At 67.7% G+C, this 45,813-nt stretch carries 47 protein-coding genes (1 of these 47 running past the window's edge); 21 read left to right on the top strand and 26 right to left on the bottom strand.

Translation table 11 applies throughout. The features are described 5' to 3' along the window. Positions 1-268 precede the first annotated feature (268 nt). From IBJ06_RS12300 to aguB, 4 genes are all read left to right on the top strand, one after another. Complete coding sequence (locus tag IBJ06_RS12300) at positions 269-1,474, top strand: capsular biosynthesis protein (RefSeq protein ID WP_292160760.1); 1,206 nt, start codon at positions 269-271, stop codon at positions 1,472-1,474. A 154-nt stretch (positions 1,475-1,628) separates the two neighbouring features. Continuing rightward, entirely contained in the window at positions 1,629-4,148 is a 2,520-nt protein-coding gene (locus IBJ06_RS12295; protein WP_292160756.1) for a TonB-dependent receptor, read from the top strand. A 165-nt stretch (positions 4,149-4,313) separates the two neighbouring features. Then, positions 4,314-5,300, top strand: a complete 987-nt coding sequence (locus IBJ06_RS12290) for an agmatine deiminase family protein (RefSeq protein ID WP_292160754.1) — start codon at positions 4,314-4,316, stop codon at positions 5,298-5,300. After that, positions 5,297-6,163 carry an N-carbamoylputrescine amidase gene (gene aguB / locus IBJ06_RS12285; RefSeq protein WP_292160751.1) on the top strand — a complete coding sequence of 289 codons (867 nt, stop codon included), beginning with the start codon at positions 5,297-5,299 and terminating at the stop codon, positions 6,161-6,163. Before IBJ06_RS12290 ends, aguB begins: the two co-directional genes overlap by 4 nt. Here aguB and IBJ06_RS12280 read toward each other — a convergent pair. The 5 genes from IBJ06_RS12280 to IBJ06_RS12260 all read right to left on the bottom strand — a co-directional run bounded on the left by IBJ06_RS12280 (position 6,160) and on the right by IBJ06_RS12260 (position 10,423). Further along, complete coding sequence (locus IBJ06_RS12280) at positions 6,160-6,918, bottom strand: PA-phosphatase (RefSeq protein WP_292160748.1); 759 nt, start codon at positions 6,916-6,918, stop codon at positions 6,160-6,162. The two genes, aguB and IBJ06_RS12280, sit on opposite strands and share 4 nt — an antisense overlap. Positions 6,919-6,959: 41 nt before the next feature. Continuing rightward, positions 6,960-7,466, bottom strand: coding sequence for a hypothetical protein (locus IBJ06_RS12275; protein ID WP_292160745.1), 507 nt, complete (start codon positions 7,464-7,466; stop codon positions 6,960-6,962). Between the two features lie 108 nt (positions 7,467-7,574). Then, entirely contained in the window at positions 7,575-7,937 is a 363-nt protein-coding gene (locus IBJ06_RS12270) for a ribonuclease (protein ID WP_292160742.1), read from the bottom strand. Positions 7,938-8,010: 73 nt separating this feature from the next. Next, positions 8,011-9,075: a deoxyhypusine synthase gene (locus IBJ06_RS12265; protein WP_292160740.1), complete on the bottom strand. Its 1,065-nt coding sequence runs from the start codon at positions 9,073-9,075 to the stop codon at positions 8,011-8,013. An 82-nt stretch (positions 9,076-9,157) separates the two neighbouring features. Continuing rightward, complete coding sequence (locus IBJ06_RS12260; RefSeq protein WP_292160739.1) at positions 9,158-10,423, bottom strand: type III PLP-dependent enzyme; 1,266 nt, start codon at positions 10,421-10,423, stop codon at positions 9,158-9,160. A 204-nt stretch (positions 10,424-10,627) separates the two neighbouring features. On the opposite strand from IBJ06_RS12260, the gene IBJ06_RS12255 reads away from it, so the two are divergent. Next, entirely contained in the window at positions 10,628-11,383 is a 756-nt protein-coding gene (locus IBJ06_RS12255; RefSeq protein WP_292160737.1) for a LytTR family DNA-binding domain-containing protein, read from the top strand. 68 nt (positions 11,384-11,451) lie between these two features. Here IBJ06_RS12255 and IBJ06_RS12250 read toward each other — a convergent pair whose 3' ends face one another. The 3 genes from IBJ06_RS12250 to IBJ06_RS12240 form a co-directional block, all read right to left on the bottom strand. Then, positions 11,452-12,924, bottom strand: coding sequence for a carotenoid oxygenase family protein (locus IBJ06_RS12250; protein ID WP_292160734.1), 1,473 nt, complete (start codon positions 12,922-12,924; stop codon positions 11,452-11,454). 29 nt (positions 12,925-12,953) lie between these two features. Then, positions 12,954-13,385, bottom strand: a complete 432-nt coding sequence (locus tag IBJ06_RS12245) for a DUF2141 domain-containing protein (RefSeq protein WP_292160731.1) — start codon at positions 13,383-13,385, stop codon at positions 12,954-12,956. 185 nt (positions 13,386-13,570) lie between these two features. After that, a complete protein-coding gene (locus IBJ06_RS12240; RefSeq protein WP_292160727.1) occupies positions 13,571-14,026 on the bottom strand; it encodes a metallopeptidase family protein in 456 nt (151 codons plus the stop codon). Between the two features lie 88 nt (positions 14,027-14,114). On the opposite strand from IBJ06_RS12240, the gene IBJ06_RS12235 reads away from it, so the two are divergent. Further along, a complete protein-coding gene (locus IBJ06_RS12235; protein WP_292160725.1) occupies positions 14,115-16,457 on the top strand; it encodes a PAS domain-containing sensor histidine kinase in 2,343 nt (780 codons plus the stop codon). A 32-nt stretch (positions 16,458-16,489) separates the two neighbouring features. Then, complete coding sequence (locus IBJ06_RS12230; RefSeq protein WP_292160723.1) at positions 16,490-17,344, top strand: haloacid dehalogenase-like hydrolase; 855 nt, start codon at positions 16,490-16,492, stop codon at positions 17,342-17,344. Between the two features lie 6 nt (positions 17,345-17,350). On the opposite strand, the gene IBJ06_RS12225 is transcribed toward IBJ06_RS12230, so the two are convergent. Genes IBJ06_RS12225 through sdhC form a run of 7 tightly spaced genes read right to left on the bottom strand, consistent with a single transcriptional unit; the run spans position 17,351 to position 22,278 of the window. Next, positions 17,351-17,674, bottom strand: coding sequence for a PilZ domain-containing protein (locus IBJ06_RS12225; protein WP_292160721.1), 324 nt, complete (start codon positions 17,672-17,674; stop codon positions 17,351-17,353). Then, positions 17,671-18,477: a kinase gene (locus tag IBJ06_RS12220; RefSeq protein WP_292160719.1), complete on the bottom strand. Its 807-nt coding sequence runs from the start codon at positions 18,475-18,477 to the stop codon at positions 17,671-17,673. Before IBJ06_RS12220 ends, IBJ06_RS12225 begins: the two co-directional genes overlap by 4 nt. Before the next feature lies 1 nt (position 18,478). Continuing rightward, positions 18,479-18,799: a 2Fe-2S iron-sulfur cluster-binding protein gene (locus tag IBJ06_RS12215; RefSeq protein ID WP_292160716.1), complete on the bottom strand. Its 321-nt coding sequence runs from the start codon at positions 18,797-18,799 to the stop codon at positions 18,479-18,481. Continuing rightward, positions 18,799-19,602, bottom strand: a complete 804-nt coding sequence (locus tag IBJ06_RS12210) for a succinate dehydrogenase iron-sulfur subunit (protein ID WP_292160715.1) — start codon at positions 19,600-19,602, stop codon at positions 18,799-18,801. The genes IBJ06_RS12215 and IBJ06_RS12210 overlap by 1 nt, the downstream gene beginning before the upstream one ends. A 3-nt stretch (positions 19,603-19,605) precedes the next feature. Beyond that, complete coding sequence (gene sdhA, locus IBJ06_RS12205) at positions 19,606-21,405, bottom strand: succinate dehydrogenase flavoprotein subunit (RefSeq protein WP_292160714.1); 1,800 nt, start codon at positions 21,403-21,405, stop codon at positions 19,606-19,608. Positions 21,406-21,409: 4 nt separating this feature from the next. Next, complete coding sequence (gene sdhD / locus IBJ06_RS12200) at positions 21,410-21,817, bottom strand: succinate dehydrogenase, hydrophobic membrane anchor protein (protein WP_292160712.1); 408 nt, start codon at positions 21,815-21,817, stop codon at positions 21,410-21,412. Next, positions 21,814-22,278, bottom strand: a complete 465-nt coding sequence (gene sdhC / locus IBJ06_RS12195) for a succinate dehydrogenase, cytochrome b556 subunit (protein WP_292160710.1) — start codon at positions 22,276-22,278, stop codon at positions 21,814-21,816. Before sdhC ends, sdhD begins: the two co-directional genes overlap by 4 nt. 175 nt (positions 22,279-22,453) lie before the next feature. Between sdhC and IBJ06_RS12190 the strand changes: the two genes are divergently transcribed. Continuing rightward, the gene (locus tag IBJ06_RS12190) at positions 22,454-23,056 is read left to right on the top strand and encodes a hypothetical protein (RefSeq protein WP_292160707.1); all 603 of its coding nucleotides are present in this window, start codon (positions 22,454-22,456) and stop codon (positions 23,054-23,056) included. Here IBJ06_RS12190 and IBJ06_RS12185 read toward each other — a convergent pair. Next, entirely contained in the window at positions 23,053-23,469 is a 417-nt protein-coding gene (locus tag IBJ06_RS12185) for an HIT domain-containing protein (protein WP_292160704.1), read from the bottom strand. The two genes, IBJ06_RS12190 and IBJ06_RS12185, sit on opposite strands and share 4 nt — an antisense overlap. A gap of 3 nt (positions 23,470-23,472) precedes the next feature. Continuing rightward, positions 23,473-24,411 (bottom strand): SIMPL domain-containing protein, encoded by a 939-nt coding sequence (locus IBJ06_RS12180; RefSeq protein WP_292160702.1) that lies wholly within the window; start codon positions 24,409-24,411, stop codon positions 23,473-23,475. A gap of 139 nt (positions 24,412-24,550) precedes the next feature. Between IBJ06_RS12180 and mdh the strand changes: the two genes are divergently transcribed. After that, positions 24,551-25,513, top strand: coding sequence for a malate dehydrogenase (mdh, locus tag IBJ06_RS12175; protein ID WP_292160700.1), 963 nt, complete (start codon positions 24,551-24,553; stop codon positions 25,511-25,513). Positions 25,514-25,537: 24 nt separating this feature from the next. Here mdh and IBJ06_RS12170 read toward each other — a convergent pair whose 3' ends face one another. Further along, positions 25,538-26,125, bottom strand: a complete 588-nt coding sequence (locus tag IBJ06_RS12170) for a YbjN domain-containing protein (protein ID WP_292160698.1) — start codon at positions 26,123-26,125, stop codon at positions 25,538-25,540. A 23-nt stretch (positions 26,126-26,148) separates the two neighbouring features. Then, a complete protein-coding gene (gene zapE, locus IBJ06_RS12165; protein ID WP_292160696.1) occupies positions 26,149-27,270 on the bottom strand; it encodes a cell division protein ZapE in 1,122 nt (373 codons plus the stop codon). A 151-nt stretch (positions 27,271-27,421) separates the two neighbouring features. Between zapE and IBJ06_RS12160 the strand changes: the two genes are divergently transcribed. Further along, positions 27,422-28,468, top strand: coding sequence for an aspartate-semialdehyde dehydrogenase (locus IBJ06_RS12160; protein ID WP_292160694.1), 1,047 nt, complete (start codon positions 27,422-27,424; stop codon positions 28,466-28,468). A 1-nt stretch (position 28,469) separates the two neighbouring features. After that, on the top strand, positions 28,470-29,393 hold the full coding sequence (gene rarD, locus IBJ06_RS12155) for an EamA family transporter RarD (RefSeq protein ID WP_292160692.1): 924 nt from the start codon (positions 28,470-28,472) through the stop codon (positions 29,391-29,393). On the opposite strand, the gene hisN is transcribed toward rarD, so the two are convergent. Further along, a complete protein-coding gene (hisN, locus tag IBJ06_RS12150) occupies positions 29,390-30,175 on the bottom strand; it encodes a histidinol-phosphatase (RefSeq protein ID WP_292160690.1) in 786 nt (261 codons plus the stop codon). The two genes, rarD and hisN, sit on opposite strands and share 4 nt — an antisense overlap. Before the next feature lie 41 nt (positions 30,176-30,216). Then, the gene (locus tag IBJ06_RS12145; RefSeq protein ID WP_292160689.1) at positions 30,217-30,600 is read right to left on the bottom strand and encodes a helix-turn-helix transcriptional regulator; all 384 of its coding nucleotides are present in this window, start codon (positions 30,598-30,600) and stop codon (positions 30,217-30,219) included. Between the two features lie 204 nt (positions 30,601-30,804). Here IBJ06_RS12145 and IBJ06_RS12140 point away from each other — a divergent pair, with 204 nt between their 5' ends. Further along, positions 30,805-31,047 (top strand): GlsB/YeaQ/YmgE family stress response membrane protein, encoded by a 243-nt coding sequence (locus IBJ06_RS12140; RefSeq protein WP_292160687.1) that lies wholly within the window; start codon positions 30,805-30,807, stop codon positions 31,045-31,047. Between the two features lie 190 nt (positions 31,048-31,237). Here the strand turns inward: IBJ06_RS12140 and IBJ06_RS12135 are convergent, their stop codons facing one another. The 5 genes from IBJ06_RS12135 to IBJ06_RS12115 all read right to left on the bottom strand — a co-directional run bounded on the left by IBJ06_RS12135 (position 31,238) and on the right by IBJ06_RS12115 (position 37,368). Beyond that, the gene (locus IBJ06_RS12135) at positions 31,238-31,777 is read right to left on the bottom strand and encodes a hypothetical protein (protein ID WP_292160685.1); all 540 of its coding nucleotides are present in this window, start codon (positions 31,775-31,777) and stop codon (positions 31,238-31,240) included. A 92-nt stretch (positions 31,778-31,869) separates the two neighbouring features. Further along, positions 31,870-33,702 (bottom strand): translational GTPase TypA, encoded by a 1,833-nt coding sequence (gene typA, locus IBJ06_RS12130; protein WP_292160683.1) that lies wholly within the window; start codon positions 33,700-33,702, stop codon positions 31,870-31,872. A 129-nt stretch (positions 33,703-33,831) separates the two neighbouring features. Beyond that, complete coding sequence (locus IBJ06_RS12125; RefSeq protein ID WP_292160681.1) at positions 33,832-35,250, bottom strand: glycosyltransferase family 39 protein; 1,419 nt, start codon at positions 35,248-35,250, stop codon at positions 33,832-33,834. Between the two features lie 41 nt (positions 35,251-35,291). Next, the gene (locus IBJ06_RS12120) at positions 35,292-36,119 is read right to left on the bottom strand and encodes a phosphatase PAP2 family protein (RefSeq protein ID WP_292160679.1); all 828 of its coding nucleotides are present in this window, start codon (positions 36,117-36,119) and stop codon (positions 35,292-35,294) included. A 358-nt stretch (positions 36,120-36,477) separates the two neighbouring features. Next, positions 36,478-37,368: a LytTR family DNA-binding domain-containing protein gene (locus IBJ06_RS12115; RefSeq protein WP_292160677.1), complete on the bottom strand. Its 891-nt coding sequence runs from the start codon at positions 37,366-37,368 to the stop codon at positions 36,478-36,480. Positions 37,369-37,444: 76 nt separating this feature from the next. Here IBJ06_RS12115 and mutM point away from each other — a divergent pair, with 76 nt between their 5' ends. From mutM to IBJ06_RS12070, 9 genes are all read left to right on the top strand, one after another. Further along, positions 37,445-38,308, top strand: coding sequence for a bifunctional DNA-formamidopyrimidine glycosylase/DNA-(apurinic or apyrimidinic site) lyase (gene mutM / locus IBJ06_RS12110; RefSeq protein WP_292160675.1), 864 nt, complete (start codon positions 37,445-37,447; stop codon positions 38,306-38,308). Positions 38,309-38,311: 3 nt separating this feature from the next. Continuing rightward, a complete protein-coding gene (locus IBJ06_RS12105; protein ID WP_292160673.1) occupies positions 38,312-38,854 on the top strand; it encodes a DUF1697 domain-containing protein in 543 nt (180 codons plus the stop codon). A gap of 42 nt (positions 38,855-38,896) precedes the next feature. Beyond that, positions 38,897-39,697 (top strand): enoyl-CoA hydratase-related protein, encoded by an 801-nt coding sequence (locus IBJ06_RS12100; RefSeq protein ID WP_292160671.1) that lies wholly within the window; start codon positions 38,897-38,899, stop codon positions 39,695-39,697. Between the two features lie 81 nt (positions 39,698-39,778). Next, positions 39,779-40,474 carry a hypothetical protein gene (locus IBJ06_RS12095; RefSeq protein ID WP_292160668.1) on the top strand — a complete coding sequence of 232 codons (696 nt, stop codon included), beginning with the start codon at positions 39,779-39,781 and terminating at the stop codon, positions 40,472-40,474. Further along, complete coding sequence (locus IBJ06_RS12090; protein ID WP_292160665.1) at positions 40,471-41,982, top strand: type IV secretory system conjugative DNA transfer family protein; 1,512 nt, start codon at positions 40,471-40,473, stop codon at positions 41,980-41,982. Before IBJ06_RS12095 ends, IBJ06_RS12090 begins: the two co-directional genes overlap by 4 nt. Before the next feature lie 93 nt (positions 41,983-42,075). Then, the gene (gene rpsT, locus IBJ06_RS12085; protein WP_292160662.1) at positions 42,076-42,345 is read left to right on the top strand and encodes a 30S ribosomal protein S20; all 270 of its coding nucleotides are present in this window, start codon (positions 42,076-42,078) and stop codon (positions 42,343-42,345) included. 449 nt (positions 42,346-42,794) lie between these two features. Beyond that, the gene (dnaA, locus tag IBJ06_RS12080) at positions 42,795-44,249 is read left to right on the top strand and encodes a chromosomal replication initiator protein DnaA (protein ID WP_292160660.1); all 1,455 of its coding nucleotides are present in this window, start codon (positions 42,795-42,797) and stop codon (positions 44,247-44,249) included. Positions 44,250-44,423: 174 nt separating this feature from the next. After that, positions 44,424-45,542 (top strand): DNA polymerase III subunit beta, encoded by a 1,119-nt coding sequence (dnaN, locus tag IBJ06_RS12075; RefSeq protein WP_292160658.1) that lies wholly within the window; start codon positions 44,424-44,426, stop codon positions 45,540-45,542. A gap of 4 nt (positions 45,543-45,546) precedes the next feature. Then, positions 45,547-45,813 carry the 5' portion of a hypothetical protein gene (locus IBJ06_RS12070; protein ID WP_292160656.1) on the top strand. 201 nt of this gene lie beyond the right edge of the window, so the window shows 267 of its 468 coding nt (coding positions 1-267); its start codon is at positions 45,547-45,549; the stop codon falls past the right edge of the window.

Here is a 45,813-nt window from a genome sequence, read left to right as displayed (position 1 = left end):
CTTCTGATCCGGACCCCGGACCGGACCGGCCTCTCCCCGCGAGAGACCGGCCCCGGCCCGGACCCGGCCAGAAGGTCGACAGACTGCAGGTCAACAGACCTCAATCCACCGCCGTGGCCCCCCGGTCGCGGCGGTGGTGTCGTTTCCGGGGGGCAGGGCGACGTTTGGGCGGATGTTTTTCCGTGCCGGCTGGACAGCCGCGACGGGTCGGTCAATGGGATGAATCGTGCCTGTCTCCCGTTTCCCTTCCCTGCGGTCGTCGCCGGACGTGAAGCCGCTTTCCGGTCGCCGGTTTCTGGTCGCCAGCGCGCCCTTTGGCCCCTTCTCCCGGGACATGGCGCGGGCGATCGAGACCGCGGGTGGCGAGGTCCATCGCCTGATCCTCAATATGGGCGACCTGTTCGACTGGAGACGCGGCGGGGCCCGGCTTCATCGCGAACCCTTTGAGACATTCCGTGCGGCCCTGCCCGACTGGATCGGCGATTTCACCGACGTCATCGTCTTCGGCGACACCAGCCCGCATGCCCGCGCCGTGCTGGACGCTGCCCGCACGGCCGGGCTGGAGACCTGGATCCTCGAGAACGGCTATTTCCGTCCCGACTGGATCACGTTGGAGCGGCAGGGCGTCAATGCCGAGGGCTGCAGCCCCTCCCGGCCCGAGGCCTATGCCGATGTCGCGGCCCGGGAGCCCCGGCCGATACCCGTCGGACGCATCCTGCCCTGGCACGTGACCCACATCAGCCTCTATTACTTCCTCGAGCTGCTGGGGCGTGCGGTGTTTCCCCACTTTCGGCCCGAGTATGAACCTCCGCCCTGGCGCCAGGCCGTGGGCCATGTGGTCCGCGCGCTGAAAAGTCGCAGGTCCATGATGCGCAGACGGATAAGGCGGCTGTTGCGCGGCGATATACCCTTTGTCCTGGTCTGCCTGCAGCGGGACGGGGACAGCCAGCTGGTGCGCCACTCGACGCTGCCGACCAATGGGGCGTTTCTGGCCCGGGTGCTGGACAGCTTCGCCGCCCATGCCCCGCCCGGCCTGCATCTGGTGGTCAAGGGGCATCCGCTGGACGCCGGCGTGATCGACCTCGAGGCCGAGACCCTGCGCCTTGGCGCGGCGCTCGGGGTGAGGGAGCGGGTGCACTATCTGGACGGCGGGGCGCTCGCGGACCTGTGCCGGGCATCAAAGGGTCTGGTGGTCAATAATTCCAGCGCGGCCCTGTCGGCGTTGGGCTTTGGCACGCCGGTCAAGGTGCTGGGCCAGGCCTTTTTCGACATGGAAGGGCTGACGGATCCCCGCCCGCTGGAGACCTTCTGGAAGGGGCCGGTCCCGCCGGACCCGGACCTGTTCGCGCGGTTTCGAACCTGGGTGATCGACAACACACAGATCAATGGCGGCTTTCATGGCCCCCGCGTGCGGCGGACGACGGCGGAAGCCCTGGTCCGCCGGTTTGCCGCAAAGCCGCCGCCCATCCGGTGAAAGTGTGGCTCTCGCGCAACCCTGGGGGCCCTGTCACGCGCCTGTCATATTACTGTCGCGGGAGAGTTTAACGCGGGGCCTAGAGGGGCGTCAGATCGTCGGTCCTACCGTCCGGCGCCAGGCAATCGGGCCTTATCATCGGGGATATACAATCATGAACCGCAAGAGCGCGTTCTGGGCGACGACCGCCCTTTTCACTGGCCTTCTGGTTTCGGCCGGCACGGCGTCCGCCCAGTCGACGGGTACCGAAGCGGCCGAAAGCCGGGTCGAGGACGTCATCGTCACCGGTACGCGCGGGCCGCGCAACATTGACGGCGCCATCGTCGCCGAAACCGTGGGCAAGACGCGCTCCAGCATCACCCAGGAGTTCATCCAGACCCAGACTCCGGGCCAGACCATCCTGCAGAGCCTGAACCTGGTCCCCGGCGTGAACTTCTACAACGCCGACCCCTATGGCACCTCGGGCGGCAACATCCGTCTGCGCGGCTTTGACGGCAACCGCGTGTCGCTGACCTTCGACGGCATTCCGCTGAACGACACCGGCAACTATGCCACCTACACCAACCAGCAGCTGGATCCGGAACTGATCGAGCGCGCCACGGTCAACCAGGGCACGACCGACGTCGACAGCCCGACGGCGTCGGCCACCGGCGGCACCATCAACTACACCTCGCGCCGTCCGGCCAGCGACTTCGGCGGCTGGATCCAGTCGTCGTTCGGCGACTTCAACTATCGCCGCAACATGTTCCTGATCGACACCGGCGAAGTCGGCCCCTGGGGCACGGCTGCCTGGTTCGCCTTCTCGCGCCAAGACTATGACAAGTTCAAGGGTCGCGGCACCCTGCGCAAGGAACAGTGGAACGCCCGCGTCTATCAGCCCCTGGGCAGCAACGGCGACTTCCTGGCGCTGTCGGGCCACTACAACGAGAACCGCAACAATAACTACAACGGCCCGAACCTGCGCACCGCCACCGGCTTCTGCGACGTGGCCCAGACGGTCGTCTGTAATGACCAGGTTGTGGACGATCCGCGCGGCTGGGATGTCGATTTCGACACCACCTATATCGCGCCGACCCGTCGCGCCGGTCTGGCCGACAACGACGTCAACGGCACCAACTACTGGGGTCTGCGGATCAATCCGTCGAACACCGGCAACATCCGCGGTAACTCGCGCTTCACCCTGGCCGAAGGCCTGGTCCTGACGGTCGACCCCTCGTTCCAGTATGTTCTGGCCAACGGTGGCACCCAGCAGGCTGTCCTGCAGGAAACTGACCTTCTGCTGCGCGGCACCTTCGCCACGGGCGGCGTCGACCTGAACGGCGACGGCGACACCCTCGACCGCGTCCGCGTCATGACGCCGTCGAACACCAACACCCACCGCTATGGCCTGAACACCTCGCTGATCTGGGATCTGGACGACAACCACCGTCTGCGCGCCGCCTATGCCTATGACTGGGGTCGTCACCGCCAGTACGGCCACTATGGCTTCGTTGACTTCGGACGGCCCAATGACCCGCGCTTCGTCGACTGGTTCGGCGGCCGCAACCAGGAAAACAACCGCGTCGTCAACCGCGACGGCTATGAGCTGCGCTCGCGCGACCGCCTGTCCTATGCCGAGCTGAGCCAGTTCTCGGTAGAATACCGCGGCCAGTTCCTGAATGACGCCCTGACGGTCAATCTCGGCCTGCGCGCGCCCTTCTTCAAGCGCGAGCTGAACCAGTTCTGCTACTCGCAGAACGCCTCGTCCAACGTGCTCTGCACCTCGGAAGTGCCGAACGCGACCCTGGCCAACGGCAATGTGACCTTCGCCGGTCGCGGAACCACCCAGTACATCGCGCCCTATTCGCGCGAAGTGAAGTATGACGACCTGCTGCCGAACGTCGGCGTGACCTACCGCTTCGACGGCGGCCACATGATCTACGCCAGCTATGCCGAGACCCTGTCGGCCCCGCGCACCGACAGCCTTTATGCCGTGCGTCGCCTCGCCGACAACTCGGTCGGAAATCCGACGGTCCAGCCGGAAACAGCCCAGACCTTCGACATCGGCTATCGCTACAGCAGCGCCAACGTCGTCGGTTCGGTCGCCGGCTTCTTCACCAACTATGACAACCGCATCGTCAACACCTTCGACGAGGACCTGAACACCTTCGTCGACCGGAACGTCGGTTCGGTGGAACTGATGGGCTTTGAAGGCTCGCTCGGCTGGTCGCCGACCGAGGCGCTGAGCCTGTACGGCTCGATCGCCTATCTGGATGGCGAACTGCAGGAAGACTACCGCTTCAACGCGGCGGGCGACCAGCTGCCGACCAAGGGCAAGAAGCTGGTGGAGACGCCGGACTGGACGGCTTCGTTCCGTGCCAACTACACCTTCTCGGACATGTTCTCGGGTGGGGTGCAGGCCAAGTACACGGGCGAGCGCTGGATCACCGACGTCAACGACCTGGCCGACAGTGCCTTCACCATCGTCGATGTGGACGCGCGGATCGACTTCACCCCCTGGGGCTATGAAGACACCTATCTGCAGTTCAACGTCACCAACGTCTTCGACGAGAAGTACTACTCCGGCCTGGGCACGCGCGCCTCGGCCACGCCGGGCCAGCTGGGCTACAGCCGTCCGTTCGCCACCACGGGTGCCCCGCGCACCTGGATGGCGACCCTGCGGGTCGGCTTCTAAGCCTTACTGACGTACTGAAGATCGAGGGCGGGCCGGAAACGGTCCGCCCTTTGTTTTTACCCTATCGCTCGCGACGCGGTCGCTCGCTGCTTGAGGGGTTGGCTTGAGGGCGGGGCGGTTCATGCCTATCTGGTGCGGCTCGCCCGTATGAAGGATGATCCCGGCATGACCGCTTTTCTTGTCCCCGCCGAATGGGCACCGCATCGCGCCATGTGGGTGGGCTGGCCCAGCCATGCCGAGCTGTGGGAAGACGACCTCGATGCCGCCCAGACTGAGGTGGAAGCCCTGGTGCGGGCTCTGGCCGGGCCGGGGCGCGAGCAGGTGCGGCTGATGGTCGGCAAGGCCGGGGCGCTGGAGGCGGCACGCGACCGGTTCGCGGGCGTGGACGGTGTGACCGTGGTCGACGGCCGGTTCGGCGACATCTGGCTGAGGGATACCGGTCCGATCTTCGGTCAGGGCTCGACGCGCGCAGCCGCCTTCCGTTTCAACGGCTGGGGCGGCAAGTATGAGCTGGAGCACGACGACACGGTCGCCACCCAGATCGGCGCGGCGTCCGGCACGCCGCTGGACCGGCACGACTTTGTCCTCGAGGGCGGAGCGCTGGACCACGACGGGCGGGGCACGATCCTGACGACGCGCCAGTGCCTGCTGAACCCCAACCGCAACCCGGGCTGGACCGAGGCGAGGGCCGAGGCGGCGCTGGCAGAGGCGCTGGGGGCCACGCGGGTGGTGTGGCTGGGCGACGGCCTGCTGAACGATCATACGGACGGCCATGTCGACAATCTGGCGCGGTTCGTCGGGCCGGGCGTGGTCGCGTGCCCTGTCGGCTGGGGGGCAGATGACCCCAACGATGATGTCTATGACGCCACGGCCCGGGCACTGACGGCCGAAGGGCTGACGGTCATCCGCATTCCCTCGCCCGGCCGTATCGAGGACGAGGACGGTGAGCCCATCCCCGCCAGCCACATGAATTTCCTGATCGCCAATGGGGCGGTCATTGTGCCGACCTATGGGAATGAGGCCGCCGCCGCCGCCGCGTGCGGGGCCTTGGCCACGATGTTCTCCGGGCGAGAGATCATCGCCCTGCCCTCGATCGCGATCCTCACCGGTGGAGGCTCGTTCCACTGCATTTCCCAACAGGAGCCGGAATGACCCGCACCCTTTCCGTCGCTGCCATCCAGACCTCGTATGGCGAGGACCTGCAGGCCAATATCGACAGGACGGTCGGCTTCATCCGGGAGGCGGCGGGCAAGGGTGCGCAGGTAATCCTGCCCTCGGAGCTGTTCCAGGGGCCCTATTTCTGTGTGTCCCAGGAGGAGCACTGGTTCGGTACGGCGCATCCGTGGCGGGAGCATCCGTGTGTGACTGCGCTTCAGCCGGTCGCGGCCGAGCTGGGGGTGGCCATTCCGGTGTCGATCTTCGAGCGCGAGGGGCCGCATTATTTCAACAGTCTGGTGATGCTGGATGCCGACGGGCGGGCGCTGGGCGTCTATCGCAAGAGCCATATTCCGGACGGGCCGGGGTATCAGGAGAAATACTATTTCCGGCCGGGGGATACGGGATTCAAGGTCTGGGACACGCGGTTCGGGCGGGTGGGTGTCGGCATCTGCTGGGACCAATGGTACCCGGAGACGGCGCGGGCCATGATGCTGCAGGGCGCCGAGGTGCTGATGTATCCGACCGCGATCGGGTCAGAGCCCCACGACGATGAGCTGGATACGGCCGAGCCCTGGCGGCGGGCCATGCAGGGCCATGCGGTCTCCAATGTCGTACCCGTCGTCGGTGCCAACCGCATCGGCCATGAGGCGGTGACCAACAAGGGCCAGACCTTTTACGGCCATTCCTTTATCGCCGATCATCGGGGCGATCTGGTGGAGAGCCTTGGCCGGGACGAGGAGGGCGTGCTGGTGCACAGCTTCGACCTCGATTTTCTGGATCGGCACCGGGCGGCCTGGGGCTTTTTCCGCGACCGGCGCACGGACCTGTACGGGCCGCTGGTCAGCCCGAGGCCCTAAGGGCGCAAGGCCAGTCGTTCAGCCGCGCAGGCGGGACTTTCCAGCGGGTCGGACCGGGCGGTGGCCAGCTCGGCACGGGCGGCATCGGCGAGGGCGCGATAGGCGGGGTCGGTCCGGGCGGCCTGCCAGACGCTCTGGCCCAGCCGTTGGCCCGCCGCCACATCCTGAGGCCAGGCCAGACCGCAGATCGACAGGCTGAGGCCGATTTCGCGACCGATGCGACGCACCGGAGCGGCGCGATCGGGGGCGAGGTCGGCGATGGCCTCGGCCCAGACGGTGGCGAGCGCTGCGCCCCCCGAGGGCGACCAGCCGTGGCCGCTGTCGCCCTCGGGCAGGCGGATACAGGCGGCGCGGTCGGTGCCGAGGTCGATTGGCCGGGGACGGGCGGCCCGCAACCTTTGCCAGACCGCCTCGACGTCCCGGCCCAGCCGGGTGAACAGGTCGGTGGTGGCAGGGGTTTCGGTCGCGCCCAGTCGCGTTCCAAGGGTGCAGTCGAAATGCTGGGGTGCGAGGGCCGGGCGCAGTTCGACATGGCGGATGGCCAGGTACCAGCGGTCGGTGCCGGGGGTCTGGCCCTCACGAGTCCAGATCTGCCGGTCGGCGGAGATGTCGGCGGAGGTCGGGCCGGGCGAGGGGCGGTGGTCCGAGGCCAGGCTGTCGATCCGGTCCGGTGTGAGGAAGCCCTCGGAGGACGAGGGAGCCGGCAGCGGGCGACCGTCGGTCCGGGGACCGGGCAGTCCGCAGGCGGCGAGCATCAAAGGCAGCAGGAGGAGGGGCAGGCCCCGCCTCCCCGTCCTCACTGCGCAGCCGTCCATGTAACGGAGACGTGAGTCTGGCTTTCGTTGTCGTCGACCGGCTGCGCCACAACCTGAAGGGTGGCGCCGCGTCCTTCGGGATCGACAGCGGCGTAGGCCTGGGTGTCGCCCTGTTTCAGGGCCGAGACCGTCGACAGGCCACTGTCGCGGGCCTTGGCCTGGTAGAAGCCAATCACGGCCTCCGGACTGTCGGTGGTCGTGAAGGTGACCGTACCGCCGAGGTCCGTGGTGGGCGCATCCGACGGACTTGGCGCGGCTCCCGGATAGGCGGTGGCATAGGCAGGGGGGCCAGACGGCGTGGCCTCTGCGGTCTCCGCGCCGACGGCAGGCGTCTCGGGCGTTTCCGGTGCGGCGGCTTTGGCCTCGGGCGGCGGGGTTTCGTTTTCTGATGGCCCCTGACCGCAGGCGGCCACAGCCAGGCTGGCAGCGAATGCCGTCGTCAGGGCAAGACGCGCGGAAAGTCGGCGCGGGATCGGTTGCAATCTCATGGTCCCGTTCCTGGGTTGGGTCGCGGAATCAGCTTACGGCACAAGCCCGTGGGCTCGTTGGCCGGAGGGCAGGTTGGCGCAGGACGTTGGCGCCTTCAAGGCGATTGTTCAGCCGGTCGAGGCGTCGGCGTCGCCCCCGGAGGAGCGGTCGTCTCCGGTGTTGCGGACAGGGCCGGTGCCGGACGGCGTCTGATCCCTGCCCGATCCCCCGCCATCGCGGCCCATGCGGGACAGTTCCGCATTGATGGTGTCCGAATCCGGGTCGATGTCCGAGCCCGAGGCCGAGCCGCCGCGAAGCGACCCGGCGCGGGTGTCGGACCCGGAATCGCTGCCGGTGAGGGCGCGGTCCAGCTGATCCTGATCGAGCGTCTCGGACAGGGCGTCCGGCGTATGGCCCAGGTCGGGGCGTTCGCCGACGATCCTGGCCTCGCGGCATTCGTCGGTTTCGGGCGGGGTCTCGGGATCGGCCATCTGTGGTCTCGCCTCCATTACGGAGGATAAGCGCCGACAGACGGCCGGGGTTCCCGGGCCGGGGTTGGGCCGATCAGGCCTCGAACAGTTTTTGCCAGCGGCGCTTCTCGCGGGCCTTCCAGGCACCGCGATGGTAAGCGTCCGACCCGATCAGGGGCACGACGGTGGTCGCTTCGGCAAAGACCATCTGCTCGTGGGTGGTCTGGACCTTGCCCCAGCTGGCGGCCTCCTTGAGGGTCGACGAGGAGCAGGCGCCGTCGCGGACGTCGGCGACCGTGATCTGGACCGCGTAGCGGTGCATCTCGGCCTCGATGCCGAGGATTTCGGCGCAGACGACGGTGTCCTGGGCGAAGTTCTTGGGCACCCCACCCCCGACCATGAACAGGCCGGTGACGCCCGCGGCGATCTTGATGTCGGTCAGTTCGCGGAAGTCGGCGATGGCGTCCAGCATCATATAGGGCTGACCGGCGGCGGCGCGCTCCTTCTGGTGCTTGACGAGGCCGAACCCGGCCGAGCTGTCGACGAAGGCCGGGCAGAAGATCGGCACGCCCTCTTCATAGGCGGTCTGGATCAGCGAGCCGGGCTTTTTGGCGTTCCCTTCGGACAGCCACTTGCCCATTTCCCAGATGAACTCGCGCGAGGAATAGCCGCGCGGCTCGAGGCGATTGGCGATCTCATAGATGGTGTGATCGCAGGCCTGGAGCTCTTCCTCGTCGATATAGGTGTCGTAGATCCGGTCGATGTAGTTGTCGCGCAGGACGTTGTCGTCGACCTCTCCGGCGGCCTGGTAGTGTTTGAAGCCGAGGGCCTCGAAGAAGTCCATGTCGACGATCGAGGCGCCGGTGGCGACCACGGCGTCGACCATGCCGAACTTCACCATATCGCGGTAGACGTGCATGCAGCCGCCGGCCGAGGTCGAACCGGCCAGGATCAGCCACGGCGAGCAGTCCTTGTCCTCCAGCGCCATGTTGAAGATGTCGGCGGCGCGGGCCGTGTCGCGCGACGAGAAGCTCATCTTGCGCATCGAGTCGATGATCGGACGCGCGTCGAAGCTGGTGATGTCGATGTGCTCGACGGTGTTCTGAAGCAGTTCGGCCTTCTGATTGGACGGTGCGTTCATTTCAGCGGTTTCCCTCATGATTTGAGCGCCCGTCCGTAAAGAAGATGCAGCGGCCCGGACGGAGCGACGGGCCGCTGCTTACCAGTGTCTGTGTAACCGTTCAGCGTCGGCGCTGCTTGCGCTGTCCGGCCTTGCCCTTGGGACGGCTGAAACGAACGACCTTGCGGGCCTGTTCCTCGGCCGAGGTGCGGACAGTCGGGATGGACCGCGGTGCCAGGCCGTAGAGCGAGGCCATGGGGGCGTCCTCGACCATGGCGATGTCGTGCACGCCATAGCCGTTGAAGCCGGTCGACATGGCCACCCCATAGGCGCCCAGCATGCCGATCTCGATATAGTCACCCTCGCGGATGTCGGCGGGCAGCCAGAAGGGCCCGGGCATGTGGTCGATCGAGTCGCAGGTCGGCCCGTAGAAGCGGAACGGCTTGAGATCGCCCGAGGCCGGCGCGTCGCGCACCAGCTTGACCGGGAAGGGCCAGCGCGAGTGGGTCGCGTCGAACAGCGAGCCGTAGGAGCCGTCGTTCAGATAGAGGGCATCGCCCTTGCGCAGCTCGACCTGGCACAGGATGGAGCTGGACTCGGCGACCAGCGCCCGGCCGGGCTCGCACCACAGCTCGGTGGTTTCCGAGACCGGCATTTCGTTGAAGCCGCGGTGAATGGCGTCGGCATATTCCTGCATGTCCGGCGGGACCATGCCCGGATAGACCGAGGGGAAGCCGCCGCCGACATCGACGATGTCGACAAACACGCCGGCGCGGCTGATCGAGCGGCCGACCTGGGCCATGGCGGCCTCATAGGCGGACGGGCGCATGCACTGCGAACCGACATGGAAGGATACGCCCATCAGCCCGTCCTTGACCGCCTGACGCACGGCCAGCAGCAGGGACGGGGCCTGGTCCGGCGACACGCCGAACTTGCCCGACAGGGTATAGGCCGCACCGTCGGCCGACACGGCCATCCGCACCACGAGGTTTAGATCGGTGGCCTGACCCGTGGCGTCCAGGATCTTGTGCAGTTCCTCGATGCAATCGAGCGAGAAGGTGCGCACGCCGTGGTCGAAATAGGCACGGGTGATCGCCGACCGGCTCTTGACCGGGTGCATGAAGGCCAGACGTGCGTCAGGGCTGACCGAACGGACCAGTTCGATCTCGGCCAGAGAGGCCACGTCGAAGGCGGTGACACCGGCGTCGACCAGGGTCTCGATGACCCAGCGCGACGGATTCGCCTTCACCGCATAGAAGACGTCAGCCTTTAGATTGTCCTGGAACCAGCGCGCCGCTACGGAAACCGAACGCGGCCGCACGAGGGCGACGGGACGTTCAGGGGACCGCTCACGGACCAGGTCCAGGGGAAGCTGGTACGTGCGCAATTCACGTAACCCCCTGTAAATTGTTAACCCAGACCGGCGTTAGCGGCGCAAGCATGGGACCTACGGGGTCCGCCGGAACCCGCGATATGGGGAAAAGCCCCTGTCATGTAAAGCGGTAATTTCATGTCCGTTCCCGCGAGGGCGCTTGCGGGGCCGACAGCGAGACTGCATTCAGGCCGGGGAGTCGAAGGGAGGCGGGCACGCATGGTCATGACGTCAGAGGCGGCGCGCGACTTTCTGCGCGGGCTGGGCATCGCCGCGCTGGCGGGTCTGGTTCTGGCCCTGAGCGGTGCCTTCGCGGACGCGGACATGTCGCTGGGACACCGCCTGGCTTACTGGGTGCCGCTGATGGTGCTGGGTGGGCTGTGGGGGCATGTCTGCGGGCGGGTCGTCGAGCGGTTCTGGGATCTGGACGACCGGCCGTGGGTGACGGTCGCCGTGCTGACGGCCCTGATGTCCGGGCCGATTCTGCTGATGGTGTGGCTGGCGACGGGCCTGTTCTTCGAGGGGCGTGTCTATCGCCTGTCGTCGATGATCTATTTCGTGGCACCGGTGCTGAGCATCACGGGGGCCATGAGCGCCATCAATGTCTTCGTGACCCGATCGCGCACGGTCCAGACGCATGAGGCCGCGCAGGGGCAGGCCCCGGCCCGGTTCCTCGACCGCCTGCCGCCGAAGCTGCGGGGCGCGCGGCTGATCGCCGTCCAGTCCGAGGACCACTATCTGCGCCTGCATACCGACCGGGGCTCGGACCTGATCCTAATGCGGCTGGCCGATGCCCTGGTCGAACTGGAGGGGCTGGAGGGGGCCCAGACCCATCGCAGCTGGTGGGTGGCGCGTGACGCCGTGCGCGATGTGGCGCGGGGCGACGGCCGGGCGACCCTGACGCTGGACGGCGGGCTGAGCGTGCCCGTCAGCCGCCGCCATGCCCGCGCGCTCAGGGCCGCCGGCTGGTACTGATTATTCGAGAGCCTGATTCACGGCATCGGTGGAATCGCGAAGCGATTCCACCTCAACCGACCAGGGCTCTAGCTGGCCCAGATGCCGTGGAAGCCGGCGGGCAGGGCGGTGTGCGAGCTCCAGCTGGCCACCGGACCATCCGACAGGCGGGCCATGTCCAGCACATGCAGTTCGGTGGTGCGGGTCTTGAGGTTGATGGTCGGGCCGACCAGCCAGGCGGCATCCTCGGCGTTCTGACCGGGTTTGGGCACCACCACCATCTCCTCGACCACCTGATGGGGGCCGAAGTCGTACTGATGCGCCTGACCGGTTGACCAGTCGTGCAGGCCGATGGCGGTGGCGAACGGGCGGTCCGGGGCCTCGCCCGCCGTATGCAGGCTGAAGCGGCGGGTCTGACCGGCGCGGCGCGGGTCGCTGCGCGGGAATTCCGCCACCACAGTCGTGCGCTCCAGCCGGGCACTGCCATCCGGTGACAGGACGACCAGCGCCAGCCGGGCGGGCTCGCCCCCGATCGGGACGCCGTTCAGCAGTTCGGTCGCGCCGGTCGCGGCAAAGCGCATGTCGGCGTGGGCGCAGACGTCGAAGCGGATCGTGCCGTCGGCTTCCTCCCAGGCGTCGCCCAGATGGAAGAAGCCGAAGTCGGGCAGGTCGAACAGGCGGCGGCTGTCGAGGTTGTCCTTGTCCAGCACCAGCACCCGGGTGCCGGTTCCGGCCTGCCAGTCGAAGGCGGCCGAGAAGGGCAGGGTCCGGCGCACCTGCACCCAGGGCTGCAGCACGATCACCAGATGCCGGGCGGTGGCGGTGAAGTCGTGGATATAGGAGGCGCGCGGCAGGGGGATGACGCTGGCGGTCTCGAGCGTGCCGTCGGCGGCCAGACGCCAGACAATGGCCTGGGCCCCGTTCATGCCGAGGTTCCAGATGCGGCCGTCCGGCTCGACGCGGGGATGGGCCAGAAACGGCATGCCCTTCAGATCATCCCGCAGGGTGACGAACCCTTTTGTCTCCAGAGTGTCGGCGTCCATCGCCATCGGCGAGCCGCCTTCCCACAGGGCCCAGACGTCGTCGCCGACCCTGAGGACCGAGGTATTGGCGGCATTGGCGTCGTCGTTGGATCCGATCTCGGCGCGCGGATCGGCGGGGGTGCCGAAGCCGGGCATGACCATGGCGTCCAGGCGGGTTTCCTGACGCCGCTTGGGGGTATCGGCAAAGCGGGCGGCGAGCGTCGCCTCCCCGTCCGAGATGCTGAACCTGCGGATCAGACCATCGCCGTCGAACCAGTGCTCGGCCGAGCCGCCCGGACGCCGGAACCTGGCCGGGCCGTTGCGATAGAGCGCGCCTTCCAGTCCCGCCGGAGCCCGGCCGTGGATCCGCGTCAGACGGTGCGGGGCGACATCCCCCTCGAGGTCGCGGGTGACCAGCCCCCAGTCGGCGGCGGCATCCTGGGCCGTCAGCAACCGCGTGGCCTCGGCTACATCGGGGGTAAGGACGCTGCTGCCCATGGCGGCGGCACCCAGCAGGAAGGAACGACGGGAGGGGATCATGGCGGGGCTCCGGCTTTCAGGGGTTCGGATCAGCGCAGGGTGATGGTCTGGACGACGGCGCCATTCACATTGAAGCGGGCGCGCTCCCAGCTGGCGGGGCCCATGTTGCCGACGGCATTGTTGGAGAAGGCGAAGGGCTCGACCGGCATGCCGAAAGGATTGGTGTTCATCACGCCATCGCCGTTCAGATCATGGAACGACTTCATGCCGTAGGAGCCGGGGGCGAGGCCGTCGAAGGTCACGGTGACGGGGGTGGACGAGGCGGCGACCGTCATGGCGGCGACGGGCTGATTGCGGTCATAGCCGGCCTGTGAGCTGAACAGCACCACCATGACCGATCCGGTGGTGGCACCCGTTTCGAACTCGAAGGTGACGCTGGAATCCTGGGCGAGGGCGGGGGTGGTGGAGGCAGTGCCGAGGGCGGCGACGGCGGCGGCGATCAGGGCGATGCGGGTCTTCATGAGGGTCTCTCTGGTCCGTGACGGGGCGGTGCGCCCTGTCGATGACCAGACCCTGAGCCGGGCCGTCCGGTGCCGCCACAGCGCTTACGGAAAGCGCCGCGCGGCCTTCGCCAATGGACAGGTGAAAACCGCGCCTGGCGGTTGGCGATACGCGAACGGACAGCCTGGTTTGCCGCGGGATGCCGTCAGTCGTCCTCGATGCGGTCGATGTCGTCGTCGGTCAGGCCGAAGTGGTGGCCGATCTCGTGAATCAGAACATGGGCGATCAGATCGGACAGGCCCACATCGCCGCGCTCGCACCACTCGTCCAGAATGGGTCGCCGGTAGAGGAAGATGCGCGAGGGCTCGGCCGCCGGTCCCATCTCGTCGCGGCGACCGACATCGACGCCGAAATAGAGGCCGGTCAGCTCGAACGGTTCCTCCATGCCCAGCGCCTCGAGCGTTTCTGCATCGGCGAAGTCGTCGACGCGGAGGACGACATCCTGCGACAGGCCGCGAAAGGGCTCGGGCAGGGCGTCCAGCGCCGCGCGCGCCAAGGCGGCGAAATCGTCCAGCGAAGGGGCGACAGGATTGTCGCTCCAGGGCGGATCAAGGGGGGAAAGGGCAGCGGACAGGGGAGGGTCTCCGGACCGCGCGGGCATGGCGGTGCAAGCGGGCCATCTTGGGGTATGGTGAACGGGCGAATCAAGCCGCCGGGTCGGGCCTTTGGCGGAGGGAGGAAGGGCAAGCGTGATTGCCGGAGCGGACATCGCCTATGTGGCCACCGTCGGGGCCGCCGGTCTGGCGCTGGCGGTCAGCGCCTGGGCGTGGCGTCTGGATGCGCGCGCCCGCCGCAGCGAAGCCGCGCTGGAAGCCGAGCTTGAGACCCGCGCCGACCTGATCGCTACCCGCGATGCCTGTCTGGCCCTGATGCGCGAAGTGCGGGTCCAGATCGTGGGGGATGCCGACGGCGATCTGCGGGCCGGTCAGGTGTTCGGCGATCCCGACCTGATTGCGACCCTGACCCAGGCCGACCAGGCCGCCGGCGATGTGCTGATCGCCCGGGTCCGGGAGGCCGATGCCGCGCGGCTGAAGGCGCTGGTCCAGTCGGGCGTTGCTTTTGACCTGGCGCTGCAGACCGATGCCGGCGTCTGGCGAATCGAAGGTCGGGCGCTGGCGGGGTCGGCCTGGCTGCGGTTTACCGATGCCGAGATTTCCGCCGGGCTGGGCGCGGGCGACAGTGCCGCAGGCCTGCTGGCCGATGCCTCGCCCGTGCCGACCTGGGTGGTGGATTCCACCGGGCGGCTGGCCTGGGCCAACCGGGCGTGGCTGGCGGCGGTCAAGGCCGGCAGTCTGGAAGACGCCCTGCAGCGCCAGTTGACCTTTGACCGGGGGGCCGAGGCCATCGTCGCCGACGCCCTGCGCCAGGGCACGCGGCAGGAAGGCTTCCGCTGGACGGCCACCGACGGGCGGCGCAAGGCCTGGCGCATCCTGGCCGAGCCCAGCGTGGGCGGCGGGGCGGTGACCGCCTTTGCCATCGAGATGACCGAGGCCGAGGAGACACGTGACACCCTGCGGCGCCACGTCGAGGCCCATGACGAGACGCTGAACCATCTGGCCGATGCGGTGGCCATCTTCGGCCCGTCCAAGCGGCTGGCCTTCCACAATACGGCCTTTCAGGCCCTGTTCGACCTCGACCCGGCCTGGCTGGACGAGCGGCCGACTCATGCGGAGCTGCTGGACCGGCTGCGGCAACGCCGGCTGCTGCCCGAGGTGATCGACTATGCGGGCTGGCGGGCACGCGAGCTGGAATTCTATGGCGCGACCGAGGCCACGCCAGACGACAGCTGGTCCCTGCCCGACGGTCGCACGCTGCGCGTCGTGCGTCAGCCGCACCCGCTGGGCGGTATCCTGCTGATCTTTTCGGACATCACCGATGAGCTGAACCTGCGCAGCCGCTTCAACGGCCAGATCCAGGTGCAGCGGGCGACGCTGGACAAGCTGAACGATGCGGTGGCGGTGTTCGGCTCGGACGGGCGGCTGCGCCTGCACAATGAGGCCTTCTCGACCTTCTGGGGGCCGTCGGCGCAGCGGTTTGATCCGCAGGCCGATTTCGAGGCGGTGGCCGATGTCTGTCGCAAGGTGTTGCCGGATCCGGGGCTGTGGCTGGGGCTGAAGGCGCGGGTCGCCGATCCCGATCCCGAAAGCCGGGTGGCCGTGTCGGGCGAGGGGCGGACGGTCGATGGCCGCATCGCGGCCTGGCAGACCCGGCCCCTGCCGGACGGGGCGACGCTGGTCGCCTTTTCCGATGTGACGGCTCAGCGGGCGCTGGAGCAGGCGCTGGCCGAGCGTGAGGCGGCGCTTGCCGAAAGCCAGGCGCTGAAACGCGAGTTCGTGGGCAGTGTCTCCTATGAACTGAGGACACCCCTGACGACCATCGTCGGCTATTCGGAACTGCTGGAGGCTTCGGGTGAACTGCCGGAGCGCAGCCGCCAGCATGCGGGGGCGATCCGCGTGGCGGCGACCCAGCTGGCGCGCTCCATCGACGATGTGCTCGACATGGCCCAGATCGACGCGGGCGAGATGGATCTGTCGATTCAGCCCATCCGGCTGGAAGACCTGCTGACCGAGGCGGCCGAAGCGGTGCGCCCCCGGATCGAGGGACGCGGGGCGCGACTGGCGGTCCGTATCCCGCGCGGCATCGGCGAGATCGAGGCGGACCGCACGCGCGTGGCCCAGGCGCTGAACCACCTGCTGGACAATGCGGCGCGGGCCGTGTCCGAGGATGGCGTGGTGACGCTGGAGGCCGTGGCGGGCGAGGGCGAGGTGCGCCTCAAGGTATCCGATACCGGGCGCGGCATTCCCTATCACCTGCAGCCCCATGTGTTCGACCGCTTCGTCCGGCGCGAGCGGGGCGGGCCGGGCGTGGGTCTGGCCCTGACCAAGGCGCTGGTCGAGCTGCACGGCGGCTGGGCCGAGGTGGACAGTGTGCCGGGCGAGGGCGCGACCTTCAGCCTGCATCTGCCCCGGGTGGCGGCCTCGGGCCGGGACGATGACCGCGAACGCTTTGACACGGCGGGTCCGGCTCACTAACCCGTCGCGGCACTGTTGCCGAGAGACCGACCATGGCCCGACCGCTGCTGAAGACCGCGCTGATCTATGATTTCGACGGCACCCTGGCCCGCGGAAACATGCAGGAGGTCAGCTTCATCCCCTCGGTCGGGATGGAGAAGGGTGCCTTCTGGGAAGAGGCCGAGACCCTGACCCGCCAGGCCGATGGCGACGGCATCCTGATGTATATGCAGCTGATGCTGCAGCGGGCGCGGGAGAATGACACCCCGATCACCCGCAGCGCCCTGCGCGACCACGGCCATGACGTGAAACTGTTCGACGGGCTGAAGACCGACCTGACCGGCCCCGGGTGGTTCGACCGGATGAATGCCTTCGGCCGCCACTACGGGCTGGATATCGAGCACTATATCGTCTCGGCCGGGCTGGAAGAGATGATCGACGGCTGCCCGATCCGCGATGAGTTCCATCACGTGTTCGCGTCGAAATTCGTCTATGACAAGGACGGGGTGGCCGTCTGGCCGGCGGTTGGGGTCAACTACACGACCAAGACCCAGTATCTGTTCCGCATCAACAAGGGCGTGCTCAACCACTATGAGCATGACCGCATCAACCGCTTCATCCCCGATGCCGAGCGGCCCGTGCCGTTCGAGCGGATGATCTTCCTCGGCGACGGCGACACCGATGTCCCGACGATGAAGATGATGCACACCAAGGGCGGCTTTTCGATCGCCGTCTATGACCCCCGCAACACCGAGCGCGACCAGCAGAAGATCTACTCCCTGATCAGCGAGGACCGGGTGAATTTCGTGGCGGCGGCGGACTATCGCGAGGGGTCGGCGCTGGACCTGATCGTCAAGGGGCTGATCGGTCGGATCGCCGTCAACGCCGGGACCATGCCGGCGGGCTGAGGGCGGCTAGCGGCCGCCGGCCCTCTGCCAGGCGTCGCGCACGGCGATCAGGCGGGACGGCACCAGGCCGCGCAGGGTGGCGCCCTCGCCGGTACGCTTCAGCCCGGCCTCCATCCCCTTTTGCCAGACGACCTGGACCGGGGTGGCGATGCCGGTGGGCAGGTCGACGATGAAGGCCTCTCTCGGCAGGCTGACCGACCGGTCCAGCCGGATGCGCAGGCCTGAGCGCGACTGGTCGACCAGCCGGCAGGTGTGTTCGACCGCGGGCGCCACGACCAGGGCGCGTCCGTCGATCGGGCTGCGGGGTTCAAGGCGACGCTCTATGCTCATGCCGATATAGGACCCGGCACACGGTTTCGATCCAGTTTAACGGTGACGTCGGCAGTCACACCGCCTGCCAGCATGCGCCGGGTGATGCGCTCGAAATACCGGATGAAGTCCGCCAGCCGGGCGCGTTCTTCGGGAGGCAGGTCGGCAGGTGCAATGCCCAGCAGATCGGCCTCCTGCTGGCAGCGCCAGTCCAGCACGACGTCGAACGACGGGGCCTTGAGGAACAGGATGGCGTCCAGGCTGTCGGCAAAGACGCGGTACGGTCCGGCGACGAAATCATTGATGGCCGCCCGCCAGCGTCCGTCGGCATCGCGGGTCTGTTCCAGCGCATTGACGGGGCGGTCCAGTGCCGCCGCATCCTCGGCGACCACGCCGAGGCACCAGGCGTCGATCAGTATGGCCGAGGGCTGTCCCTGGTAGGGCCGCCAGCGGTCGCGGGGCAGGCGGTCGTCGCCGCGCTTGTCGAAGTCGGGCAGCCAGGTGGTGCCGTCGGGGCCCGCCGCCGACAGCTGGTCCATGAGGTCGGTCAGGAGGCCCAGATCGTGGGTGCCCGGCGGGCCGCGCATGAGGAACAGGGGGTGGACGTCGCGGGCCATGGCCTCGCGTTCGGCCCGGGTCAGATAGACGTCGTCGATCGAGATCTGCGCCGCGCCAAAGGCATGGGCGGCCGCACGGGCCAGCGTGGTCTTGCCGGACCCCTGGGCTCCCACGATGGCGATGCGGGCGGGACGTCCGGCAGGTGCGGCCTCGATCAGCCGTCCGACGAGGGCGAGAAGGTCCGGCTCGATCCGGGGGCCGGACACCTCAGTGCTGGTTTTCGGGGAGGCGCACGATCAGGCCGTCCAGATCGTCCGACACCCGGATCTGGCACGACAGGCGCGAGTTGGGTTCGACGTTCTCGGCGAAGTCCAGCATGGATTCCTCCATGGCGCTGGCCCGGCCGATCTCGGCGGCGAAGGCCTCATCGACATAGACGTGGCAGGTCGCGCAGGCGCAGGCTCCGCCGCAGTCGGCGTCAATGCCCGGCACATTGTTGCGGATCGCCCCTTCCATAACGGAGAGGCCGTTCTTGACCTCCACGACATGTTCGGTGCCGTCATGCTCGATGTAGGTGATCTTCGCCATCAGGCGGGAACCTTGCCCTTTTTGCGGGCGGGCGAGACCATCAGCTTCTTGGTTTCGGCGATGGCCTTGGCCGGGTTCAGGCCCTTGGGGCAGACCTGGGCGCAGTTCATGATGGTGTGGCAGCGATAGAGCTTGAACGGGTCCTCGAGGTCGTCGAGGCGCTTGTCGGTCGCGTCATCGCGGCTGTCGGCGATCCAGCGATAGGATTGCAGGAGGGCGGCCGGGCCGAGGTATTCCGTCTGGTTCCACCAGTAACTGGGGCAGGAGGTCGAGCAGCAGGCGCACAGGATGCACTCGTACAGGCCGTCCAGCTTCTCGCGGTCGGCCGGGGTCTGCAGGCGCTCGGTGGTCGGGTCCGGCTCGTCCGACTGAAGGTAGGGCTGGATCGAGTCGTACTGGGCGTAGAACAGGGTCAGGTCGGTGACCAGGTCCTTGACCACGGGCTGGTGCGGCAGGGGCGCGATCGAGATGTTCGACGAGGCGCATTCGTCCCAGCCCTTGGTGCAGGCCAGGGTGTTGCGCCCGTCGATGTTCATCGAGCACGAGCCGCAGATGCCTTCGCGGCACGAGCGCCGGAACGACAGGGTCGGGTCGATGGTGTTCTTGATGTGGATCAGGGCGTCCAGCAGCATCGGGCCGTGGTCGTCGGCCGACACCTCGAACACGTCCCAGCGCGGATTGGCATCCACCTCGGGGTCATAGCGATAGACCTTGTAGGTCTTGACATTCTTCGCCCCCTTGGGGGCCTTGTGCACCTTGCCACGCTTGGGCTGGGACGCACGGGGGAGGGAGAGTTCAGCCATTGCCTAGTACACCCGCGCCTTGGGTTTGATGTAGTCGATCTCGTCGGTCAGGGTGAAGTCGTGGACGGCGCGATAGTCGATCCGCACCGTCTCGCCCGGGGCCTTCCAGGCCAGGGTGTGCTTCATCCAGTTGACGTCGTCGCGGTCGGGGAAGTCCTCGCGCGCATGGGCGCCGCGGCTTTCCTTGCGGTTGGCGGCCCCTTCGATGGTGACGAGGGCCTGGGCGATCAGATTGTCGTACTCCAGGGTCTCGATCAGGTCGGTGTTCCAGATCATGCCGCGGTCGGTGACACGGATATCTCCGATGGCGCCGTCGATGGCGCGCAGCTTGGCCACGCCCTCGTCCAGCGTCTTGCCGGTGCGGAACACGGCGGCGTCGGACTGCATGGCCTTTTGCATACGCAGGCGCAGCTGGGCCGTCGGCGTGTCGCCCGAGGCGTTGCGGAAGCGGTCGAGGCGGGCCAGGTGGCCGTCGGTTGCCGAGGCCGGAGCGTCGGGGACCTTCGAGGCCTTGTCGACGACCTGACCGGCGCGCAGGCCCGCCGCGCGGCCGAACACCACGAGGTCGGTCAGGGAGTTGGAGCCCAGACGGTTGGCGCCGTGCACCGAGACGCAGGCGGCCTCGCCCACCGCCATCAGGCCGGGGACCACCACGCTGCCGTCATCGCCGACCTTGGTCAGGACCTCGCCGTGATAGTTCGTGGGGATGCCGCCCATATTGTAGTGGACCGTCGGCAGCACCGGGATCGGGGCCCTGGTCACATCGACCCCGGCAAAGATCTTGGCCGACTCGGAGATGCCGGGCAGGCGCTGGTGCAGGACCTTGGGGTCCAGGTGGTCGAGGTGCAGGAAGATGTGGTCCTTGTTCGGGCCCACGCCGCGACCCTCGCGGATCTCGATGGTCATGGAGCGGCTGACCACGTCGCGGCTGGCCAGATCCTTGGCCGAGGGGGCGTAGCGCTCCATGAAGCGCTCACCCTCGGAGTTGGTCAGATAGCCGCCCTCGCCGCGGGCCCCCTCGGTGATCAGGCAGCCGGCGCCGTAGATGCCGGTCGGGTGGAACTGGACGAACTCCATGTCCTGCAGCGGCAGGCCGGCGCGCAGCACCATGGCATTGCCGTCACCGGTGCAGGTGTGGGCGCTGGTGGCCGAGAAATAGGCGCGTCCGTATCCGCCGGTCGCCAGAATGACCAGTTTGGCGCGGAAGCGGTGCAGCTGGCCGGTGTCGAGCTGAAGCGCGGTCACGCCGGTGCAGGCGGCGGGGCCCGAGGCCTGCTCCTGCATGATCAGGTCGAGCGCGAAATATTCGACGAAGAACTTCACCTCGCGCCGCACCGACTGACCGTACAGGGTGTGCAGGATGGCGTGGCCGGTACGGTCGGCGGCGGCGCAGGTGCGCTGCACCGGGCCCTCGCCATAGTTCTTGGTCATGCCGCCAAAGGCGCGCTGATAGATCTTGCCTTCCTCGGTGCGCGAGAAGGGCACGCCCCAGTGTTCCAACTCATAGACAGCCTTGGGGGCCTCGCGGACGAGGTATTCGATGGCGTCCTGGTCGCCCAGCCAGTCCGACCCCTTGACGGTGTCGTACATGTGCCATTTCCACGAGTCCTCGCCCATATTGCCGAGCGAGGCCGAGATGCCGCCCTGGGCCGCGACCGTGTGCGAGCGGGTCGGGAACACCTTGGTGACGCAGGCGACCTTCAGCCCCTCGCGGGCTGCACCCAGCGCCGCGCGCAGGCCCGAGCCTCCGGCGCCTACGACAACGACGTCATATTCGTGATCGACGAATTCGTAAGAGGCCAAGGGATCAGACTCCGAAGCCGGCCGGCAGCGGGTCAGAGCCCACCGCCAGTCGTGTGATGAACAGCAGGCCGACCACGGCCAGGGCCAGGCAGATCAGCGTGTTGAGGCCCAGCAGCAGGCCCAGGGTCGAGCGCTTGTGGATATAGTCCTCGACGATGACCGTGATGCCCATATTCATATGCCACAGGGTGACCAGCCAGGTGGCGGCCAGCAGCCAGGCATTCAGGGGCTGGGCGAACCAGCCGAGCGCACCTTCATAGCCGGTGCCGGCAATCATGGCGGCGGACCACAGGGCCCACAGGGTCAGGGGCACCAGCACCAGCGACGACAGGCGCTCGGCCAGCCAGCCGCCCGCGCCCTTGCGCTCGGCGACCTTGACGTTCTTGCGATAGACAGACCTGTGCGCGCTCACAGCGTCACCTTTCCGGAAGCGAACAGCCAGCCCCAGAAGGCCAGGGAGGCGACGACAGCAAACACCAGCGTCACCGTGGTCAGGGCCGAGGAGGTTCTGGGCGACAGGCCGACACCCACGTCCCAGATCAGGTGCCGGATGCCGGCCGCCAGATGGTAGAAGCCCGCCAGCGACAGGGCGAACCAGACGAGCAGCCCCAGCGGCGAGCCAGCCAATCCGACGAAGGTGTCATAGGCCTCGGGCCCGAAGGCCAGCGCGCCCAGCCACAGGGCCACCAGCACGGCACCGCCCGCCAGACCCGAGCCCGTGATGCGGTGCAGGATCGATCCCAGCATGGTCACATGCCAGCGCCAGATCTGCAGATGAGGCGAGGTCGGACGGATGCGTCCGTTCGGCTGAGGGGTGTAAAATCGGGGCGGTCCGGCCGGATCGGCGGGATGGCCCGAAAGGGGTTCCGACATGCGAATGGTTCTCAAAAAACCCGGGACAAATCAACGGACGGGAACGGCCAAGGCTTTAGAGAGCCGGGCGAGGCCGTGTCAACGAAACGCCGTGTCACAGGCGAAGTTACGAAGCCGGAAACGCCTCCGGCAGACGGGGTGGCCATCTGCCGCAGTCGCGCGTTAGGGTCGGACCATGATCGCGACTGTCCCTGCCCTTCTGATAGCCCTGTCCGGGTCCCAGGACCCGGTCGCCGCCCCCCTGCCCAGCCAAGCCCTGTATGAGGCCCCCGCCATCCGCCCGTTCGAACCCCCCGCCAGCTTTGAAGCCAATGAGCCCGAGGGCGACAACAGTACAGGGACGTATCGCGGACCCATCCGGGGCGGGGTGCTGGTCGATGCCTATGCGGGTCAGTACGAGGCCGGGCCGACGGATGCCGCACTGGCCTATGCACAGGGCGTGATCTCGGCCGAGATGCGGATGGACCAGCGGATGGGCCCGATGGATGGGGCCTGGCAATTGCTCGATCCGGACGGCCATGTGCTGATGGCCCTGGTACTGACGGATTTCGGGCCGGGCCAGCCGATCGAGGGGGCGTGGATGTCGCGCACCACACCGGGCGCGGGCACCCTGACCTCGGGCCGCCGGGAGGGGGATGCCGTCACCCTGTTGCTGATCGGTCAGGGCGCGACCGAGGGCGGGACGCTTGAACTGGAGCGGGCTGGCCGCGGCTGGTCCGGCACCTTGCAGGGCGAGCGCCGCCGACTGAGGGTCAGCCTGGTCCGGAAGCTGGATTAATCCTCGCGGATCAGTGTCATAAGGGTTTCGCGCACGGCATCGGACCAGGGCTGAGGCGTGCCGCGCCCCCAGACGGGGTCTGGCCAGACCGGATCATCGCGCCGCCGACCGATCACATGCAGGTGCAGCTGGGCCGTAACATTGCCGAGGGCCGCCATGTTCAGCTTGTCGATGGGCCGCTCCAGCGCCGCGCCCATCCGCCGGACCAGAGCGCCGGCGCGCAGGCCCTCATCGAGGAACCGGGTCCGGTCTTCCGGCGACAGGTCCTCGATCTCGACCATGCCCGGGATCCGCGGGATCAGGATCAGCCAGGGAAAGCGCGCATCGTCCTGCAATCGCACCTGACACAGCGGCCAGTCGGTGACGGCAAGGGATCCGGCAGCAAAGGCCGGGTCGGCGGCAAAGGCGGTCATGCCCTAGCCCAGCGAGTAGACAACGCAGGCCTGGGCCGACAGCCAGCGCAGGGGCGGCTGAAGCGTCAGCACCATATCAGCGGACGGCACAAGGCTGTTAGACAGGGCAGGAATGGTCGCCAGATAGTCGATGACCGTGCCCTGACCGGTTTCCAGCAGGGCTTCCCGGTCTGTCTGAATCAGCGGGGTGGGTGCGTTGGTCGGATCGACGCGACTGCGGCTGCCGGTGACCGTGACGGTGGTCGCGGGCGGCAGACTGGCACCATAGGACGGCCAGCCGGCCAGCACATCCGTCTGGCAGGCCCGGCCTGACGGGTCGATCACCCGGGCGGGCCCCAGGCGCGATCCCGCTGCCGCGGCAGCCCCCTGCGCCCGGCGGGCGGCATCGGCCACGGCCTGCTCGGCCAGCCAGCTCAGGGTCTCATTGTCCGGCTCGAGGCGAAACTCGACGCGACCGATCTCTGTCGGCTGGGCGGCCATAACGGTGGCATAGACAGCCTCAAGCACGGCGGGGTCGCGCACCGTCACCATGATCGTCGCATCGACCGCATAGCGGCTGATCCGGTCGGCGCGGACATTGTCGCGCAGCACGCCGTTCTCGTCGCGGTACTGGTCATAGAGGGGCTCGGTGGACAGGGTGGTCTCGACCCGCACCACATCGGGCCCCCAGGTGGCCAGCGCCTGGCTGAGGGCCCGCACGCGGTCGGCGGCCTTCTTTGCGGCCTCCTCGGCGGTGCGCTCGACGGTCTGGAAGGTAGCGGAGAAGGCTGCGCGGTTGGCCGGAACCTCGACCCGGACGTGGCCGATAGAGGCGATCACCGGATCCCGCATCCACCAGGGCGCGGGCACATAGCGTTCGCCGATGGTTGCGGGTGGCGTCTGAGCCAGCGTCGGGGTCGCCGCAAGCGTCAGAACAAGCGCGAGAAACAGCCGTTTGATCATGGTCCCCTCCGATTGCGGTCACCCTGCCCTGCCTGCCCCGGATCGTAAAGCATGGATGCGCGAGGTTGCAGCCGTGGTCGCCCGGGTCTAGACCGCCGCCCAGACTTTTTACCTCCCCATCGCTGACTGGAGACTGCCCATGGCTCGCGCCAAGATCGCCCTTATCGGTGCCGGAATGATCGGCGGCACCCTGGCCCACGTCGCCGCGCGTGAGGCGCTGGGGGATGTGATCCTGTTCGACATCGCCGAGGGCATGCCGCAGGGCAAGGCGCTGGACATCGCCGAGGCCACCGCCGTGATCGGCACCGACGTCGCCCTGAAGGGTGCCAATGACTATGCGGACATCGCCGGCGCCGACGTCTGCATCGTCACGGCCGGTGTGCCGCGCAAGCCCGGCATGAGCCGCGACGACCTGATCGGCATCAATCTGAAGGTGATGAAAGCGGTCGGTGAGGGCATCAAGGCCCACGCCCCGAACGCCTTCGTCATCTGCATCACCAACCCGCTGGATGCCATGGTCTGGGCCCTGCAGAAATTCTCGGGTCTGCCGAAGGAGAAGGTCGTCGGCATGGCCGGCGTGCTCGACTCGGCCCGGTTCGCCTACTTCCTCGCCGAGAAGACCGGCGTGTCGATCCAGGACATCCACGCCTGGACCCTGGGTGGTCACGGCGACGACATGGTGCCGATGGTGCGCCACTCGACCGTCGGCGGCCTGCCCCTGCCGGACGCGGTCGCGGCCGGTTTCCTGTCGCAGGACGAGCTGGACGCCATCGTCGAGCGCACGAGGAAGGGCGGCGGCGAGATCGTGGCCCTGCTGAAGACCGGCTCGGCCTTCTATGCCCCGGCGGAATCGGCCATTGCCATGGCCCGCTCCTATCTGCTGGACCAGAAGCGCGTCCTGCCCTGCGCCGTCTGGCTGTCGGGCGAATACGGCCTGTCGGACCTCTATGTCGGCGTGCCGGCCCTGATCGGCGCGAACGGCGTCGAGAAGGTCATCGAATTCTCGACCAATGATGACGAGAAGGCGATGTTGAAAAAGTCGGTCGACTCCGTCCAGGGCCTGATCCAGGCCTGCAAGGACATCGACGCCTCGCTGGCCTGAACCTGGTGATCCCCGGTGATCCTCCTACGACCCGGTCGTGGGCAGGGTCACCGGAGGCGGGGCCGTGGTTTCGTTGGTCGGGGTGATCAGGCTTTCGATGAAGCTGCCCAGAAGCTCCAGCCAGACCACGGTCGGGTCATTCAGCTGATCGACACCCAGACCGGCCAGCAGCAGCACGTCGAATTGCAGCACGGCGGACGGCGTGCCGTCCACGTTCGACTGCAGATAGGCCTTCACGAAGCGCTGCTCGCGGTTCCAGGCATTGATCCGCTCCAGCGACAGGCCGCCCGCCACGATGTTGGCGGCGAACTGGATGTCCTGACAGCGGCCCGTGGCGTCGCAGCCATAGAAGAAGATCAGCCAGTTGGTGCTGCCGTCATTGACGCGCAGCAGGGTCTGGCCCTCGATGGTGCGGGGCTCCTCGACCGTCGCGCCCTTTTCGATCAGCCAGGTGCGGACCTCGGCCGGGGTCAGGCCGGCCTCCTGGCCCACCGAGACGACCGGGCCGGTCGCGGGGGCAGCCGCGGGATCTGCGGCCGCGGCGGGAACGGCGGCCATCAGCAGGGCCGGGGCGGCAACCAGGGGCGCAAGGGCGCTCAAACGACGAAACATCAACATCTCCCTTTGGGGTTTGGTCAGGCTGTAGGGGGCGAGGGCGGCGATCCTGTGGCGGACAACCAGGCCTTGCCGGTCATTTCCTTGAGGCGCGAGACGGTGCGGCCGAATTCGAACGTCTCCTGTCCTTCCGGATAGAGGGCCTCGGGCGGGGCGTCGGCGAGGACCACCAGCTGTGTCCTGGCTTCATAAAGGGCATCGATCAGGGTCACCAGACGGCGGGCGGCGGCATGGTCGTCCGGACGCAGGACCGGCACATCCTCGAGAAACAGGGTGTGAAAGCGGTCGGCAAGCGCGAGGTAGTCATTGGGCCCCAGCGCCCGCTGGCACAGATCGGCGAAGGTGGCGCGGGCCATGCCTCCTGCGGTGCGTTCCACCACGACGTCGCGGCCCATCACGTCCATATGCGCCGGCTCTTCCGGCTGGTCGCCCCTGAGGTCGTTCCACAGTCCGTCGAAGGCCATGCGGCGGCCCATGTCGGCCGGGGCGTACCAGACGCGCGAGGTCGCCAGCCGGTCGATGCGCCAGTCGCGCTCGCCCGCCACCTCGACCCGCTCGCACCGGGCCTCGATGAGATCGATGAAGGGGATGAAGAGCTCGCGGTTGATCCCGTTCAGATAGAGGTCCTGCGGTCGCCGGTTCGAGGTGACCGCCAGCACCACCTTGTGCTCGAACAGGGCCTGGAACAGGCGCCCGAGGATCAGGGCATCCGCGATGTCGGTCACCTGCAGCTCGTCAAAGCACAACAGGCGGGCCTCGGAGGCGATCAGGGCGGCGACCGGACCGATGGGGTCATCGCCCTTCCACTGGCCGAAGAGGGCCTTGCGGGTCCGCTTGTCGCCCTCGCGCCAGCTGCGGATCAGGCCGTGGATTCGCGACAGGAAGGCGTGGAAGTGGGCGCGCGTCTTTCGCGGCTCCTGCACCTGGGCGAAGAACAGGTCCATCAGCATGGATTTGCCGCGTCCCGGCGGGCCGTACAGATAAACCCCGCGCACCTCGGGCACACCGCCGAACAGGCCGCGCCGGCCCAGATCCTTTTCCAGCCGCGCCAGGGCCTTCAGGGCCTGCGCCTGTCCGGGATCGGGCTTGAGGGCGCCGTCTTTCAGCTTTTTCGCGTGCACGCGTTCGATACGGGAGGCCATGCCCCGCGCTTAGCGGGCCGGGCGAGGACTGAAAAGCGATTGCGTGGCACGGGGGAATGATTACATGGGCAGCGTACCCCGCATCCCCCACCTGCCCTCAAGCAGCGAGCGCCCGCGGCGCGCGCGCAGGGCGTCCGAAGGACAGACCATAATGGGCTATCGCGTCGCCGTCGTAGGCGCCACCGGCAATGTCGGCCAGGAAATGCTGAATATCCTGGAGGAGCTGAAGTTTCCGGTGTCGGAACTGCACGCCATCGCCTCGCGCAAGTCGCAGGGCGTGGAGGTGGCTTTCGGCGACCGGACCGTCAAATGCCAGAATATGGAAACCTTCGACTTTTCGACCGTCGATGTGGTGCTGATGAGCGCGGGTGGGGACGTCAGCCGCGAATGGTCGGAGAAGATCGGCAAGGCCGGTCCGATCGTGATCGACAACTCCTCGGCCTTCCGCATGGATCCGGACGTGCCGTTGATCGTGCCGGAAGTGAATCCCGACGCGGTCAGGGACGCGCGGAAGAAGAACATCATCGCCAACCCGAACTGTTCGACCGCCCAACTGGTCGTGGCGCTGAAGCCCCTGCATGACGCGGCGAAGATCACGCGCTGCGTGGTCTCGACCTATCAGTCGGTGTCCGGCGCGGGCAAGGAAGGCATGGACGAGCTGTGGACCCAGACCAAGGCCATCTATGGCCTGGGCGATGCCACGCCGAAGGTCTTTCCCAAGCAGATCGCCTTCAACCTGATCCCGATGATCGGATCGTTCCGCGACGACGGCTATACCGACGAGGAAGCCAAGATGTGGGTCGAGACCCACAAGATCCTTGATCCGGAGATCAAGCTGACCGTGACCTGCGTGCGGGTGCCGGTGTTCGTCGGCCATTCCGAATCGGTCAATCTCGAGTTTGACCGTCCGATATCGCCCGATGAGGCGCGCGAAATCCTGCGCGAGGCGCCGGGCGTGCTGGTCGTCGACAAGGCCGAGGCCGACGGCTACGTCACCCCGGTCGATGCGGCCGGCGACTTTGCCGTCTTCGTCAGCCGGATCCGCAAGGACCCGACGGTCGAGAACGGCCTGAACCTTTGGGTCGTGTCCGACAACCTGCGGAAGGGCGCGGCGCTGAACGCCGTCCAGATCGCGCAGTTGCTGGACGAGACGGGCATGATCAAGCCCTCGGGCGGTTATCGCACCCTGACGGTCTGAGGTGACGGCCTCCGCGCCTGACGGCCGCGCGGCCCTGCTGGCGGGGCTGGGGTGTTACGTCCTCTGGGGACTGTCGCCGCTGATCTATCAGCCCATGGGCGCAGCGGGCGCCGATGCCTTCGAGATCATGGGCCACCGGGCCGTCTGGGGTCTGGTCTGGGCCGCCATACTGGTCCTCTGGGCTCACCAGTCGGACCAGGTGAAGGCCGCCTTTGCCGATCGCCGGACGCTGGGCTGGCTGATGCTGTCGACCGGTTTGATCGCACTGAACTGGGCCCTGTTCGTCTGGGCAGTGAACAACGCCCATACGCTGGAAACCAGCCTCGGCTATTATCTGAATCCGCTGCTGAATATGGCACTGGGGGCCTGCCTGTTCCGCGAGCGGCTGAGCCGGGCGGGGCTGGTGGCCATTGCCCTGGCCGCAGCCGGGGTGGCGTTGCAGGCTGTGGCGCTGGGGCGACTGCCGCTCATTTCGCTGACGCTGGCGGTGTCGTTCGCCGCCTATGGGGTGATCCGCAAGCGCGTGCGTGCCGATGCCCAGGCGGGCCTGTTCGTCGAATGCCTGCTGATGGCGCCGTTCGGCCTCGGCTGGCTGATCTGGCTGCAGATGCAGGGTTCGGGCGTGTTCTTCGACAGTCCGGATGCGGCCTTCTGGCTGGCCATGGCGGGGCCCGTGACGGTTGGGCCGCTGGTGCTGTTCTCATGGGCAGCGCGGCGCCTGCCCCTGACCACCATCGGTTTTCTGCAGTTCGTCGCTCCGACCATCAGCTTTGTCATCGGGGTCAGCCAGGGCGAGGACTTCACCTGGCTGCGCGGGGTGTCGTTCGGCTTTATCTGGCTGGGGGCCGGTGTCTTCCTGTGGGCCGCGTGGCGACGCGCCCGGCTGGCCCGCAAGGCCCTGACCTCGCAGGCGGAGCCGGTCTAGCCGACGGCGCGGCGGAGCGTCAGCAGCGCCTGCTCGGTGAGGGCCGCATCCCCGACCGCCAGAATGCGGCCGTCGTCGTGGGGCGGGTTGCCCAGCCAGTCGGTGACCTGCCCGCCCGCCGCCTCGATCAGGGCGACCAGCGCCGTCCAGTCCCAGGGCTTGAGGGCCGTTTCGGCCACCAGATCGATATGGCCCGAGGCCAGCATGGCATAGGCATAGGCGTCGCAGCCCAGGCGCGTCAGGCGGGCCGTGGCGCGGACCTGTCGCCAGGCCCCCAGTTCGGCGCCGGTAAAGATGTCCGGATCGGTGGTCGAGATCACCGCATCGTTCAGCCGGGGACAGGGGCGGGTGGCAATCGGTGCCTCGGTTCCGCGCAACACGCAGCGGGCCCCGGACGGGCCGCCCAGAAACACTTCGTCCAGCCAGGGCTGGGCCACGGCCCCCACGACGGGGCGTCCATGGTGGGTCAGGCCGATCAGGGTGGTCCACAGCGGCAGGCCGGCGACAAAGGCGCGCGTGCCATCGACCGGGTCCAGCACCCAGACGAACTCGGCGTCGGGCCGGTCCGCGCCATATTCCTCGCCGACGACGCCGTGGTCCGGGAAACGCGCCCCGATCAGGCGGCGCATGGCGGCCTCGGCCCCGCGGTCGGCCTCGGTCACCGGGTCGAAGGCCCCCGGCAGTCCCTTGTCCTCGGCGGCGGTCCCCGTGCGAAACAGGGGCAGGGTCACGTCGGCGGCGACGCGGGCGAGCTCAAGGGCGAAGGCTTCATATTCGGTCATGGGTGGGCGGCATACAGACGCCGCCGCCCGTCGTCACCCATTTAAGCTGCGGCGTCACCCTCGGAATGCAGCGACTTGGCAAGATCCAGCAGGCGGCGGCGCGGGCGCTCGCCCAGCTGATAATAGGCCTGGATCAGGTCGAGGGTTTCCTTGCGGGAAAACATCTCGCCACCCGCGCCCCCGGCGGTCTCGCTGCGCTCCAGCGCCTCGGTCAGGCCGTCATAGAAGTAGCTGACGGGCGTTTCCAGCGCCTCGGACAACTGCCACAGGCGGGCGGCCGAGATGCGGTTGGCGCCGCACTCATACTTCTGAATCTGCTGGAAGCGGATGCCGACCTGGGTGGCCAGCTGCTGTTGCGTCAGGCCCAGAAGGCGGCGGCGGCGGCGCAGACGGCGCCCAAGGTGAAGATCGATGTCAGTGGCCATGGCCAGTTCCCCGTGTTGCGACCTGTCCCGAAACGGAACGGCTCGCCCTCCACGCGGCAAACCCCGTGCCGGTATCGCGTCAGGAGGGAATGACGGGGTTATGCGATCGCGACCGAATGCAGACCGAATGCTGGGGGCCATGCAACCCGGGGCGGCGGAACGCATTTAAGGTTCAGCTTGGGTATTCAAAGGAAGGAAGCACACATGAACATTATTTTCTGGATCATCGTCGGTATCATCGCCGGTTGGCTGGCCGAACAGATCATGGGCCGCAATCATGGCCTGCTGACCAATCTGATCGTCGGTATCGTCGGTGCCGTGATCGGTGGTTTCCTGGCCAATGCCCTCGGCTTTGCCTGGGGCGGCTGGATCGGTTCGACCATCGTCGCCACCATCGGCGCCATCATCCTGCTGTTCCTGCTGGGACTGGTGAAGCGCCGCGCCTGATACGGGTGACGGTCTGAAACCGGAAAGGGCGGCTCTGCGGAGCCGCCCTTTTTTAGTGATACGGCGCGCCTTTCAGAGAGCTGTATTCCGCTCCGGCGCAGGGGATTAGGTTGGTCACGCGCGCGACCAGGATGGTCACAGCAAAAGGGCGGCCCGTTTGGACCGCCCCTTAACCGGCATACCGGCGTCGCTATTCGACGGTGCGCTGGTGGTCGCCTTCCATTCGGTCGTCCACCGGGCGCTGTCGCTCGACGCGGCGGCGGTCCCAGCGACTGATCACCACCTCGCCGTTCCCCTCCGCGGCCAGGTCGGCCGAGGCGGCGGGAAGCGACCGCACGGCACCGTCGGCGGTCCGGACCAGCACGGTCCGCACATAGCCGCGGGCGTCGCGGGTGGTGCCGACCACGGAGCCGATCAGGTCGCCGTTCCGGGCCCGAACCTCGGCACCCATCGCCACATCGGTCTGGGTCGATATCCGTCGCGGTCGGGCGGAGGCCTCGACGCCCGCGCGCCCGTCCACCCGGGCCTCGGGCAGGCCGTCGCGGGTCGAGCGGACGGTGTCCCGGGTGAAATCCCGGGTATCGCGCACGGTCTGGCCGAGGCCGACATCGGGTCGGTCAATACGTACGCCGGCATTGCCCGAGACATTTCCCCCCAAGACCTGGGCGGCGGCGGGCGTCGCGAAACAGACGGCCAGCGCCGATCTGGCCAGGATCAGGGTCTTACGCATGGCTTTACAATCCAGATGACACCGGTTGGTAAGAGAACCGGCGACAGGATTAACGCTGATGGCGGAGCGCCGTTGCACGCCGCTGATCAGGCTCAGTCCGGGCGGACGCGCTTCTTGCGGAAGCTGGGGTTCAGGACCTGTTTTCTCAGGCGGATCGACTTGGGCGTGACCTCGACCAGCTCGTCCTCATCGATATAGGCGATGGCCTGTTCCAGCGACATGATGCGGGGCGGGGTCAGGCGCACGGCCTCGTCCTTGCCGGCGGCGCGGACGTTGGTCAGCTGCTTGCCCTTGATCGGGTTGACGTCGAGGTCGTCCCAGCGGCTGTTCTCGCCGATGATCATGCCCTGGTAGGTGCGCTCGCCCGCGCCGACGAACATGACGCCGCGATCCTCGAGGTTCCACAGGGCGAAGGCGGCCGTCTCGCCGTCCGAATTGGAGATCAGCACGCCCTTGAGGCGGCCGGCGATCTCGCCCTTGTGCGGTTCATAGTGGCTGAAGACGCGGTTCAGCACGCCCGAGCCGCGCGTATCGGTCAGGAACTCCCCCTGATAGCCGATCAGCGACCGCGACGGGCACATCAGGCTGATGCGGGTCTTGCCGGCACCCGACGGGCCCATGTCCTTGAGCTCGGCCTTGCGGGCCGACAGCTTTTCGATGACCACGCCGGTGTATTCGTCATCGACGTCGACGACGACTTCCTCGATCGGCTCCAGCCGTTCGCCGTTCTCGCCGGTCTTGTAGACCACGCGCGGGCGGCTGATGGAGACCTCAAAGCCCTCGCGGCGCATGTTCTCGATCAGCACGCCCAGCTGCAGTTCGCCGCGACCGGCGACCTCATAGGCGTCGGCGCCCGGGGTCTCGGTGACGCGGATGGCGACATTGGCCTCGGCCTCTTTCAGCAGGCGGTCGCGGATGACGCGCGACTGGACCTTGTCACCCTCGCGGCCGGCCAGCGGGCTGTCGTTGACGCCGACGGTCATGGAGATGGTAGGCGGATCGATGGGCTGGGCGTCGAGCGCCTCGGTGACCTCGAGCGCGCACAGGGTGTCCGCCACGGTCGCCTTGGACAGGCCGGCGATGGCCACGATGTCACCGGCCTCGGCGCCTTCCTCGATCGGCTGGCGCTTCAGGCCGCGGAAAGCCAGCACCTTGGTGATGCGGCCCTGCTCGATCATCTTGCCGTCGCGCGACAGGGCCTTGACCGGCATGCCGGGGACCGCCTTGCCCGACTCGATCCGGCCGGTCAGCAGGCGACCGAGGAAGGGGTCGCTCTCGATCAGCACATTGAGCATGCGGAAGGGCTTGTCGGTGTTGGCGGCGACGGCGGGCGGCGGCACATGGTCGACGATCAGGTCGAATAGCGGCGCGAGATTGTCATTGGGCTTGTCCAGATCCAGCGTCGCCCAGCCGTTGCGACCCGAGGCATAGATGTGGGGGAAGTCCAGCTGTTCGGGCGTGGCGCCGATGGCCTCGAACAGCTCCATGGTTTCGAGGTGCACGCGGTCGGGGTCGGCGTGGGCGCGGTCGACCTTGTTGATGCAGAGGATGGGGCGGAGGCCCATCTTGAGCGCCTTGGTCAGCACGAATTTGGTCTGGGGCATGACACCTTCCTCAGCGTCGACCAGGATGACGCAGCCGTCGACCATGCCGAGGATGCGCTCGACCTCTCCGCCGAAGTCGGCGTGCCCGGGGGTGTCGATGATGTTGATGCGGGTCTCGCCGGCCTTGCCGTTCCAGAGCACGGAGGTGGCCTTGGCCAGGATGGTGATGCCGCGCTCGCGCTCCTGATCGTTGGAGTCCATGGCGCGCTCGGTGGTCGCCTCATTGGCGCGAAACACGCCGGACTGGGCCAGCAGCTGGTCGACCAGGGTGGTCTTGCCGTGGTCCACGTGGGCGATGATGGCGACGTTACGAAGGTTCATTGGAGTATCAGACGTGCAGGGCGGCCGGCCAGAAGGGGCCGCGGGGTGAGGGCGACGGTGCGGGGAGCGCGCGCCTCATACAGGGCCGGGCGCAGAAAGGCCAGCCATTCGGCCTTCGACGATCCGGGGTCATCGCGCGGACGAGACTTCGGAGGGGCAAGGGGTAGGGCGCCGGTCGGGGTCGCCGGCCACGATGAACAGATGGCGTGTGCGCCGGGTTATCGGTCCCGTGCTCACCGTGACGCGGCCGAGGTTGCGGGCGTCCGTGAGGCGGGCCGCGTCCGGGCAGGCCGTAATCAGCAGGGCGGGACGGCCCACGTCGGAGGCGTCCAGCGCGCGGGCCATCTCATAATAGTGGTCCGGACCCTGCCGGGGCGGTGCCGGCCAGACGCGCACCCGCAAAGGCGTATGCCGGAGGTAGTAGGTCAGCAGGGCGGCGTCGGTCCGGGTCTCGGCGACCACAGTCGCAAGGCCCTGCGTATCGGTATGATCGGCGACGGTGGCTGACAGGTCGCTCCAGCCCCGGACCTGGTGGTAGAGCCCGCTGCCCAACGCGCCCAGCCGATCAGGTCCGGCATCGCCCGCCAGAAGCAGTCCCTGCAGCGCCAGTCCGACGATCAGGCCGGCGACCGGCCAGACCTTGAGGCGCCAACACGTAAAAAGCAGACCGCTGAGGATCCAGACGGCGATCAGGGCCGTGGCCGCCCAATTGGCATGGGCCCGGCCCAGAAAGGCCAGCAGGGTCAGGGCCGCAAGCACCGGCAGCGACAGGGCCATCATCAGCCGAGCTTCCGGGCGGAGCGTCGTGGCGCGGACGGCCGCAGCGAGCACCCAGAAAAGCGCGACCGGCCCGGCCAACAGGAATTGCGCGGCGATGAACTCCAGCCCGCTGCCGATATCCAGGCCCAGACCCTCGCCCCGGGCATTGTCGGCCGTGTGCTGGAAGGTGACGCCGCTGTTCAGGACGTTCCAGACCAGGTTGGGGCTGAAGATCAGCAGCCCGGCCGCGAGGGCCAGCCAGACCGCGGGTCTCTGGAGAGTCCTGCGGCTGTCGGGATCGACCAGCGCCGCGATCGCCAGACAGGGCAGCAGATAGATCATGGCGTACTTCGACAGCAGGCCGAGACCGAAGGACACGGCCAGCAGCGCCAGCCAGACCGCGCCGCCCCCTGCCCTCAGCCGCACAACGGCCAGCACCGCCAGCGCCCAGAACATCAGGAGCGGCGCATCCGTCGAGGCGATCCGCGCCGAAAAGGCGGCACCCGGTGCCAGCAGCACGCCGAGGCCCGCCCACCATGCCGCCTTGCGACCGCCCAGTGTCGCGGCGACGGCCGACACGGCCAGGGCGGTGATCGCCCAGATGATCGTCGACGGGGCCCGCACGCAGGCTTCAGCAGACCCGCAGAGCGGCCCGGTCGCCGCGATCATCCAGGCCAGGAACGGAGGTTTGGAAAAATAGCCCCAGGCGAGCTCCCGGCTCCAGGCCCAGTATTGGGCCTCATCGACATAGAGGTCGGTCACGGACAGGTGCAGGCCGACCAGCCGCACCAGGGTCAGGGCCGCGACCGCCCCGACCAGTCCCCCCGGGATCAGCCCATGGCGGGAGCCGGACCCTGGCGCGCACGCCGTCTCCGACGCGCCCGGCGCGTCGCCATGGGGCGGTGGAGCATCAGTCGATGCAGCAGACAGAGAACCAGAGCGGTGATGGCCCATGACAGCAGGATGTCCGACAGGAAGTGGCCGCCGAATAGCAGGCGGTTGAACGAGAGGGCGGCGGCGTAGACGAACGCGGCCGGGATCAGGATGCGGCGCCACGGTTGCGGCGTCATGACGGCCGCCGCCGCCACGATCCAGGCCGCGGACGACGCCTCGCCCGAGACGAAGGAACAGTTGGAGGCGCACTGGTCGGTGATCGCCCAGGCCCGGGTGAACTCGGCCTCGCCGCCGAACGCCTCGATCTGGATCGGCCGGGCCCGGCCCCAGCCCGCCTTGAAGAGGCCGTTCACAACCAGACCCGAGGCCAGGGCCAGGCCGGAGATCAGGAACAGCGCCTTTCTCGCCTCGCGGCGGCGGGTCCACCCGCCACGGACGGCGATGAGGATCAGCCCCAGCAGCACCAGTCCCATCACCCAGGTCGACGACTTGCGCAGCGCCTTCAGCGCCGGGTCAGAGGCGGCGACGAACCCCCGCTCGGCATCGAAGAAGACCTGGCTGACGGCCAGGTCCACGCCCGGCAACAGGATGAAATAGGCCGACAGGATCGCCGTGGCGACAAGGGCGGCGGCCACGGGCGAGGCGGTGCCGACGCCCGCCACCCAGGACAGCCTGAGCCGATGCAACTCCCGCCGCAGGCCGCGCCGGGTACGGGTTGACCGACCGGCCGAGGCCGCGCCCGACAGCATCTGTCCATGCGTCATCGATTTTCCCGGACCAGACGTCGCCCCGGGCATGCGAATGCCTGACTCGTGCGGCACGCGCGTCACCGAACCATGAGCGTCCGGTGTCGTTTCTGTGCCTGTTCCATTGCAGGTCGTCCCGGGCCGGACCGACGGCGCGGCAGGGGTCAGCGCGTCCGCGTCTCGCGAACTCATGTGCAGGAGCTCATTGGTCTGCCGTCCGGGCTGAGGCTTGCGGTTCGGCGGGGACTGCTAAGGAGCGCCGGGACGCCCGACCAACGTCAATGCACGAACGGTCGCGGGGCCTGCACGAGCGGCGTGGAGCGCCGCCCGTCGGACCGGATCAGCGCACGAAGGGCGCGCGCGATCTCACGAACGGTCAGGCCCGCGCGGGGCCGGTCTCCGCCGCGAGATTGGCCGCTACTTCGGCCCGCCGGTTTCGCGCCACCGGCAGAACGAGACCGTTGGACAGGCGGACCCTCGTGCGGCCACGATCTCGCGTCACCTCGGCGACGAACGCCGGGTCGATCCAGTGGGAGCGATGGATGCGAACACCCGCCTGGGGGCCCAGTTGCGCGAGAGCCTCGCCGAAGCCTTGCAGGATCAGGCTTTCGCCCGAGGTCGTATAGACCCGCAGATAATGCAGCTCTGCGCTCAGGGCGATGAGCTGCCCGCGTCGGCCCGGCGGAAGCCGCCGCATGAACCCCGGCTCCGCCAGCGCCTCGGTACCCCGGGGCGTCGACTGGGGCTCCGGGTCGGGCCGTCTCAGGAACCGCGCGGCGTTCAGGCCCAGCCAGACCACGGTCGCGGGGGGTGCCAGGCTGGCCCATTCCTCGATCAGCCCGGCCCAGGTCCAACCGGACGCTTCGGCGGGATCAAGAGGTCCGACCATGAGATAGTCGAGGACCAGCGCCATCGGCGCCAGCAGGGCGGACGCCACGACGCCCGCCGCCGCGATCGCGGCCCAGGGGTTCGCCTTCGGGGCGATATGCCGGGAGATGAGGACCTGCGATCCCTGGGCAAGCGCAAGGAAGAGGAAGACGTGCGCACCCCAGAAGCCGATCAGCGCGGGCAGGCTCAGCACCTGCGTCGGCGTGGGCTCGAGGAACACGAACAGGGCGGTCAGCCCCGCGCCTGCGGCACCCAGAAGTCCGGGCCAGGTGCGTGTCGGATCGATGCGCTCGAGCAGGGTCATGGCCGAGAGATAGCACCGCTTCCGGGCATGCCAAGCGATCAGCGGGGCGCGACCGATCGACACGCGCAAGGCCACGGGTCGAGCTTTCCGGGGTGCCCATGCCAGAGCCCGTCTGTTAGGGATCGGCCCGTCATCCCCCAGGCCGGATTCCATGCCCGAACTTCCCGAGGTCGAAACCGTCAGGCGGGGTCTGGAGCCGGTGCTGGCCGGCGCGACCCTGTCGACCGTGCGCCAGAACCGCGCCGATCTGCGCTTTCCCTTTCCCGAGCGGTTCGCGGAACGGCTGGAGGGGGCGAGCGTGCTGTCGACCGGACGCCGGGCCAAATATCTGCTGATGCCATTGTCGACGGGCGAGACCTGGGTGACCCATCTGGGCATGACGGGGCGTTTCACCCTGGACGGCGATCCGCTGGGCGAGTTCGAGACCGATGCGCCCGTGCGTGGGCCGCATGAACACCTCAGCCTCTGCGCCACGCGAGACGGAACGGCCACGCGCGTGGGCTATGCCGATGCCCGCCGGTTCGGCTTCATGGGCCTGATCCCGACGGATGAGGTCGAGGCCCATCCGTGGTTTGCCGGTCTGGGACCCGAGCCGATGGGCAATGGCTTTTCCGCCGATCATCTGAAGGCGCGGTTCAAGGGCCGTGCCCAGCCGGTCAAGGTGGCCCTGCTGGACCAGCGCCATGTGGCGGGGCTGGGCAACATCTATGTGTGCGAGGCTCTGTGGCGCGCGGGGATTTCGCCCGTGGCCGCCGCCGGCAGTCTGTCACAGGCGCGGCTGGAGCGGCTGACGGTGGCGGTGCGCGATGTGCTGGCCGAGGCCATCGCCGCCGGGGGCTCGACCCTGCGGGACTTTGCCAATGCCGAGGGCGGGCAGGGGTATTTCCAGCACCGGTTCGACGTCTATGGCCGCGAAGGCCAGCCCTGCCGCCGCAACGCCGACCACCCGGTGATCCGCAGGCAGGTGCAGGGTGGCCGCTCGACCTTCTGGTGCCCGGTCTGTCAGAAGAGATAACGTATGGACCAGCGCATCATCCTGTTTCGCGGCATGAACACCGGCGGGGTGCGGGCACCCGTGGCCGAACAGCGGGCCATGGCGGCGGAGATGGGTCTCGGCAATCCGCGCACGCTTCTGGCCAGCGGCAATCTGGTGGTCGGGAGCGACCGGGATCCCGCCCGGCTGGAGGGTGAGGTCGAGGCGGCCATGGAGGCCCGGTTCGGCCTGAAGGTCGCGGTCATGGTCCGCACGCCCGCCGACTGGCAGGGCCTGATCGCGGCCAATCCCTTTGCTGATGAAGCCTCGGCAGAGCCCGCCAAGGTTCTGGCCATGGTGATGAAGGCCGGGATCAAGGCCGGTGCCCTTGACGCCTGTCGCGCGCTGGCCGAGGGCGGCGAGCGGGTCGAGGCGGTGGGAGACGTCCTCTATTTCTGGTTCCCGAACGGCCAGGGCCAGTCCGGCATCTTCAAGAAGGCCACGCCCCGGATGCTGGGTATGGGCACGGGACGGAACTGGAATACGGTTCTGAAGCTGGGCGCAATGGTCGGGCTATCGCCGGAGTGACGGTCTTTGGTAGGAAGGCCCCGAATTCAGAAGGAGCGCCCCATGACCCCAGCTGCCGCCGACACCTATGACACCCTGGCGATCGAACGCCACGACGACGGTTATGCGGTGGTGACGCTGAACCGGCCCGAGGCGCTGAATGCGCTCAACTCGGCCCTGTTTCGCGATCTGGCGGCCTTTCTGGATGCGGTCGAGCACGACGACACTGTCCGCTGTCTGATCCTGACCGGCTCGGGCGACAAGGCGTTCGCCGCGGGTGCCGACATCAAGGAGATGGCCGACCAGACCTATGCCCAGATGTATACAGCCAACTTCTTTGCCTTGGGCCATGACCGGATCACCCGTTTCCGCAAGCCGATCATCGCGGCGGTCAATGGCTTTGCCCTGGGCGGCGGGTGCGAGCTGGCCATGCTGTGCGATTTCATCGTGGCCTCGGACAAGGCGAAGTTCGGCCAGCCCGAGATCAATCTGGGGGTGGCCCCCGGCATCGGTGGTTCGCAGCGCCTGACCCGGCTGGTCGGCAAGTCCAAGGCCATGGACATGGTGCTGACCGCCCGCATGATGGACGCGGAGGAAGCCGAGCGCGCGGGTCTGGCCAGCAGGGTCTTCCCTCACGACACCCTGCTGGACGAGGTCCGCAAGATCGCCGCCCGCATCGCCGCCCAGAGCCCGCTGGCGGTCATGGCCAACAAGGAGATGGTCAATGCCGCGCTGGAGACGACCCTGACCCAGGGCGTCCAGTTCGAACGCCGCCTGTTCCACAGCCTGTTCGCCTTCGAGGACCAGAAGGAAGGCATGTCGGCCTTTGTCGAGAAGCGGAAGCCGACGTTCAGGGGGCGTTAGAGCGGCCGATCAGGGAAAACAGCGTTCACAATTGCCCCTGAACATCTTACACAAGCCTGACAGTAGCTTGCGGGGGACGACTTGGCACACACTACCGTATCCTGGCCCGTGCCACCGCTGTTCGAGGCGGACTGGCGCGAAGCGCCCGATCCGCTGGCTGCGGACCTTCGGCGACATCTCGTTCTGAGCCCCGTGTTTCTGCCGCAGACCATGGTCGGCGGACGTATGGTGCAGTTTCGCATGACGTTGCTGCCCTTCTGGCCCGGATGGGCCGCCTGTGAGGTTTTGATCACCGGCACCGGCGAAGGGGATCAGGTGGTGGGCTTCCTGTACGGCCCCTTTGGCGCCGAATTGCTGGATGGCCGGTCGGACATCATCCACGACATCAACGACCGCCGGGGAATCCAACTGCAGACCGAGGCCCAGCGCGAGGCCTATCTGCGCTTCTTCACCAGCGCGGTGCGGGGGGATGAGGGGGCCTTCTTCCTGGTTGAGAGCGATGATCGTCTGGCCGAGCTGACGGGCGGAGAGCCGCGCGGCGCGGGCAAGGGGCTGGGGCACCCGATCCGGTCACGCCCCGGGGACGGCGACACCAGCCTGCACGACGCGGTGGTCCTGTATGGTGCCGCCCTGTTCCGCTCGACCTTTTCCGTCCTGCGAAACGGCCTGGTCACGATGGAAGAGGACCAGGTCGTCATGGAGGATCATCCAGGGCCAGGCTTTATCTTTGACGGTGCCCACCGTCGGCCCGTGACCGGCCAGGGAGACGCCCGATGACCTCTCATGCCGCGACGGATTTTCCGGGGGGGCAGGCCCCCCTGAAGCTGCCCGACAGCCTGCCGGGCGAGGGCGTTCTGGTCGGATGGTCGCTTGAACGCAATCATCGCCGCCAGCCGATCGGCTTCAGCTTTGGCGTTCAGCAGCCCCGGGCTGCGGGCAATGTCGTCGATCCGATCCTGCTGGAGGGCGAAGGCCATCTGATCACCGTGGCTCCGACCGGCGCGGGCAAGGGCGTGGGCTGTATCGTGCCCGCCCTGCTGCGGTACCCGGGCTCGGTCATCGTAGTGGACCCCAAGGGCGAGAACGCCGCCATCACCGCCCGACGCCGGCGTGAGATGGGCCATGAGGTCGTGGTGCTGGATCCCATGGGCCTGACGGGTCTTGAGGCCGCACGGTTCAACCCCCTGGACCTGATCGATCCCGAAAGCCCGACCGGAGTGGATGATGCCCACACCCTGGTCAACCAGCTACTGCGGGCTTCAGGTTCATCGAAGGACCTGTTCTGGGAAAGCCGCGCTCGCCAGTTGCTGGTGGGGGTGGTCCTGTATGTGCTGACCGACCTGCCGAAGTCCGAGCATACGCTGGCCCGGGTCCGCACCCTTGTGAACGAGGCTGCCGGCTCCCCGCAAGCCGTGATGCACATGCTGTCCGGATCGCGCCACCCCGAAGCGCGGGCGACGGCCGACCTTATGTCCATCGGGGCGGCCGAGACCCTGGGCGGCATCGTCGCCTTTGCCCAGGAGGGCGTGGACTTTATCCGCGGGCCGCTGATCGCCGAGGCGACCGGGGAGTCCACCTTTTCGCTGGACGGCGTGATCCGGGGCGACCCGCTGTCGATCTTCATCGTTTTGCCGCCACACATGCTGATCTCGCACGGGCGGCTGTTGCGGCTGTGGGTCGGGACGCTGATGACGGCCATTATGCGCCGGCGTGCCCGCCCGGCCCGTTCAACCCTGTTCGTCCTTGACGAGGCCGCGCAACTGGGCCCGTTTGACGAACTGCGGAAGGCCGTGACCCTGCTGCGCGGATATGGGCTGCAGACGTGGAGCTTCTGGCAGGACGTGTCGCAGTTGCAGCTGCTGTATCCCAATGACTGGCGCACCATGGTCAACAACAGCAAGGTGGTGCAGTGCTTTGGGGCCAATACCATGCTGGCGGCCTCGGACATGGCGGCAATCGTGGGGGCTGGAAGCGGCGGCTTCGTGCTGGATCTCGAGGCGGACGAGATGCTGCTGCAGATCGCGGGCGACGAGGCGGTCGTGGCCAAGCTGCCAAACTATCGTACCGATCCGGCCTTTCAGGGCATGTTCGACGAGAACCCCTATTATGACGCCGACCGGGATCCCGTGGGGCCGCCGCGCACGCCGCTGACCGAGTACATTCGCCCCGCCCGACCCGCCCCCCGGGCGCGTTTCGAGGCTCCCGTGCCCGCGGATGTGGCTCTTTCGGGTCGGATCGTGCAGTGGCTGGAGACCGGGCACGATCCCGGACCGGACTCGCGTTGACCCCCGCGCTCTGTTCCGCTATAGCCGCGCGCTCTTGAGATTTCTGCGCCGTGGATCGGTTCCGCGGCGCTTTCCGTTCAAAGGTTCTGACTGATGGCCAACAACCCCGGTGCCAAGAAGGCGATCCGCAAGATCGCGGCGCGTACCGAAGTGAACAAGGCGCGCCGCACGCGCGTCCGCACCTTCCTGCGCAAGTTCCAGGAAGCCGTGACGGCCGGTGACGCGACCGCCGCCAAGAGCGCCTTCGTCGAGGCCCAGTCCGAGGTGATGCGCGCCGTGTCCAAGGGCGTGGTTCACAAGAATACGGGCTCGCGCAAGGTGTCGCGTCTGGCCGCCCAGCTGAAGAAAATTTCTGCAGCCTGACGACGGCCGCTTCGGCGGCACCCGGACGGCCCTTCATGCGGCTGTCATATGAAAAGCCATGAATTTCAACGGCGAGACGGGGGTTCCTGTCTCGCCGTTTGCATGTCCGCAGATAACCGTTCGCAATGAATTCTGTGCTCGCCCGGGTGGCGAAATCGGCAAATTCTCAAGCCGGAAATGGCTTTAGCGGAGTCAACAAATTTAACTGCGTTTCGGGTCGCGAATCAGCGTTGACGCTCCCGGTCGCGGGAGTAGTTTGGACCTCCATCGCACTTCCATCCCAACACGGATGAAGGCGGCGCGGAACGCGATTTCGTGTCGGCGGGAGATGTCTGTTCGAGTGCCTGACCAGGCCTGAAAAGCGCACGCTTTTCAGGGACGTCAGGGCTGTCCCCGGGGTCTGGGGCGCACTCGGGGCGGAGGGGCGATGCAGGAGAGTGGGACACGGGATGCAGGGTGGCACAATGATGGCGCGCGAGACGACGACGATGACCGATCCGGACCGGATCTGGACCGAGGCGGCCGTTCGGCTGCGCTCGGAAATCGGCGACGGACCGTTCAGCTCCTATATCGCGCCCTCGGCGGTGCGGATGGATAGCGCAGGTCAGCTGATCCTGGTCACGCCCACCGCCTATGCCCGCGACTGGGTGCGCAAGAATGTGCTGCGCCGCGTCAATGAGCTGTGGCTGGGTCTGGACGGCCTGTCGCGCAGGCTGGAGGTCCGGTGCCGGGCCGAAATGGGCTCGGTGCCGCCGGCTTCGGCGGTTCAGGGCGCGCCTGCCGCCACCGCGCCCTCGGCCGGATTCCAGCCCATGCCGGCCCCGACGGTCGGTCCCGTGGCCGACGGTCCGCGGGCGGTGCGCGCGGCTGGACTTCAGGACCGCCTGACCTTCGACGGCTTTGTCGAGGGGCACGGCAATGCCTTTGCCCTGGCCATTGCCAAACAGGTCGCGGCCTGGGCCGACGGCCATTTCAATCCGGTGTTCCTGTGCGGGCCCTATGGCTTCGGCAAGACCCACCTGTTGAACGCCATCGCCTGGGAGGCCCAGCGTCTGCGGCCCGAGGCCCGGGTCGTCTATCTGACGGCCGAGCGCTTCCTGTCGACCTTCGTCAAGGCCATGCAGGACCGCCAGACCGCCGCCTTCAAGGACAGTCTGCGCAATGCCGACATGCTGCTGATCGACGATGTGCAATTCGTCGGCGGCAAGACCTCGACCCAGGAGGAACTGCTGTCGACCCTGACCACCCTGATCCAGGATGGGCGCCGGGTGGTGCTGTCGGCCGACCGGCCGCCGCTGGCCTTGGCCGAAATCGAGCCGCGTCTGCGCGGACACATGGCCTCGGGCCTGACCTGTCCCATCGAGCCGGGCGACCGGGCGCTGAAGCTGGCCGTGGCCCGCAACCGTCTGGAGGCCCTGTCGCGTCTCGGCGTGGTCGACGGCGTGATCGGCGATGCCGTGCTGGAGCATCTGGTGGACCGGACGCCGGGGTCGATGCGCGAACTGGAAGGCGCGGTGACCACCCTGGCCGCCGTGTCCGGCGGGCGGCTGTCGGCCCTGACGGTCGAGGATACGCAAAAGCTGCTGGGCGCGGCCCTGCGCGGCGGGCCCGAGCGCCGCATCACCGTCGACGAGATCCAGAAGACGGTATCCGAGCATTTCAATCTGAAGCAGGCCGATCTGCTGAGCGAGCGGCGCACCCGTTCGGTCGCCCGGCCGCGCCAGATCGCCATGTATCTGTGCAAGCAGCATACGACGCGCTCCTACCCTGACATCGGGCGGCGCTTCGGCGGGCGGGATCACACCACCGTGCTGCACGGGGTGCGCAAGATCGACAGCCTGCTGGCCACGGACGAGCAGATCGCCCGCGACGTCGAGGCCCTGACCCGCAAGCTGCGCGGCTAGAAACGCGCGCCCCGCCGGTCCATCCACATCCTTATCCACACCCGGGGCCGGGGTGGCCGGGGCGTCGGGGGCTGATGTTCAAGCCCTTTCTTGCTCTGGCCGCGCGATACGCTAGTGTCCAAGGCCCTTCATACTCGCGGTGACGGTTGAGTCGCCGCGTCCGGGCGAGACGACATGCAGCTGACCATCGAACGATCCGCGCTCCTTCGGGCTCTCAGCCACGTCCAGAGCGTAGTCGAACGCCGCAACACCATTCCGATCCTGGCCAATGTGCTGCTCAGCGCAGGCCGCGACCGGCTGTCGTTCTCGGCCACCGATCTCGACATGGAAATGGTCGATGAGGCCGAGGCCGTCGTCCAGGTCGAGGGGCAGATCACCGCCCCTGCCCACACCCTGTATGAAATCGCCCGCAAACTGCCCGAAGGGGCCGAGGTGTCGCTGGTCTATTCGGGCGATGATCCGCGCCTGACGGTTCAGGCGGGGCGGTCGAAATTCAATCTGCCGGTGCTTCCGGCGGGCGACTTCCCGGTCATGTCGACCGAGGCGGGCGGGTCGCGTTATTCGCTGGCCAAGGAAGACCTGATCCGGCTGATCGACAAGACCCGGTTCGCGGTCTCGACCGAGGAAACCCGCTATTATCTGAACGGCCTGTACCTGCACACCGTGGCCGAGGAGGGCGTGCCCCTGCTGCGCACCGTGGCGACCGACGGCCACCGTCTGGCGCTGGCCGAGACCCCGGCCCCCGAAGGCGCCGCCGGCAGCCCCGGCGTGATCGTGCCGCGTAAGACCATCGATCAGGTTCGCCGCCTGCTGGATGACGGCTCGGGCGCGGTCGAGGTGATCGTCTCGCCGCAGAAGATCCGCTTCGAATTCGGCCAGGCGGCCCTGACCTCCAAGGTCATCGACGGCGCCTTTCCCGACTATGTGCGCGTCATTCCCCGCGGGAACGATAAACAGGCCGACATCGACCGCGCCGTCTTTGCCGCCGCCGTCGACCGGGTGGCCACCATCTCGGCCGAAAAGAGCCGCAGCGTGAAGCTGGCCTTCGAGCTGGACCGCGTGACCCTGACGGTCCGCAACATGGAGGCCGGGCAGGGCGTCGAAGAGGTCGAGATCGGCTATTCCGAAGAGCCGTTCGAGATCGGCTTCAACGCCCGCTATCTGCTGGATGTCTGCGGCCAGATCACCGGAGAGACCGCCGCCTTCAAATTCGCCGACCCGGCCAGCCCGACCCTGGTCCTCGATCCGGGCGATCCGGGCGTCCAGTATGTGCTGATGCCGCTGAGGGTGTGATCGCGTGGTCAGGGTCGCCCTGATCGCCGTTTCCGGACTGGTCGCCTGCGCCTCAACGCCCGATCCGCGCGTCGAAGCCCCGTCGGCAATCACTGCGACCACCTTGATCGACGGGCGCTGTGATGCCCTTTTTATCGACGGCGTGGGGGATCTGTCGGGCGCGTGCACAGGACTGATGCGGATCGACGACCACGCCGATGGCGGGGCAACTGTCACCTTCATCGCCGGCTCGGCCACTGTCGCCTTCAGCGGTTCCGGACGCACAGCCGCT

This window comes from Brevundimonas sp., from assembly GCF_016742135.1.
GTDB lineage: Bacteria > Pseudomonadota > Alphaproteobacteria > Caulobacterales > Caulobacteraceae > Brevundimonas.
Note: the sequence above shows the minus strand (reverse complement) of the source record. Positions and strands in the feature narration are given on the sequence as shown.

Excerpts from the sequence above, each read along its gene's own strand:
- dnaA (WP_292160660.1), top strand. The coding sequence starts at position 42,795 with ATGCAGGGTGGCACAATGATGGCGCGCGAGACGACGACGATGACCGAT.
- IBJ06_RS12210 (WP_292160715.1), bottom strand. The coding sequence starts at position 19,602 with ATGGCTGAACTCTCCCTCCCCCGTGCGTCCCAGCCCAAGCGTGGCAAG.
- IBJ06_RS12135 (WP_292160685.1), bottom strand. The coding sequence starts at position 31,777 with ATGCGTAAGACCCTGATCCTGGCCAGATCGGCGCTGGCCGTCTGTTTC.
- IBJ06_RS12265 (WP_292160740.1), bottom strand. The coding sequence starts at position 9,075 with ATGAGGGAAACCGCTGAAATGAACGCACCGTCCAATCAGAAGGCCGAA.
- dnaN (WP_292160658.1), top strand. The coding sequence starts at position 44,424 with ATGCAGCTGACCATCGAACGATCCGCGCTCCTTCGGGCTCTCAGCCAC.
- IBJ06_RS12275 (WP_292160745.1), bottom strand. The coding sequence starts at position 7,466 with ATGAGATTGCAACCGATCCCGCGCCGACTTTCCGCGCGTCTTGCCCTG.
- IBJ06_RS12250 (WP_292160734.1), bottom strand. The coding sequence starts at position 12,924 with ATGATCCCCTCCCGTCGTTCCTTCCTGCTGGGTGCCGCCGCCATGGGC.
- IBJ06_RS12290 (WP_292160754.1), top strand. The coding sequence starts at position 4,314 with ATGACCGCTTTTCTTGTCCCCGCCGAATGGGCACCGCATCGCGCCATG.
- IBJ06_RS12090 (WP_292160665.1), top strand. The coding sequence starts at position 40,471 with ATGACCTCTCATGCCGCGACGGATTTTCCGGGGGGGCAGGCCCCCCTG.
- typA (WP_292160683.1), bottom strand. The coding sequence starts at position 33,702 with ATGAACCTTCGTAACGTCGCCATCATCGCCCACGTGGACCACGGCAAG.
- IBJ06_RS12100 (WP_292160671.1), top strand. The coding sequence starts at position 38,897 with ATGACCCCAGCTGCCGCCGACACCTATGACACCCTGGCGATCGAACGC.
- IBJ06_RS12280 (WP_292160748.1), bottom strand. The coding sequence starts at position 6,918 with ATGCTCGCCGCCTGCGGACTGCCCGGTCCCCGGACCGACGGTCGCCCG.
- zapE (WP_292160696.1), bottom strand. The coding sequence starts at position 27,270 with ATGGCCTCCCGTATCGAACGCGTGCACGCGAAAAAGCTGAAAGACGGC.
- IBJ06_RS12180 (WP_292160702.1), bottom strand. The coding sequence starts at position 24,411 with ATGATCAAACGGCTGTTTCTCGCGCTTGTTCTGACGCTTGCGGCGACC.
- IBJ06_RS12240 (WP_292160727.1), bottom strand. The coding sequence starts at position 14,026 with ATGCCCGCGCGGTCCGGAGACCCTCCCCTGTCCGCTGCCCTTTCCCCC.
- IBJ06_RS12295 (WP_292160756.1), top strand. The coding sequence starts at position 1,629 with ATGAACCGCAAGAGCGCGTTCTGGGCGACGACCGCCCTTTTCACTGGC.
- IBJ06_RS12185 (WP_292160704.1), bottom strand. The coding sequence starts at position 23,469 with ATGACCGCCTTTGCCGCCGACCCGGCCTTTGCTGCCGGATCCCTTGCC.
- mutM (WP_292160675.1), top strand. The coding sequence starts at position 37,445 with ATGCCCGAACTTCCCGAGGTCGAAACCGTCAGGCGGGGTCTGGAGCCG.
- IBJ06_RS12145 (WP_292160689.1), bottom strand. The coding sequence starts at position 30,600 with ATGGCCACTGACATCGATCTTCACCTTGGGCGCCGTCTGCGCCGCCGC.
- IBJ06_RS12245 (WP_292160731.1), bottom strand. The coding sequence starts at position 13,385 with ATGAAGACCCGCATCGCCCTGATCGCCGCCGCCGTCGCCGCCCTCGGC.
- hisN (WP_292160690.1), bottom strand. The coding sequence starts at position 30,175 with ATGACCGAATATGAAGCCTTCGCCCTTGAGCTCGCCCGCGTCGCCGCC.
- IBJ06_RS12255 (WP_292160737.1), top strand. The coding sequence starts at position 10,628 with ATGGTCATGACGTCAGAGGCGGCGCGCGACTTTCTGCGCGGGCTGGGC.
- IBJ06_RS12140 (WP_292160687.1), top strand. The coding sequence starts at position 30,805 with ATGAACATTATTTTCTGGATCATCGTCGGTATCATCGCCGGTTGGCTG.
- IBJ06_RS12120 (WP_292160679.1), bottom strand. The coding sequence starts at position 36,119 with ATGACGCATGGACAGATGCTGTCGGGCGCGGCCTCGGCCGGTCGGTCA.
- IBJ06_RS12215 (WP_292160716.1), bottom strand. The coding sequence starts at position 18,799 with ATGGCGAAGATCACCTACATCGAGCATGACGGCACCGAACATGTCGTG.
- sdhC (WP_292160710.1), bottom strand. The coding sequence starts at position 22,278 with ATGTCGGAACCCCTTTCGGGCCATCCCGCCGATCCGGCCGGACCGCCC.
- IBJ06_RS12225 (WP_292160721.1), bottom strand. The coding sequence starts at position 17,674 with ATGAGCATAGAGCGTCGCCTTGAACCCCGCAGCCCGATCGACGGACGC.
- IBJ06_RS12160 (WP_292160694.1), top strand. The coding sequence starts at position 27,422 with ATGGGCTATCGCGTCGCCGTCGTAGGCGCCACCGGCAATGTCGGCCAG.
- IBJ06_RS12230 (WP_292160723.1), top strand. The coding sequence starts at position 16,490 with ATGGCCCGACCGCTGCTGAAGACCGCGCTGATCTATGATTTCGACGGC.
- aguB (WP_292160751.1), top strand. The coding sequence starts at position 5,297 with ATGACCCGCACCCTTTCCGTCGCTGCCATCCAGACCTCGTATGGCGAG.
- IBJ06_RS12190 (WP_292160707.1), top strand. The coding sequence starts at position 22,454 with ATGATCGCGACTGTCCCTGCCCTTCTGATAGCCCTGTCCGGGTCCCAG.
- IBJ06_RS12105 (WP_292160673.1), top strand. The coding sequence starts at position 38,312 with ATGGACCAGCGCATCATCCTGTTTCGCGGCATGAACACCGGCGGGGTG.
- IBJ06_RS12270 (WP_292160742.1), bottom strand. The coding sequence starts at position 7,937 with ATGGCCGATCCCGAGACCCCGCCCGAAACCGACGAATGCCGCGAGGCC.
- IBJ06_RS12170 (WP_292160698.1), bottom strand. The coding sequence starts at position 26,125 with ATGTTTCGTCGTTTGAGCGCCCTTGCGCCCCTGGTTGCCGCCCCGGCC.
- rpsT (WP_292160662.1), top strand. The coding sequence starts at position 42,076 with ATGGCCAACAACCCCGGTGCCAAGAAGGCGATCCGCAAGATCGCGGCG.
- mdh (WP_292160700.1), top strand. The coding sequence starts at position 24,551 with ATGGCTCGCGCCAAGATCGCCCTTATCGGTGCCGGAATGATCGGCGGC.